This window comes from Bradyrhizobium quebecense (assembly GCF_013373795.3).
Taxonomy (GTDB): domain Bacteria; phylum Pseudomonadota; class Alphaproteobacteria; order Rhizobiales; family Xanthobacteraceae; genus Bradyrhizobium; species Bradyrhizobium quebecense.
The window spans coordinates 618,583-674,358 of sequence record NZ_CP088022.1 but is presented as its reverse complement, the minus strand read 5'-3'; the positions used below and the strand labels follow the sequence as shown (position 1 = coordinate 674,358).

Genomic DNA, 55,776 nt, shown 5'->3' with positions numbered 1-55,776 from the left:
TGCGGGAAGACGGTATTCTTACGGGGCAATCGCGAGGGAGTGCGATGCCCGATACCGTCGTCAAGCCGAAAACCAGGACCAAGACCAAGGTCGAGCGGCCACGCCTGCACAAGGTGATCCTGGTCAACGACGATTACACGCCGCGCGAATTCGTCGTCACCGTGCTGAAGGGCGAATTCCGCATGACCGACGACCAGGCCTACAAGGTGATGCTGACCGCGCACCAGCGCGGCGTCTGCGTGGTCGCGGTGTTCACCAGGGATGTCGCCGAGACCAAGGCGACGCGCGCTACCGACGCCGGCCGCGCCAAGGGCTATCCGCTGCTGTTCACCACTGAGCCGGAAGAATAGCAGGCGTCACCGCCGCACCGGCTCGGCCCGCTGGCTGACCACGATGTCGGCGACGACCGCTCCCATCACCAGCGCGCCGCCGATGAGGGCGCGGAGCGACGGCACTTCGGCAAACGCCAGCCACACCCAGAACGGCATCAGCGGCGTTTCGAGGGTGGCGATCAGCGAGGCCTGCGCGGACGGCAGCAATCGGGAGCCGACCGTGAACAGGGTGAGGCCGAGACCGACCTGGCACGCGCCGAACATCGCGAGCACGCCGAGATCGGCGCCGGTGACCGCGCCGATGCCCTGCCCCAACGGCAAGCTCACGGCGCTGCCGAGAAAGTTCGAGAGCGCCGCGGCGGCGATCATCGGCGTGGCCTTGCGCCGCCGGATCACCACCGTCATCAGCGAAATCGCCAGCACCATCACGCAGGCAAGGCCGATGCCCCTGTAATCCGCGATGCCGCCGGCGCCGCTGACGGTGATCGCCACACCCGCGAGCGCGACAAGGCTCGCCAGCAATGTGCCGGGCCGCGCCCGCTCACCGAGCCAAAGCCGGGCGATCGCGGCCGCCGCAAACGGCTGCATCGCGATGAGAATGGCGACATTGGCGACGCTGGTCAGTTGCAGCGCCGGAATGAACGTCACCATGCCGAAGGTCGAGAGCCCGGCCACCAGCCATCCGCTCGCCGGCAACACGACGAGATCGCGCGCACCGCGCCAGCCCTGCGTGGCGACCACGAACAGCGCGATCGCGCCGCCACCGAATAGCCCGCGCCAGAACAGGATGGTCCAGGAATCGAAGTGCAGCAGCCGCGTGAAGAACGGCGCAGTGCTCCAGGCCGCCGCAGCCGCGACGACCAGCGCGATCCCGGTGCGATGTTGCGCGTCCTTGTCAGTCACCGCACGCAGCCGCTAGCCGGCAGCCGCAATCGGCGCCTCGTCGAACAGGCCGTAGACGCGCTCGGCCTTGGCAAATCCCGCGATCGGAAACTCGCCGAGATCGCTCCAGCCGCCGTCGTGAATGCCGGCGAAGCGCTCGGAGGCCACCACGGTGCGGCCGAGGCGGCCGGCGATCTTCTCGAGCCGCGCGGCGAGATTGACCGCCGGACCGATGCAGGTGAAGTCGAGCCGGTTGCCGCCGCCGATATTGCCGTAGAGCACGCGCCCGAGATGCAGCGCGACGCCGAAGCGGAAGCGCTCGACCGCGTCGCCATTGGGGAATTGCAGCGCCTCGACCCCGGCGCGGGACGCGCGTGCCGCCTCCAGCACCCGCGAGCAGACCTGCACTTCGTCGCCGAGATATTCGTCGACCGGGAACACCGCGAGCAGGTCGTCGCCCATGAATTTGAGCACCTCGCCGCCATGGTCGCGGATCGCGGTAACCTGGCAATCGAAGTAGAGGTTGAGGATCTCCACGACGGTCTCGGCCGGCAAGCGGTCGGACAGCGCGGTGAAGCCGCGCAGGTCGGACAGCCAGATCGCTGCATCCATCGTATCGGCGTGGCCGCGCCTGATCTGGCCGCCCATGATGCGCTCGCCGGCACGGTTGCCGACGTAAGTGTCGAGCAGCAGCGTTGCGGTGCGGCGCAGCGTGATGATTTCGATGTAGCGCGCCAGCGGGACAGTGATCGAGCGGATCGCGTCGAGCTGTTCCTCGGTGAAGCCGCCCGGCTGCCTGGTGGTCCAGCTCGAGGCATTGGCGAAGCCGTCGGTATAGACCAGCGGCACCGCGATGTAGTCGGTGACGCCCTCGGCCTGCAAATCTACGACAATCGGAAAGCGCTTGCTGGCGGGGTCGTCGAGCCGCGCACGCACTTCAACGCCCTGCTTGAAGACGATCGACAGCGGGCTGACGGCAAATTCCGGGGTGTCCAGAATATTGTGATCGACGGTGCCGGTTTCGACCTCGGCGCCGGGCTTCCAGAAGAAATGGCGGCCATAGATCTCGGGGTGCAGCGTGCGTACGAAGACGCCGACGCGCCATAGCGGCAGCCCGGCCCGTACCAGGCGTTCGCAGCATTCCGCCATCATCTGCGGCGGGGTCGGCGCCGATCGCGCGCCGCCGATCATCCATTCGATGATGTCCCGAAGCTCCGACGCGTTCATGGCATTCCCCAGGCGAGCACCCGATCCGGTGATCTCCACTATACAGGGGATCAGCGCCCGGTCTGCCCGCGGTCGCGCAGAAAATGATCGGCCAGCACGCAGGCCATCATGGCCTCCCCCACCGGCACCGCGCGGATGCCGACGCAGGGGTCGTGACGGCCCTTGGTCAGGATGTCGGTATCAGCACCCTTGCGGTCCACGGTCCGACGCGTGGTCAGGATCGAGGACGTCGGCTTGACCGCAAAGCGCACCACCACCGGCTGGCCGGTCGAGATGCCGCCGAGCACGCCGCCGGCATGGTTGGACAGGAAACGCGTTCCGTTGTTGCCGGTCCGCATCTCGTCGGCATTCTCCTCGCCGGTGAGCTCGGCGGCGCCGAAGCCGGCGCCGATCTCGATGCCCTTGACGGCGTTGATGCTCATCATCGCCGCAGCGAGATCGCTGTCGAGCTTGGCGTAGATCGGCGCGCCGAGCCCGGCTGGCACGCCCTCGGCGACGACCTCGATGACGGCGCCGATCGAGGAGCCGCTCTTCCTGATGCCGTCGAGATAGCTTTCGAAGAACGCCGCCTTGTCCTTGTCGGGGCAGAAGAACGGGTTGTTGGCGATCTCGTCCCAGTCCCACTTCTCGCGGTCGATCTTGTGCGGCCCCATCTGCACCAGCGCGCCGCGCACCTTCACCTCGGGCAGGACTTTTCGCGCGATCGCGCCGGCCGCGACGCGGGTTGCGGTCTCGCGCGCAGAGGAACGCCCGCCGCCGCGGTAGTCGCGCAGGCCGTATTTCGCCTCATAGGTGAAGTCGGCATGGCCGGGGCGGAACTTGTCCTTGATCTCGGAATAATCCTTCGAGCGCTGGTCGGTGTTCTCGATCAACAGCGCGATCGGCGTCCCGGTCGTGACCTGCACGCCGCTTTCCGGATGCGCCATCACGCCGGACAGGATTTTCACCGCATCCGGCTCCTGGCGCTGGGTGGTGAAGCGCGACTGGCCCGGCCGGCGGCGGTCGAGGTCGTGCTGGATCTCCTCCACCGTCAGGGGGATCATCGGCGGACAGCCGTCCACCACGCAGCCGATCGCGACCCCATGGCTCTCGCCGAAGGTCGTGACGCGGAACATATGGCCGAAAGTATTGAAGGACATGGCGTGTCGTAACGCGCAGGGTCGGCAGCGTCAAACGGGTTTCATGAACCCAGGGACGTGGCTGGCCGGGCGCCCTTAACTATACTTCTGCAGGCCCGCCGCGCTGAACACGTAGACCGCGCCCTGCTCGATGGTGAGGTCGGCCGCAGAGGCCGGGGTCTCGAAGCCGAGCGCCACCATCAGCGCCCGCGCCGTGCCGCCATGTGCGATGGCGACCGTATCCGACGCCACCGAGCCGTACCACTCGGTCATCCGCGCCTGTACGTCGACATAGCTCTCGCCGCCCTCCGGCGCCACCATCCACTTCTCGGCCAGGCGGCGGGCATAGACGACGGGGTCGGCGGCCTGCGCCTGCGCCAGCGTCGAGCCCTCCCACGACCCGTAGGCGATCTCGCGCAGCCGCGCGTCGAGGGCGTAGTCACCCGGCGGCAGGCCAAGCTCGGTACGCACCAGCTCCATGGTCGCGCGCGCCCGGAGCAGCGGACTCGCGACGAACGGCAGCGTCGTCTTGTCACGGCCATCGCGCGCCAGGAGATCGGCGAGGATGCGGCCGGCATGTGCCGCCTGGGCGCGGCCGCGCTCGTTGAGAGCAATATCCTGCACGCCCTGAAGCCGGCCTTCGGCGTTCCATGAGGTCTCGCCGTGGCGGATGTAGTAGATCGTTGGCACAGGCATTCGCTTCGAATTTTTCTGGCCCGGAGGTACACCAGCACTTTGGCTGGCGACAAGCCCAAATCGGCCGCACCCGAGGCTGCTATGCGCGCAGGTCGGCGCAAACCGGAATAGCCACGCCGTTAGGGTGTTATGTTGAGCAAGGCGGCTATCGCCGCAACCATCGAAGACTGGGATGCATGACCGCGTTTCGTCAAAGTGTCGAAGCCATGATTCCAGCGCTCCGCCGCTATGCGCGGGCGCTGGTGCGTGACACGGATATCGCCGATGATTTGGTGCAGGACACGCTGGTGCGCGCGCTGCGCTCGGAGCGGCTGTTTCTCGGCGGCGACGTCAGGAGCTGGCTGTACACGATCCTGACCAATCTGAACAAGAACCGGAGGCGCTCGCTGGCGCGGCGGCCGGCCTTCATGCCGCTGCTCGACAACAATGCCGACGCCAGCGGCACCGAGGCGGAGGGACGCGACATCGAGCGCGCGCTGTCGACACTGGTCGAGGAGCAGCGTTCGGTGCTGCTGCTCGTGATGCTGGAGGGCATGAGCTACCGGGAGGTCGCCGACATCCAGGGCGTGCCGATCGGCACGGTGATGTCCCGCCTCGCCCGCGCGCGCGCCCACGTGCGGGCCTCGATCGAGGGCCAGCGCCCAACGCTGAGGCGGGTGAAGTGATAATGTGCGCGATGACAGGCGTTACGCATGCACGTTTTTCGAACAAGATTTGGCAGAGACCATTGATATGACCGACCCGAATATCCCCGTCACCGAAGACGAGCTGCACGCTTACGTCGACAACGAGCTGCCGGCCGAACGCCGCGGCGATGTCGAGGCGTGGCTCGCCGCGCATCCTGACGACGCGGCGCGGGTGCAGTCATGGCGCGCGATGGCCGAGACGCTGCATGCGCGCTACGACGCCGTGCTGGACGAGGCGGTGCCGAAGCGGCTCGAACTCGAGCGGCTGGTGCGCCAGCCGCGCCGCTGGGTCTATGGCGCGGTGGCGGCGACGCTGATGGCCTTCATCGCCGGCGGCGGCGTCGGCTGGATCGCGCGCGGCGCCGCGGCGACGCCGTCGGCCTTCCAGAGCTTCACGCTCGATGCGCTCGATGCGCATCGGCTCTACGTGGTCGAGGTCCGTCATCCCGTCGAGGTGCCCGGCAGCGAGCGCGACCATCTGCAGCAATGGCTGACCAAGCGCTGCGGCTGGGACGTCCGCGCCCCCGACCTCACCGGGCTGAAGCTGGTCGGCGGCCGCCTGCTGCCGGGGCCGAGCGGGCCGGCGTCATTCCTGATGTATGAGAGCACGTCCGGCGAGCGCTTCACGGTCTACACCGCCAAGGCGAAAACCGAGGCGACCCAGATGCGCTATGCCGTCCAGGGCAGCGACGGCGCGCTGTTCTGGGCCGATCGCGGCGTCGCCTATGTCGTCAGCGGCGGCACCGATCGCACGCGCCTGACCCAGGTCGCGCAGGCCGTCTACGATCAGATGGAGAAGAACGGTGGCTGATCTCCCGTAGATTTACGGGGAGATCAGCCGCCGACATTGTGCCGTTTCGAGCAAGTGAATCCAGCCTCACTCGGCGTCCCAATTCCGACATTGAAAATTTCGATTCGCGTCATGGACGCGTCTCATTGTCGTACCGGATGCTCACGCGAAGATGATCCGCGCCCGATCCGCCGATCGGCGCACGCGGCCTCGATTGGGGTTTTGTGTACCGCGCTGGTCCCCCTCTCGAGGCCGCACTCTTTTTCCGCAGTCCGATCTGGTAGGCCGCAGATTTTGGACGTCTGACGGCCGGTCATCCATTGACGCCCTCGCAACGGCTGCGTCTACCCCGATAGAGTCCGGGGTAGTGCAGTTTCGCGTCTCTTGCGTCTTTTGGGACGCGCTCTCGGCGGTCAGCCGAGATCGCTGCGCGGATTGTAGGGATTTCGCTCCCGCCACGTCTGCATCAATGCCTCAAGCTCGGCATCGTTCCCGTCGGGAAGGATGATGCGGGTCGTGACATAGAGGTCGCCGACGGCGCCCGCCTTCGACAGCCCCTTGCCCTTGAGGCGGAAGGTACGGCCGCTCGAGGTGTTCTTCGGGATCGACAGTTCGACCGCGCTGCCGAGCGTCGGCACCCGGACCTTGCCGCCCAGCACCGCCTCGTAGAGGGTCACAGGCAGATCGATCCGGAGATCGTTGCCGTCGACCTTGAAGAACGGATGCGGCGCGATCGAGATCGTGATCAGGAGGTCACCGGGCGGGTGGCCTTGCGCGGTGTCGCCCTGCCCCTTCAGGCGGATCTGCTGGCCGGCGGTGACGCCGGGCGGAATCTTGACGTTGAGCTCACGGCCGGTCGGCAGGCGGACGCGCTTGTCGCCGCCCCTGACCGATTCCTCCAGCGACACAGTCATGGCGACCGAAAGATCGAGGTCGACGCCCACCCCGCCGCCTTCGAATTCAAACGGGCTGGCCCGCCCCCCGCGCGCGCCACCGCCGCCACGCGCGGCGTTGCCGAACATGCTGTTGAGGATGTCCTCGAAGCTGCCGCCGCCCACGCCGCCGGGGCCGGGGCCGCCGCGGAAGCTATACTCGAAGCCGCCGGGACCGCCACGGCCGCTGGCGCCGCCGCCGCCAGGGAATCCCTGAAAGCGCGGCTTGCCCTCAGCATCGATCTCGCCGCGGTCGAACTGCTTGCGCTTGTCCTCGTCGCCGACGATCTCGTTGGCCGTGTTGATCTCCGCAAAGCGGGCGGCCGCCTTCGGATCATTCTTGTTGTTATCAGGGTGATGCTTCTTGGCGAGCTTGCGATAGGCGCTCTTGATCGTCGCAGCGCTGGCGCTCCGCTGCACCCCCAAGACCTCATAGGGGTCGCGCATCCGTCACGTCTCCTTCACGGGAAAATCAGTCTTGGCCGGGAACCCATCCGGGCCCCATTTTACCTTCATGTGGGGGCTCAGTGGCATTTTTGCAACTAGCTTGGCGCCGGCATCGGCCGGAACTTTCAGGACTTGCTCCAAGGCTTCAGGCTATGGATTTGCCACCGGCCTTGTCCAGACTTGCAGGCGGCGCCCTGCAGCCAGGTCTCGGTGGCTCCATTGACATAGCTGGCGAGAAAATCCCGGCACGTCTTGCCGTCCTCGCCCGAATAGGCCTGGGCCAGCGGCGTCACCGAGCCGCGTGCACCGGTCTGGGGATTTTCCCAGGGCTGGCTGGAATCCTTGTCGCCCTTGGTCAGCACGTCGGAGGCGGCGTTGCGGGCAAAGGCGAGATCGCTGTCGGTGGGCATCACCGCGCTGACCTGGGTCGGGTTGATCGAGCCCGTCACATCCTTGTCGTCCATCCCGGCGAAAGCATCGGTGCGCGACAGGCTGCAGCCGCTGGCGCCGACGCCGATCAGGATCAAGGTCACCACCGCGCCCGCGGGGTGGATCGCCGATAGGCCAACGCGCCCCCATGCCCTATATAGGGCTAGAAACGCGCTCTCGGACGCGGGCGAATGCAAATCGGGACTCCTGACATGACCGACACGACCTCCATCAAACACCCGACACCGTTAACATCGGGTGATTTCACCGCGGCGGAGGAGCCGTTCGTCCTGTTCGGCGAATGGTTTGCGGAAGCGGTCAAGTCCGAGCCGAACGATCCGAACGCGATGGCGCTCGCAACCGTCGATGCCGACGGGCTACCCGACGTGCGGATGGTGCTGATGAAGGGCTTCGATGCCGACGGCTTCGTGTTCTACAGCCACATTGCCAGCGCCAAGGGCCGCGAATTGGCCGCAAACCCCAAGGCCGCTTTACTGTTTCACTGGAAATCGCTGCGCCGCCAGGTGCGCATCCGTGGGCCGGTGACGCCGGTAACCGATGCCGAGGCCGACGCCTATTTCGCCACGCGGCCGAAGCAGGCGCAGATCGGCGCCTGGGCCAGCAAGCAATCGCAACCGCTGGAGAGCCGCTTCGCGTTCGAGCAGGCGATCGCCAAGGCCGGCGCGAAATACGTCATCGGCGAGGTGCCGCGTCCGCCGGGCTGGAGCGGCTGGCGGATCACGCCGCAGCGCTTCGAGTTCTGGCACGACCGCCCATATCGCCTGCACGACCGCATCGAATTCCGCCGCGACGGCGCCGGCAGCGCATGGTCGAAGGTGCGGCTCTATCCGTGACGACGACAGCTTAAAAGACGCCAACCTGAAAGACACCATGTCCCCTCCTTCCAACGCGCCGCGCCGTACCCTGCTCCTGACCGGTGCCAGCCGCGGCATCGGTCACGCCACCGCGATCCGGTTTGCTTCCGCCGGCTGGCGCGTCATCACCTGCTCGCGGCATGCATTTCCGGAAGTCTGCCCCTGGGGCGCTGGACCGGAAGATCACATCGAGGTCGATTTCGGCGACCATGACGACACGGTTCGCGCAATCAGCGAGATCCGCAAACGGTTGGTGAACGACGAGTTGCACGCGCTGGTCAACAATGCCGCGATCTCGCCGAAGGGGACGGGCGGTGCGCGGCTCGGGACCATGGACACCGATATCGAGACCTGGCTGCACGTGTTCCGCGTCAACTTCTTCGCGCCCATCATGCTGGCCCGCGGGCTGATCGACGAGCTCAGGCACGCCAAGGGCGCGGTGGTGAACGTCACCTCGATCGCCGGCTCGCGCGTGCATCCGTTCGCAGGCGTTGCCTATGCGACCTCGAAAGCCGCGCTGGCGTCACTGACGCGGGAAATGGCATCCGACTTCGGCCGCGTCGGCGTGCGCGTCAATTCGATCGCACCGGGCGAGATCGATACTTCGATCCTGTCGCCAGGCACCGAGAAGATCGTCGACCAACAAATCCCCATGCATCGCCTCGGCACTCCGGACGAGGTCGCCAAGATCATCTACGTGCTGTGCACGGAAACAAGCTCCTACGTGAACGGCGCCGAGATCCACATCAACGGTGGCCAGCACGTCTGAGCTTGGATGTTACTTCGGTGAAGGAAGCGAGAGGTTCGAGGCGATCCCGGCCGCCGCCGCGGCCGTCACGTTGGGATTGCTTCGATTGCAGGCGTAACGATGCAGACGAGGCTTCTGCCTCCAAAAGGCCTCAGCCTCTAGTCCGCATAAAACCGACGAGATTTCTTCTCAAGCGGCTGCAGCGCGATGTCATTCAACGCGCTTGAGCAATCGTCTTCGTCCTCACCATCAAGCAACGCAGCGCCACAGTAGCGGCAAAGTCTCGGCGAGATCGCCTGCACCTTGCCTGCTGCGCGGTCGTGTTGATAGCGCGCAAAGTCGATGACGTTACGCCGTGGCGTTATGATCTTCTCAACCATTGCTGTCCTCCGGCTTCGAGGCGGGCGTTATCGCAGACAAGTTTCGCCCAAACGTTCAGCGCAACACTCAAATTTTAGCAGAGGAAATAAGGCAGAAAGCGCGTCCCAAAACGCGACGTGTGGAACCAGTGCTACAGCCACTTTTTCCACTTGAAGATCCAGTACGGCACGATCGCCGCGATCAGCATCAGCATCAGCATCAGCACCAGCGCGAACGGATAGCCGTGCGTCCATTCGAGTTCCGGCATGATCTTGAAATTCATGCCGTAGACCGAGGCAATCAGCGTCGGCGGCATCAGCACCACCGCCATCACCGAGAACAGCTTGATGATGTTGTTCTGTTCCAGATTGACCACGCCGAGCATGGCGTCGAGCACGAAGGTGATCTTGTTGGAGAGATAGGAAGCGTGATCGGTCAGTGAGGCCACGTCACGCTGCATGGTCTTGAGCTGCTCGCGCATGTCCTTGGACCATTTCACGCCCTCCACGATCGCCGAAAGGAAGGTGACGAGGCGGCCGATCGAGACCAGGCTTTCGCGGACCTTCGAGGTCAGGTCGCCCTTGCGGCCGATCGCGATCAGGATCTGCGAATATTGCTTGGCGTGGCCGTGGCGCTGGCTCTCCGGCTCGAAGATGTCGTGGGAGACCTGGTCGATGTCGGCCCCGCAGCGCTCCAGAATGTCGGCGCAGCGGTCGATCACCGCATCCAGCAGTTCCATCAGCACCTGCTCGCCGGTGATGCCGGGGGAACAGGCCCGGGCCAGCTTGTTCTCGACCAGCGCGAACGGCTTCGGCAGGTCGTAGCGCACCGTGACCAGCCGATGGCCGGTCAGGATGAAGGTGACCGCCGTGGTGCGCGGCATATCGGTGTCGGACTGGCACATCAGCGTTGCGGTCATGTAGCGGGCGCTGTTCTCGATATAGAGCCGGCTGGAGATCTCGATCTCCTGCATGTCTTCCCGGGTCGGAACCGCGATCCCCGCGAGCCTCTCGACGGCACGATCCTCCTCGACGGTCGGGTTCACCAGGTCGACCCAGACCGCCGCCTCCGGCAGCACGCCGAGGTCGGTGGCGGCGGCCTTCTTGAGGGAAAAATCGGAGGGAACGAACACCGACAGCATCACGGACTCCACGAAAACAGGGCTGGCAAGACCCGTCGACTTAGCGCGATTCTGGCTGGCGCTTCATGACCCGGCGATTAACCGGACATCCACCTTTGTGGCCGCCAGGCGGCGGTGAATGTGACGTTGAAGCAGCTTCGATTGAGCAACCGTTGCCTGTTTGCACAAAAACCGGCCGCACACCAGAAGACTTGCGGCAAAAAAGCCACAGGCGGCGTCCCGCGATGCGGGAAAGGCATCTAAACTCTGGGAATAATGGCACGTTTCGGCAATAATGCCCTTCATGGAATCGTGGCGTTTGGGGCGTAATGTTGGCGCTTTCGGGCGCGGATTTTCGATTGGAATGTAATCATGTCGTCGTTCAAAGTTACCTTCGGGATCCTGGCCGCGGGCCTGATGTTGTCGGGCTGCATGCAGGCCACGACCTATGAGGCAACCAACACGGCCGCCTTCAAGCCGCGTGACAAGGAACTGCTGGCAAAGACCACCTACGTCAAGACGCCGGTGGCTGAACCGTTCCGCCGCGCCATCGTCGAGTACCACCGCAAGGAAGCCCCCGGCTCGATCGTGGTCGATTCCGACAACCATTACCTCTATTACGTGCTGAACGACGGCAAGGCGATCCGCTACGGCATCACCGTCGGCGAAGAAGCAATGGCTTGGTCGGGCATTGCCAAGGTCGGCAGCATGACCGAATGGCCGGCCTGGCACCCCACCCCCGGCGAAATCTCGCGCCTCGGCGTTCCGACCTTCGTGGCACCCGGCCCGGACAATCCGATGGGCTCGCGCGCGATGTATCTCTACTCGGGCGGCAAGGACACGCTGTTCCGCATCCACGGCACCAACCAGCCGGAATACATCGGCTCGTCGATCTCCTCGGGCTGCATCCGCATGACCAACGAGGACGTCATCGACCTCTACAACCGCGTCAAGCTCGGCACCATCGTCGTGGTGCTGGAGCCGAAGCACGGCGACTCGCCCTACAAGCCGCAGATGGCGCTGCAGGGCGCCGGCGGCACGACCTACTGATCCCAATCACGTCGCAGTCGCGATCAAAGGCGCCGGCTTTGCCGGCGCTTTTTTGTTGGCTGCGGCTTGGTCTCGGCAGCACCGTCGGGCGCGGCCGCATCATCTGATTTCGCCGCATCCGGCTCATCAACCTTGCCGCGGTCGGCCTTGGATCCGTCGGTCCTGGATGAGTCCGGCTTGGACGCGTCCGATTTGGCGGCGACCTCGCGCGGCGGCGCCTCTTCGGGGCGCTCGGCCGGCAACAGCGGCGCGACACGCGGCAGCGGATCGTAAACGTTCCACTGGCAGATCCGGTAATTGTTGCGACGCTCCGTCAGGTCGAGATGGACGTGATCCTCGTGGTACCAGTCCGAGCCCGGACCGAGCACGGTGGAGAAGCGGCCGCAGACCGAATGCAGCACGGTCTCGCGCAGATCGCGCGGCACGCTGCGGTCGGTCAGCGAGATCGACTTGCCGTTGGCGAGACCGAAGGCGCGCACGTCGAGCGCATTGGCGCGGCCATGTTCGGAGAGCTGCGCGCCGGTGACGCGATTGCGGCCGCGGCACTCGAACGAGTCGAAATTGTCGAGATTGCTGATCCCGCCCCCGAGGCCCTGCGCCAGCGGCGCGATATCGGTGCGGACCCAGTCGGCAACCGCGCTTGCCATCTTGCAGCGGAGGATCGCCGCGGGCTTGACCGCGACCTTGCGCTTATCCGGCAGCACGATGGCCTCGAGCCGCACCAGATCCTCGCCGCCGCAGCCGCCGGCGCCGTGGATATCCGGAATGCTCGGGGCGATCGCGATCTCCTCGGTGAGGGCCTGCCGGCAGGCCGACAGCTGCGGCCGGGGCGGCTCGGCGGGCCTGGCTGCTTCGGTTGGCCTGGCCGTCTCGCCGGGCCCGGCAGCCTCAGCAGGCGCGGCTGGTGGCGGTGCCGCAGCCGCCGGCGGCTCGGGCTCCGCGGCCGCAGGCGCGTCAGCTGCTGCCGGCGCCTCCGCGGGGCGTGGCTTCGGCAGCGGCACCGCTGAGCGGTGGACCGCCTTGTGCGCCCTGTGCGGCCGGGTGCCGAACAGCTCGTCCCAAGGAAAGCCAGGCGCGCCGCGGGCGGCCTGCGCGGATCCCGCTTGCATGCCAAGGCACAGCAGCGCGGCGGCAGCGGTAACCATTGCCGCGCCCCCGCGACGAAACGCGCCATCAGGCCATTTTCGGCTTGCTTTCTCCGCGCTACAGTTCATGTCAGTTCCATGATTTTACTGCCGGCCGTCCAAGATGCCGGCGGATCATGCGTGAGGATCGAGGAGGGATTTGCGTATGCTTGGCTTGATGCAAGACTGGCCCCTGCTGTGCCACAAGATTATTGAGCACGCCGCCAAATATCACGGCACGCAGGAAGTCGTGACCCGGTCGGTCGAAGGCCCCATTCATCGCACCACCTACGCCGAAATCCATGCCCGCGCACTGAAGGTCTCGCAGAGCCTGGAACGCGACGGCATCAAGCTCGGCGACCGCGTCGCCACCATCGCCTGGAACACCTGGCGCCACCTCGAAGTCTGGTACGGCATCATGGGGATCGGCGCGATCTGCCATACGGTCAATCCACGACTGTTTCCGGAACAGATCGCCTGGATCGTCAACCACGCCCAGGACCGCATCGTCATCACCGACCTCACCTTCGTTCCGGTCCTGGAGAAGATCGCCAGCCAGCTGCCGAGCGTCGAGCGCTACGTGGTGCTGACCGACAAGGCGCACATGCCGCAGACCACGCTGAAGAACGCGGTCGCCTACGAGGACTGGATCGCGGCATCCGACGGCAAGTTCGAGTGGAAGACCTTCGACGAGAACACCGCCGCGGCGATGTGCTACACCTCCGGCACGACGGGCGATCCCAAGGGTGTCCTCTATTCGCACCGGTCCAACGTGTTGCACGCGCTGATGGCCAACTCGAAGGACGCGCTCGGCACCTCCGCGTCGGACACAATGCTTCCGGTGGTGCCCTTGTTCCATGCCAACAGCTGGGGCATCGCGTTCTCCGCACCATCGATGGGCACCAAGCTGGTGATGCCGGGCCCGAAGCTCGACGGCGCCTCGGTGTACGAGCTGCTGTCGACCGAGAAGGTCACCCATACCGCGGGTGTCCCGACGGTGTGGCTGATGCTGCTGCAATACATGGCCGCCAACAACGTCAAGCTGCCGGATCTGCAGATGGTGATCTGCGGCGGCTCGGCGATGCCGCGCTCGATGATCAAGGCGTTCCTCGACATGGGCAGCCAGGTGCGCCACGCTTGGGGCATGACCGAGATGAGCCCGCTGGGCACGCTGGCAACGCTGAAGCCGCCATTCAACGCGCGCACCGGCGAGGAGCGGCTCGACATCCTGCAGACCCAGGGCTACCCGCCGTTCGGCGTCGAGATGAAGATCACCGACGATGCCGGCAAGGAGCTGCCGTGGGACGGCAAGACCTTTGGCCGTCTCAAGGTCTCCGGCCCCGCGATCGCGAAAGCCTACTTCCGGGTCGATAGCAACATCCTCGACGATGCGGGCTTTTTCGACACCGGCGACGTTTCGACGATGGACGAGCACGGCTACATGCGGATCACCGACCGCTCCAAGGACGTGATCAAGTCCGGCGGCGAATGGATCTCCTCGATCGATCTCGAGAACCTCGCGGTCGGCCACCCGGCGGTGGCGGAGGCGGCCGTGATCGGCGTCCATCACCCCAAATGGGATGAACGGCCGCTGCTGATCGTGCAGCTCAAGCAGGGCGAGAGCGCCACGCGCGAGGACATCCTGAAATTCATGGACGGCAAGATCGCCAAATGGTGGATGCCCGACGACGTCGCCTTCGTCGACGGCATTCCCCACACCGCGACCGGCAAGATCCTGAAGACCGCGCTGCGCGACCAGTTCAAGGATTACACCTTCCCGACAGCCGCGGCGTAGGCGAGCTGCCATCCTCCCCTGGAGGGGGAGGATCGGTTCGCATGAAGCGCAGCGAAATGCGAACCGAGGTGGGGTGACAGTCCCTCCACTGAGACAGGCGCCCGTGCTGAGGGATCACCCCACCCCGCCGCTCATTTCATTCGCGTCGACCCTCCCCTCCAGGGGAGGGTCATCAACCCAAATCCCTTGAATTCGCCGCAGGTCCGTGGTCTCACACGATCATTGGCGGCGGCTGAGGTCGCCCAAGGACATCTCAACCGGCAGATTTTTCGACGATGGCGCGCAGGTTTTCCGCTCCCTACCAGCAGGAGCCCGTGTCCGGTCTCGCCACCTGGTCACGCAACCTCGCCATCTTCTCCGTCGTCGCGGTGCTGGTCTCGATCATCATCGTCCGGTTCGGGTTCCTGGAGGTCAAACCGGCACTGGCGACCTTCTTCGGTGCGCTTGGCCTGGCCGGCCTGTCGATCCTGCTCGGGCTGGCCGCCTTCGCCGCGATCTGGCAGAACGGCACCCGCGGTATGGGCCGGATCCTGCTCGCGTTCCTGATCGACGCCGCGATCCTCGGCTACCCGGCCTATCTGACCTATCAGTACCGCAAGCTGCCGCGGATCTACGACGTCACCACCGACGCGATCGACCCGCCGAAATTCGAGGCGCTGGCGCGGCTGCGCACCGGCGAAGGCACCAACCCGGCCGCCTATGCCGGCCTCTATTCGGCCGAGAAGCAGCGCGCGGCCTATCCCGATATCGAAACCGTCGAGCTGGAAACCCCGGTCGACCGTGCCTATGAGATGACCTTGCGGCTGGTGAACCGCCGCAAATGGCTCGTCATCGACGCACGCGCGCCGCAGCCGCCGCGCCGGATCGGCCGCATCGAGGCGGTGGCGCGCACGCCGATCATGGGTTTCCGCGAGGACGTCTCGATCCGGGTCACGCCCGACGACGAGGACTCGCGCGTCGATATCCGCTCCGCCTCGCGCTATTTCGACACCGATCTCGGCAGCAACGCCGCACGGGTCAAGAAGCTGATCGAGGACCTCAACTCCGCCGCAGACAACGAAAACGCCAAGCCGGCGAAGAAGGCGGCCCCGGTCGCGCCGAAGGCGCCGCCGGCGAAGACCGTGAAGAAATAGTCTCCCCCGTCATTCCGGGGCGCGCGTAGCGCGAGCCCGGAATCCATCGGGCCGCAGACTCCGTGGTGAAATGGATTCCGGGTTCTCGCGGAGCCTGTCATCGGGCCGCGCTTCGTGCGGACCCGTTGGCGAGCCCCGGAATGACGAACTAAGCCATCCGGTACGTGCCGCCGATCACGGGATCGCCATCCGTCGACACGATGCCGCGCGCGACCAGATCCTCCAGATGCGCCAGCACCGAATAGCCGGCGGCATTGGCGAGGCGCGGGTCGAGCCCGATATAGATCGCCCGCACCATGGTCGGGATGTCGGCCTCGCCCTTGCCGAGGCGATGCAGGATCGACGCTTCGCGCGCCCGTCGATGCCGCGCCAGGAAACGGACGTAGCGCGGGCCTTCCGGAATCTCCGGGCCGTGGCCGGAGAAATAGAGCTGCTCGGGGCGCTGCCCCAGCTGCTCAAGCGAAGCCATGTAGTCGATCATCGAACCGTCCGGCGGCGCCACGATCGAGGTCGACCAGCCCATCACATGGTCGCCGACGAAATTGATGCTGCGCTCGGCCCAGGCAAACGCCAGGTGATTGGCGGTGTGGCCAGGGGTCGCGACCGCCTCCAGCGCGAAGCCACTGCCCTCGATCACGTCACCGTGCTTCACCTCGATGTCGGGCTGGAAATCGCGGTCGGCGCCGGATTCCGGATTGTGCTTCTCGCTCTCGAAGCGCGGGCGCGAGGCGCGGTGCGGCCCCTCGGCATAGACAGGCGCGCCGGTCGCAGCCTTGATCCGCGGCGTGTTCGGCGAATGGTCGCGATGGGTATGGGTGACCAGGATATGCGTCACGGTCTCGCCCTTGACCGCATCGAGCAGCGCTTTCGCATGCGCCTCGTCGTCGGGACCGGGATCGATGATCGCGACCTTGCCCTGGCCTACGATATAGCTGACCGTGCCGGTGAAGGTGAACGGGCTCGGATTGTTGCAGAGGACACGGCGTACGCCGGGCCGGACCTGCTCGACCACGCCGGGCTTCAGCGGAAAATCGCGGTTGAACGGGATGTCGTCGTTGTCGGCCATGGCTTTTGTCCGTGATGTCCGGATTCTCTTTGACCTCGTCATGCCCGGGCTCGTCCCGGGCATCCACGTCTTCCTTTGCGAGCCCCAAGACGTGGATGGCCGCGACAAGCGCGGCCATGACGACGTTTGGGTGGGCGCCGCTTTACGAGAACGCCTGGATGCCGGTGATCGCGCGGCCGAGGATCAGCGCGTGGACGTCGTGCGTGCCCTCATAGGTGTTGACAGTCTCGAGGTTCGCGGCGTGACGCATCACGTGATACTCGATCTGGATGCCGTTGCCGCCGTGCATGTCGCGCGCCATGCGGGCGATGTCGAGCGACTTGCCGCAATTGTTGCGCTTGACGATCGAGATCATCTCCGGCGCCATCTTGCCCTCGTCCATCAGACGGCCGACCCGCAGGCTCGCTTGCAGGCCGAGCGCGATCTCGGTCTCCATGTCGGCGAGCTTCTTCTGCACCAGCTGGGTGGCGGCGAGCGGCCGGCCAAACTGCTTGCGGTCGAGCGTGTATTGCCGCGCGCGGTGCATGCAGTCCTCGGCGGCGCCGAGCGCGCCCCAGGAGATGCCGTAGCGGGCGCGGTTGAGGCAGCCGAACGGGCCCTTGAGGCCGGAGACGTTGGGCAGCAGTGCGCTTTCCGGCACCACGACGTTGTCGAGCACGATCTCGCCGGTGATCGAAGCGCGCAGCGAGAGCTTGCCGCCGATCTTCGGCGCCGACAGGCCCTTCATGCCCTTCTCCAGGATGAAGCCGCGGATCTGGTTGTGATGCGCGGCCGACTTGGCCCACACCACGAACACGTCGGCGATCGGCGCATTCGAAATCCACATCTTGGCGCCGTTGAGCTTGTAGCCGTCGGCCACCTTCTCGGCACGGGTCTTCATGCCGCCGGGGTCGGAACCGGCATCCGGCTCGGTCAGGCCGAAGCAGCCGACCCATTCGCCGGTCGCGAGCTTGGGGAGATATTTCTTGCGCTGGTTCTCGTCGCCATAGGCGTAGATCGGATACATCACCAGCGACGACTGCACCGAGTTCATAGAGCGATAGCCGCTATCGACGCGCTCGATCTCGCGCGCCACCAGGCCATAGGCCACGTAGCTCGCATTGGCGCAGCCATATTCCTCGGGCAGCGTCACGCCGATCAGGCCGAGCTCGCCCATCTCGTTGAAGATCTCGCGGTCGGTCTTCTCTTCCAGATAGGCCTTGGTGACCCGCGGCAGCAGCTTGTCCTGCGCATAGGCCCGCGCCGTGTCGCGGATCAGGCGCTCGTCTTCGGTGAGCTGGTCGTCGAGCAGGAACGGATCATCCCACTGGAAGCTGGCGGCAGCCGGCTTGTCCTTGGCCTGGGGGCGCACGCTCATGAAACATCCTTTCGCATCGTCTCTCGGAAATTGGCGGATAAATTAAAGCGCTATGCTGCGAAGCGCAATTGAATTGGGATCATTGTCATCCCGGGGCACGCGATAGCGTGAACCTCAGGAGCGCCATTGCGCCCCGGGGAATCTCGAGATTCCGGGTCTGGTCCTTCGGACCATGCCGGAATGACGATGGTCAGCACTCCAGCCTCTCGTTCGACACGATCTCGATGCCGAAACCGGACAAACCCTTGTAGTCGTGCACCGAAGAGGTCAGGTGGCGGATCGAGGTGATGCCGAGATCGCGCAGGATCTGTGCGCCGACGCCGACCTCGCGCCATTGCTTGTTGCGATCGGCCTCCGCCGACTTCTGCTCGCTCACCGGCTGGACCGGAACTCCGGCGGCACCATCCCGCAGATAGACCAGCACGCCGCGGCCGGTAGCCTTGAAGTGCCGCAACACGGCTTCCATCCGCGCCGGCCCGGTGAAGAGGTCCGTCACGATATTGGGCTTGTGCAGCCGGGTCAGCACATCCTTGCCGTCGCCGATGCCGTTATAGACGAAGGCGGCATGCATGATCTCGTCGAAGGGCGAACGATAGGCATAGCCCTGCAGGGGGCCGATCGGGCTTTCGATGGTGAAGGTCGCGACCCGCTCGATCAGCTTCTCGCGTGCCTGGCGATAGGCGATCATGTCCGCGATCGTGACATGCTTGAGCTTGTGGGCGGCGGCGAATTTCGCGACCTGCTCGCCCTTCATCACGGTTCCATCGTCGTTCATCAGCTCGCTGATGACGCCGACCGGCGGCAGGCCGGAGAGCCGGCACAGATCGACCGCGGCTTCGGTGTGGCCGGAGCGCAGCAGCACGCCGCCGTCGCGCGCAATCAGCGGGAAGATGTGGCCGGGGCGCGCGAAATCGTTGGCGCCGGCATTGGGATTGGCGAGCGCGCGGCAGCAGGAGGCGCGTTCGTCGGCCGAGATGCCGGTGCCGCCATCGGGCTTGTAGTCGATCGAGACGGTGAAGGCCGTGGTGTGGTTGGACTCGTTATGCGCCACCATCGGGTCGAGCCGCAGCCGGCGGGCGTCCTCGGTGGTGATCGGCGCGCACACGATGCCGGAGGTGTGACGGATGATGAAGGCCATCTTTTCCGCCGTGCAGAACGACGCCGCGACGATCAAATCGCCCTCGCCTTCCCGATCATCATCGTCGGTGACGACGACGAGTTCACCCTTCGCAAAGGCTTGCAGCACTTCCTGGATCGTATCGGCCATTGTCCTGACATCTCGTTATATGCAGGCAGTGGATTAGCCGGGTTCCGATGTCAGCGCCAGTATCATTATGCAACCCGCCATGCGTCCGGCAGGCATACCAGGACGCTCCACCTCTCCCAAAGGGAGTCGGATTGCATCGCCAGATGCAATCCGGGTGAGGGGCTGCCGCCCTCGTGAGAGCTGAGCCCCCTCACCCGCGCTTTCAGCGCGACCTCTCCACGATGGGGAGAGGTAAGGGAAAGCTCGCTACGGCAGCACCTCGCGCCGGTCGCTGAGCTGGGCGTCCAGCTCGGCGCGCTTGTCGTCGAGCAGGCCGGCGTCGGCGGCCTCGATCACCGAATAGAGCTCGCCGGCGTCGCTGAGCCGGGTCACCGTCACGTAGTCGGCGCCGGCGTCGTAGAGATCGTCGACGCCGGTCAGGAGATCGGCGGTGGCAACAACCTTCGCGGTCGGATTCAGGGCGCGGACGTGGCGTACCAGCTTCTCGTTGTCGGCACCGACCAAGAGGAAATCCGGCACGCTCAGGATGATGATCTCGGCCTTGCCGATGCCGGCATGAACCAGCGTATCGACATTGCTGATGTCGCCATAGATCACATGCATGCCGCGGTCGGTCAGCGTGCGGAACACCAGCGGGTTGAAGTCGATGACGCTGATCTGCTCGAGCAGCGACTGGTTCTGCCGCTCGATCTGGCTGATCAGCGCGCTCGCGGCACGGAAAAAGCCGAGGATGACGATGCGTCGGATTTCGCCATGTCCCTCCTCTTGGCCGCCCTCGGGTCCGGACTCGCCGCCGCGCTCGCGTCGATGGTCGAGATCACGCAGCCCGATCCGCTTCAACGGACCGATCAGGCCGCGCACGATCTGATCGCTGCGGGCCATCGCGAAGGTCGAGAGCACCGCCAGCACCACGAAGGCGAACGAGACCGCATTCGCGGTTTCGGTCCCGATATGGTTGGCGGCAACGCCGGTCTGGATCACCACCAGCGAGAACTCGGAAATCTGCGCCAGATTGATCGCCGGCAGCAGGCTGGCGCGCAGGCCCTGCTTCATCAGATAGAGCGGCGTGAACGTCGTGACCAGGCGGCTCGCCACCGTGAAGGCCGCGATCACCAGCGCGAGCCAGATCACCTGTAAGCCCGGGATCGGGATCGTCATGCCGAGCGCGACGAAGAACAGCGTGATGAAGAAATCCCGCAGCGTCGTGACCTTGGCGGTGACGTCGAGCGCGTAGGGAAAGGTCGAGATCGAGACGCCGGCGACCAGAGAGCCCATCTCGCGCGACAGATGCAGCCGCTCGGCGATCTCGCCGATCAGGAAGCACCAGGCGAGCGCTCCGAGCAGCACCAGCTCGGGCCGGCGTGCGATCTGGTGGAACAGCCGCGGCAGGACGTAGCGGCTCAGCACCAGCGCGGTCGCGACCAGCACCGCGACGCGGGCGATCGACAGCAGCACGACACTGATCTGCAGATTGTCCAGGCTCGGCTGCACGGCCAGGAACAGGATCGCGAAGATGTCCTGCAGCACCAGCACGCCGAGCGTGATGCGGCCCGGCAGCGTGTCCAGCTCGCGCTTCTCGTAGAGCACCTTGACGATGATGACGGTCGAGGACAGCGCGCAGGCGACGCAGAGATAGACCGCATCGAACCTGCCGCCGCCGATCGCAAGCCCGATCCCGGCAAAGAACGCCACACCGATCAGGCAGCCGCCGATCAGCTCGCCGGCGCCGGCGAACAGGATGACCTTGCCGGCACGGATGATCTTCTTGAGGTCGATTTCCAGCCCGATCATGAACAGCATGAAGATCAGGCCGAGCTCGGAGATGACGCTGATCGATTCCTGGGACTTGACCCAGCCCATGCCGAATGGACCAATGAAAAAGCCGGCGATAAGGTAGGCCAGTATCAGCGGTTGCCGGGAGAAATGGGCGAGCAGCCCAATTCCCCAGGCAAACAGGATACAGAGCGTGATATCGCGAATGAGTTCATGCATGCGTCAAAGACTTCCTGTTGCCGCAACCTAGAGGGCCGGGCGTGAGGATCAACCGAGCAATGTGTCACATCCGCGCAGGCGGCATTTTTCTGGCAGTTTTGCTCTGCCTGCTCACCGTGCGCATGACCGAGGCGCTAGCACAATCCTCGGCAAGTATTGAACAAAATTTTGCGAACTCGCTGACGGCGGTGCCATCGGAAGGCCTCACGGCCTCCGGTGCATTCTACGTGCCGGTCTATTCCAGCGTGTCGATGAGCCAGGGCAAGCTCAGGGCCGATTTCTCGGTGACGCTCAGCGTGCACAATGCCTCCGAGACGAGGCCCCTGGTGCTGAAGCGGATCGCCTATTTCGACACATCAGGCAAGATGGTGGAGAGCTACCTCAAATCGCCGATCGCGCTAAAACCGTTTGCGACCGTCGAGGTCTCGATCGCGACGACCGATACCCGCGGCGGCACCGGCGCCAATTTCGTGGTCGATTGGGCGGCCGCCGGCGAGATCGCGGAACCTGCGGTCGAGGCCCTGATGGTCGGCAGCGTCGGCGCCGGGCACTATGCCTTCATCAGCCAGGGTCGCCCGATCCGGCCGACCGGCAAGAACTGACTTCATGGAAGGCCTTTGCCACGGGCCTTCTCAACGACAACAACACGGAGCGAAACGTCCATGTCCACCTCAGCCCAGTTCGACTTTGCACCGCTGCTTCCGGCCGGCCTGCCTGCGCCGGCCGCGCGCTGGACCGGGCTCGCGAAATACTGCTTCGTCGGCGGCAACAACGATCCCGACCAGGTCCCGGTCGACGGACTACTGGAAGCGGTCAATGCCGTGCTGAAGCGCGAGGGCAGGAATCTCGCGACCTACAACCTCGCGCACGGGCCGCAGGGCTATCTGCCGCTGCGCCAGTTCCTCACCGAGAAGCTGAAGCGCGACGCCGGGATTGCCTGCACGCCGGACGAGATCATGATCGTCTCCGGCTCGCTGCAGGCGCTTGACCTCGTCAATCACACGCTGCTCGCCAAGGGCGACACCGTGCTGATCGAGCAGGAAACCTATCAGGGCTCGCTGAACCGGCTGACCCGCCTCGGCGTCAACGCGGTCGGCATTCCCCTTGATGGCGACGGCATCCGGATCGATGCGCTGGCCGCAGCGCTCGCCGATCACAAGCGGCGCGGCATCACGCCGAAATACATCTACACCATCCCGACCGTGCAGAACCCGACCGGCTCGATCCTCCCCGAGAGCCCCCGCGCCGAGATGCTGACGCTGTCCAAAGAATACGGCGTGCCGATCTTCGAGGACGATTGCTATGCCGATCTGATCTGGAACGGCGAACGGCCGCCCGCGATCTATGCCATGAGCAAGCATGGCGGCGTGATCCATATCGGCTCGTTCTCGAAGTCGATCGCACCGGCGCTGCGGGTCGGCTTCATCGTCGCGCCCTGGGAAATCATGTCGCGGATGCTGCCGCTGAAGACCGACGCCGGCTCGGGCGCGCTGGAGCAGATGGTGCTCTCGGAATATTGCGCGCCGCATTTTGCGACCCACGTTCCGCGGCTGACCCGTGGCCTGCGCGCCAAGCTCGACACGCTGATGGAGGCGCTGAACGAGCAGTTCGGCACCGCGGCCGAATTCGAGGCGCCCAAGGGCGGCATCTTCCTCTGGGTCAAGCTGCCCGACAATGTCGACACGTTGAAGCTCTACCAGGCGGCGCTTGCCGCCGGGGTCTCGATCAATCCGGGACCGGAATGGTCGACCAACAAGGCCCATTCCAGCAGCCGGCTCCGCCTCTGCTTCGCCAGCCCCTCGCACGAGCAGATCCGCGAGGGCGTCGCGGTGCTGGCCGAGGTGTGCCGCAAGGAATTCGGCGTGCCGGCGCGCAGCAGCAATGTGGAGAAGCACGGCTAGCGATCCGCATTCGCCGTCTCACGCGGTCAGGTGAAATTCCACATGCACCTGGCCGCTGCCGCTCGACGGAAAATAATCGCAGAGCTGCTCGGCCGCGCCATGAAAATCGTACCAGCCGAGCGCGGCAAATAGCATGATGGTATCGGCCATGCCGCCCTCGCCGTTGCACCGCACAGCGTAATCGGGGAGCATGTCGAGGAACTCCCGGTAACGGCGCTGCTGCCACAGCTCGAGCACACGCAGATCGACCTGGCGGTTGAATTCGCTGGCGATCGATGTCCAGGCTTCGGGGCCAAGCTTCTTGTTCGGCAATAACCGATGCGACAGCGATCCGCTGGCGAGCAGCGCGACCCGCTCACCGGACCGCGCGATCGCACGGCGAGTCGCTTCGCCGAGCAGCCGGCTCTCCTCCATCGACGTGAACAGCGGCGACGCAACCGAGACGACCTTGGCCCAGCCATCTTGGTTCAGGTAGTGCATCGGGACGATGGTGCCGTATTCAAGACCGAGGCTTTCGACCCGGTGCGCCATCACATTGAGGCCATCGCTCTCCGCCTCGCTCGCAATCGCTTCCGCAAGCGCGGTATTCCCCGGCCAATCGTAGCGCAGATCCTTGATCATCTGCGGCGCCTCGTGGCTCGTGAATGAGCCGCCGTGCCGGGTATTGGCGTTGATGTGGTAGCCGAAATTGGACAGCCAATGCGTATCGAACACCACGAAGGTCGACACGCCGCGTTCCCTGGCGCGCCGGCCGAGCTCATGTAATGCGGCGACCGCGCCGGCCCGCGCATCGTGCAACGGGTGATCGGGGCGTTCCGACAGCATCAGGGACGGTACGTGGCTGACCTTGGCAGCAAGAACGAGTTCACCCATCGGCGTGATCTTCCCTTTCCCGGTCAGGCCGGCTTGGGGGCGTCGCTGCGGAACGCGTTCAAAATGCGCAGCAGCAGCAAGATTGAGACGTTGCCCTTGCCCGCTTCGATGAGAGCAATGTAGCGCTGCGACACGCCGGATCGGCGGGCCAGTTCGCGACGCGTCATGCCGATATTAGCCCGCGCCCCGCGCATGGCCTCGCCCAGTTGCCGCAGGAAGTCGCTTTCGGAAAACGACGTACCACCAGGCGCGGAAGAGCGTGCCAATCGGTCTATGGAGGAACGATTCCCAGTCACGACGTGCCCCTTATAATTGCCCATCATCGACGAGCAAGATTTCCTGTCCTTGACGCGGATCAATGACAGGAAACCGGCGGGGCCTGCCGCTTATCGCACCGAAAACGGCGCCTGATAGGGCCGGCCGAACGGCACGCCGTTGACCACGGTCTGCACCGGCTTCAGCTGCAGATTGCCGTCGCGCTTGTTGTTGCGGGTGTCGACGAAGGTGACCGGGCCTTCGATGAGGTCCAGGATCGCGACATCGCCGGGGGCCCCGCGCTGCAGCGTGCCGATCTTCGGGGTGCGGTTGATGATCCGCGCCGGCACCGAGGTCGCCATCGCCACCACCTGATCCAGCGAGGAGCCCATCGCCAGGAACTTGCTCATCACATTCGGCAGGAACGGGATGCCGGGCGAATTGCCCGAGAAGACGTGGATGTCGGACGAGATCGTATCGGGCGTGCAACCGGCGGGGATGGCGATCTCGGCGACCGTGAAATCGAAGCTGCCGCCGCCATGGCCGACGTCGAACAGCACGCCGCGTTGCTTGGCCGCGAGCGCCGCCGGCAGCAGCTTGCCGTCCTGCACGATGTTGGTGAAGGCGCCGGACATGTTCGGCGCGCCGGAATAGGCGTGGGTGAGGATATCGCCCGGCCGCAGCAGATCGAGGATGTCGGACATCAACTCCCTGGTCTCGACACCGCCGATATGCACCATCATCCGCGCCGGCCAGCCGCACATCTCGCAGGCCTGGATGCCGCGCTTCAGCGGCTCGATGCCATGCTTGAAGATGACGTTCTCCGACATCCGCACCTTGACCCCGATCAGGAAGTCCGGGTTCTCGGCGAGCGCCATCGCGCAGGCTTCGACCTGGGCGTTGTCGATGTTGTAGAGCTCGGCCACCGGGAAGGCCGACAGGCCGTTGTTGGCGATATGAACGAAGGCGTAGATCCGCGTCCGCGACTGCGCGACGATGAAGCGCCGCAGCGCCGCGAGATTGTTGACGCCGGCATCGCCGGCCGAGACGACCGTCGTGGTGCCCTGGAACTGCACCAGCTCGTCGGCGGGAATGCCGATTGCCGAGCCGTAGGGATAGACGTGGCAGTGCAGGTCAACGAGGCCCGGCATCACGAGCTTGCCCGATGCGTCGATGATCTTGGCGGCGCGCGCGGCCGGGATCTCGTCCTCGATCGCCTCGATCAGGCCCCAGCGGATACCGATGTCGCGCTTGCCGCGCAGCGACTGGCTGGGATCGATCACGTCGCCGCTCTTGATCACGAGGTCGAATTTGTCGTCCGGCCCCATCGCCGCAGCGGCCGGCCCTGCAATCACAGCAGCGGCGGCCGATCCCGTACCCTTCAAAAAATCCCGGCGTGAAAATCCACTCACGGCAACGTCCCCCCGAACATTGATTGTTATGGCACGATGATGCGTCGGACGCAGTGGTTAGGCAAGGCCACCTGAACAACCGTTCAGAAAACTCCGCCGATTCCGAAGGAACGTTTCGATGCCTGTACGGTTTCCTCCCCGCATCATTTGAGGAGGATGAAATGAAAAAAATTGGTTTTGTTCTTGCGGCGATTGGTACGCTTGCAGTGGCCGTTCCGTCGATCGCGAGCGCCGAGACCGTCGTGATCAAGCGCGGCCATCACCATCACTGGGATCGCGGCTGGGGTGCGCGCGCCGAGATGCGCCATGACCGTGGTTGGCATCGTGGCTGGCATCACGACCATGACCGCACGGTCGTAATTCGGCGCGACCGCTACTAACCGCCGACACATCCAAGAGACCGACACAACGGAAAATGGCTCCTCGCGGAGCCATTTTCTTTTTCAGCAATCGTATCGGGAGGTCGACGGCTTAATCCCACGCCGGCGCAAAACCTGGATTGACGCAGCGCATGTCCTTGCGCAGCGCAGCGATCGCCTTGCGGTCGTCGTCGTCGAGCTTGACCTTCAGCGCGTCGAGATTGGCCTTTTGGCTTTCCGCGCGCGAGGCTTTCGGGATGGCCGCAACGCCATCCTGGTCGAGCAGCCATTTCAGCGCCACCTGGGCTGCGGTCGCATCATGCTTGCTGCCGATTTTCGCCAGCGTCTCGTCGGTCGCGAAACGACCCTGGGCCAGGGGGCAATAGGCCACCAGCGGGATCGATTTCGCGGCGAGATATTTTTGCACCGGCGTCTGGTCCAGCATCGCATGATATTCGATCTGGTTGCAGGCGATCGGCGCCTTGATGTCCTCGACCACGGTCCTGAGCAGCGCGGTGGTGAAATTGGCGACGCCGATCGCGCGGGTGCGGCCCTCCTGCTTCAGCTTCATCAGCGTCTCGAAGACCGCGGGCAGCTTCATGTTCCGCGACGGCCAGTGCACCAGATAAAGGTCGACGTGATCGAGGGGCAGCTTCTTCAGGCTCGCGTCGAACGCTTTCCGGATCGCGTCCGGCGCCAGGTTCTCGTGCCAGACCTTGGTGGTCACATGCAGGTCCTTGCGCGCGACCTTCGCGTCTGCGATTGCGGCCCCGATCGCTTCCTCATTGCCGTACATCTCGGCGGTGTCGATATGGCGGTAACCGAGCCCGAGCGCGCTCTCGACCGCCGCGCGGCAGGCGTCGCCCTGCATGCGGAAGGTGCCGAGCCCGAGCTGCGGCAGGCTGATGCCCTGTGTCTGCAGACTGTCCATGGATAGCTCCTGACGCGTGGGACGCCGATGTCATCGACGACGTCACGCCAGCAAATCGTCTAGTCGGAATGAAATTGGCAGAACTACCAACACGCAGTCTGCCCGCAAACCGGCCCTTCGGGCAAGGCACCCGCAAATCAAGATGTCGCGACGAATCCTCGCTTGACGCGTTTTCCTCACGCGAACCGGAACCCACCTCGCTCGAAAACGCTATGGGTTCTAGATGTGTTGCGCCATGATCTGGGCGGGCCGCGCATCCGGCCGCGGCTCGATGTCGACCGACCAGAGATCGTGGTTGTCGACGTCCTTCAGGGTCACTTTCATCACGCCGGTCTTGCCGTCGATGTCGACGCGGCCGAAGAATTGCAGGCCGAAGCACGGCGCGAGATTGTCGCCCTGCTCGGCCGAGCAGCCCTTCTGGTACATCGCTTTGGGGCCGAAGGTGTTGTCGAGCTCGCCTGGCGACCAGGTGCCGGCATGCAGCGGGCCGGAGACGAATTCCCAGAACGGCTCGAACTCCTGAAACACGGCGCGGTTCGGATCATAATGATGCGCAGCGGTGTAGTGCATGTCGGCGGTGAGCCACACCGTGTTGCGGATGCCGGCGCGCTTCATGAAGGACAAGAGATCGGCGATCTCGTGCTCGCGCCGCTCAAGCGGGCCGTCGCCGAGCGCGACGGCATCCAGGCTGACGAGGCCGATCGGCAGATCCGCGGCGACCACCTTCCAGACGGCATCCGACGCCACCAGCTCCCGCTTCAGCCAGGCGAGCTGATCCTGACCAAGGATGAACGCCTGGTCCGCGTCGCCCTGCTTGTTCCAGCTGGAATCGCGATAGGAGCGCATGTCGACGATGAAGACGTCGAGCAGCGGCCCATAGGCGATCTTGCGATAGACCCGGCCGTCGCGCTCCGGCATCAGCCGCATGGGCATGAATTCGTGGAAGGCGCGGCGCGCCCGCGCCACCAGGCGCGAGGTGCCGTCCGTATCGTAGCCGGTTGCGTCAGCGGTGCCGATCGGCGCCCAGTCGTCGGCCACCTCGTGGTCGTCCCACTGCGCCAACATCGGTACCTCGGCGTGGAAGGCACGGAAATTCTCGTCGAGCCAGTTGTATTTGTAGTTGCCGCGAAACTCCTCGAGGCTGTGCGCGACGACCGATTTCTCCTCGGTGACGAGGTTGCGCCAGATCTCGCCGTTCGGCAGGGTCTGCTCAGACGGCACCGTGCAATCCGCATAGATGTGATCGCCGGAGTGGATGAAGAAATCCGGGCGCTCGTTCAGCATGGTGCGATAGCTGCGCAGGCCGCCGCGCGCGGGGTCGATGCCCCAGCCCTGCCCCACGACGTCGCCGGACCAGACGAACGAGACCGAGTGGCGGTCGACCGGCGCGGTGCGGAAATGCCCAATGCGGCTTTCGCCGGCGACGCCGTCGCGATCCTCGAAGCGGATACGGTAAAATAGGTCCTGGCCCGGCGGCAGGCCGTCGAGCAGCAGCTTGGCGGTGAAGTCGCGCTCAGGCAGTGCATCGGCGGACGCGGTACGCAGGATAGTGGCGAAGCTTTCCACCGCGGCGCATTCGATCTGCATGCGCGCGGCGCGATCGGCGCGAGCCCAGATGACCGCGGAATCGCTGGCGACGTCGCCGGACTGGATGCCCGCGATCGCAGGCCGATCCGCGGCGCGGCTCAGATATGGCTTTGCCAGCGAGCCCAATCCCGCCAGCGCGGCCGTAGACGCCGCGCGCACCAGAAGCTGACGCCTTGTGAGGCCTCGCCCCCTCGCGGAGATCGCTGTCGGCATCGAATAACCTTCGTCGAATCGCAACGAAGGTTTTGCCTGCGCTGTTTGACTCCGCCCTTACGGTTTCTTGACTCTGCGTCGACGGTTTTGCGACGGCGGGATGACTAGGGGGGACGAGATCGAGATCTGAACGGTGTCGTCAGGCGCCAAGCGCGCAAACGCCGAACCCGTCATCTTGAGGTGCGAGCGGAGCGAGCCTCGAAGGATGACGGGTTCGGTATTAGTACGAACGCGCGCGCGAGTTGGCGTGAGACCGCCGAACCGCCCTCACCGCTGCCAGTTGCAGATGCCGCCGGTGCGGCACGGCCAGGTCTGGATCCTGGTGTCGCGGGCTTCCGCATCGAGCGGGTTCGAATGCCGCCGCGCGAGCTTGGCGCGGGCGGGGACGTGCGCCACTGCGCGCTTGGGTTCATGCGGTGCCGACACCCTGGTCGTCCGCACGGCCTTCTGCGGCTCGACTTTCGGCTGTTCGACCTTCGGTTCGACACTGGCGTGCTGATCCGGGCCATGGTCGGTCTTCGCCTCGACCGGAACCGGCTCGAACTGCGCCGGCGGGCCAAGCGGCTTCGGCGAGAGCACGGCCCGCGAGAGATCGAGGCTGAAGAACTCGCTTGGTCGATAGTCATCAGCAAACGCCACGCCACCCAACGCCAGGTACGCGGTGCAAACAGTTGCAACAAAAGCATTTTTCAGGACCATCAAAAGGCCTCCTGAAATCACTCGAACAGAACAGCTATCATGTAGGGACCCGGCCGCGCGAATCCAGCCGCGTCTCGCGGGCAGGGTTACCAGTCAACCAGGGCGGCCGTGGAAAGTTCCGCTGCCGCCGCCTCGAGCGCCGTTCCAACGGTAGCGGAACGGGGCTCTAGGTTCTTGTTTTGACGCGTTTTCTTCACACGAACCGGTAGCCACTTCGCTCGAAGGCGCTTTGGCCTATTCGGCCGCCTGCGCCAGCGGCTGGCCGATCGCACGCTCCAGCCGCGCGCATTCGGTGCGGTAGCGGGCGACGTTGCCTTCCTTGATGTGGCCGTAGCCGCGCACGAGGTCCGCGGTCTTCGCCAGCGCCACCAGGCGCGGCAGGTCGAGCGGCGTGTTGCCGTCGAGATGACGCAGGATCATCGCCGAATAATCGACCGGCAGCGCGCGCTCCATCTTGCGCTCGGCGGTGTAGCCGAAGATGTCGAATGCGGTGCCGCGCAGGCCCTTCAGCCCCGCCAGCAGGCCGAACGCCTTGAAGATCCACGGGCCGAATTCGCGCTTCTGCAATCGCCCGGTGACGGGATCGCGCTGCGCCAGCAGCGGCGGCGCCAGCAAGACCTTCAAGCCGGAATTGCCCTCGAACTGCTCCCTCAAGGCCTTGCTGAACTCGCCGTCGGAATAGAGCCGCGCGACTTCGTATTCGTCCTTGTAGGCCATCAATTTGAACAGGCCCTTTGCAAAGGCCTCGGTCAGGTCCTGCGAGCCCGGCGCTGCCGCAGCTTCGGCGGAGCGGACGCGCGCGACGTCGTCGAGATAGCGCTTCGCGTAGGCCGCGTCCTGATAGTCGGTGAGGAATTTGGCGCGGAACGCGATCGCCTCGTCGAGCGTCTTCTTCGCTGGTGCGGCGCCTGCGTTCTTGAAGCGGGCGGCGCTGACCACGCGCTGCAGATCGTGCGCGGCGAGCCGGCCCCACGAGAACGCGGTCTTGTTCATCTCGATCGCGGCGCCGTTGAGCTCGATCGCCTTCAGAATGGCCTCGAGCGACAGCGGGATCGCACCACGCTGGAACGCAAAGCCGAGCATGAAGGCGTTGGTGGCGATGCTGTCGCCCATCAGCGCGGTGGCTAGGCCCGTGGCATCCAGGATGTCGAGATCATCCGGTCTCACCGCGCCGTTCAGCGCATCGCGCATCGAGCTGGCCTCGAAATCGATATCGGGATCGATCACGAAGCTCGCGGTCGGCAGCAGGTCGGCGTTGACGACGGCGCGGGTGACGCCGCGCTCGGCGCGGCTCAGCGCCGGCACGCTGGTGGCGACGACGAGGTCGCAGCCGAGGATCAGATTGGCATTGCCGGGCGCGATGCGGACCGTGGTCAGCATGTCGGACGCCGGCGCCAGCCGGACATGGCTCATGACCGCGCCGTTCTTCTGCGACAGGCCGGTGAAGTCGAGCGTCGAGCAGGCGAGGCCCTCGACATGGGCGGCCATGCCGAGCAGCGCGCCGATGGTGATGACGCCGGTGCCGCCGATGCCGGTGATCAGGATGTTGTAGGGGCCAGTCAGCGCGGCCGCTGACGGCGTCGGCAGGTCCGCGAACAGCGCCTTGGGATCGGCGGCGGTGCGGTCGGCCTTGCGCAGCTTGGGATCCTGCACCATCACGAAGCTCGGGCAGAAGCCCTCGATGCAGGAAAAATCCTTGTTGCAGTTCGACTGGTCGATGCGGCGCTTGCGGCCGAGCTCGGTCTCCAGCGGCTGCACCGAGACGCAGTTCGATGCGACCGAACAGTCGCCGCAGCCTTCGCAGACGCGCTCATTGATGAAGACGCGCTTGGCCGGATCGGGAAACAGCCCGCGCTTGCGGCGGCGGCGCTTCTCGGCGGCGCAGGTCTGGTCGTAGATCAGGACGGTGAGGCCCTCGATCTCGCGCAAGGTACGCTGCACAGCATCGAGCTCGCGGCGATGATGGATGGTGGCGCCGGACGGGAAGTAATTGGCGGGATATTTGTCCGGATCGTCGGAGACGATCGCGAGCCGCTTGGTGCCCTCGGCCGCAACCTGGTGCGCGATCTGCGCCACCGTGAAGCCGCCTTCGGCCGGCTGGCCGCCGGTCATCGCCACCGCATCGTTGTAGAGGATCTTGTAGGTGATGTTGACGCCGGCCGCAGCCGCCGCGCGCAGCGCCAGCAACCCGGAATGCGTATAGGTACCGTCGCCGAGATTCTGGAACACGTGCTGTTCGCTGGTGAACGGCGCCTGCCCGATCCAGCTCACGCCCTCCGCGCCCATGTGCGAGATGGTCTGGGTGTTGCGGTTCGGCACCGACAGCGCCATGCCGTGGCAGCCGATGCCGGCCATGGCGCGGCTGCCCTCGGGAATCTTGGTCGACGAGTTGTGCGGGCAGCCCGAGCAGAAATACGGCGTGCGTTGCAGCTTCGCGGTGCCCGTGCCCTCGACCGGGCGATCGAACGCCTCGAGTTTTGCCAGGCGCTGCTCCAGCAGCGGGCTGCGATGGCCGAGCTTGCGCAGCCGCGCCACGACGGCGGCTGCAACCATGGTCGGCGTCAGCTCGCCTTCGCTCGGCAGCAGCGGCGCGCCGCTCTCGTCGCGCTTGCCTACCACCGACGGACGCTTCGAGGCGTCCATGTTGTAGAGGATGCGGACCAGCTGGTCCTCGATGAAGCCGCGCTTCTCCTCGACCACAAGCACGTCCTGCAGGCCTTCGGCGAAGTCGCGCGCGCCGCGCGCTTCGAGCGGCCAGGTCAGGGCCACCTTGTAGATGCGCAGGCCCAGCGCCTGGGCCTCGGCATCGGTGATGCCGAGATCGGCGAGCGCCTGCCGCAGATCGAGATAGGCCTTGCCGGTCGCCATGATGCCGAGCCGCGCCGGCTTGGAATCCAGCACGATGCGGTCGAACCGGTTGGCGCGGGCGAAGGCCGCGACCGCCTCCATCTTGGGTCCGTGCAGCCTGCGCTCGGCCTCCAGCGGCGGATCGGGCCAGCGGATCGACAGCCCGCCCGGCGGCATCTCGAAATCGTCGGGCATGATGATCTTGATGCGATCGGGATCGCTGACGATCGAGGCCGAGCTTTCGACCGTCTCCGAGATCGCCTTGAAGCCGACCCAGCAGCCGGAATAGCGCGACAGCGCGAAGCCGAGGATGCCGAGGTCGAGATAGTCCTGCAACGTCGCCGGATTGACCACCGGCATCAGCGCCGAGGCGAACACCTGCTCGCTCTGATGTGCGAGCGTGGAGGACTGGCAGCCATGGTCGTCGCCGGCCAGCGCGATCACGCCGCCATTCGGCGAGGTGCCGGCCGAATTGGCGTGCTTGAGCGCGTCGAGCGAGCGGTCGACGCCGGGGCCCTTGCCGTACCAGATACCGAACACGCCATCGACCTTGGCGCCGGGGAACATGCCGACCTGCTGGCTGCCCCACACCGCGGTCGCAGCCAGATCCTCGTTGAGGCCGGGAACGAAGGCGATGTCATGCTCTCTAAGGAACGATTTTGCCCGCCACAACGCGTGGTCGTACATGCCGAGCGGCGACCCGCGGTAACCGGAGATGAAACCCGCAGTGTTCAGCCCATGCGCGCGGTCGCGTTCGCGCTGCAACATCGGCAATCGGACCAGAGCCTGGGTACCGGAGAGGAAGATTCGTTTCGTATCCAACCGGTACTTGTCGTCCAGTCCAACTTCCATCAACGCCATCAGTTTCAGGCTCCCCGCCGATCAGGTCACGCCGGTCCGAACCGGTCTCATTCGCTTGTCCATGATCATGCATCAGCATGCACTGATTTTGTTATGCATGAACAGCCCCGTTCCATGGCCGCAGCACATATCTCGTGTTGCGCATGCGAGGCCTTGTTGCTCTGCGAGGCCTTCTTGCTCTGCGAGGCTTGCCGAACCCCGGCATCTTTGAAACGGTGGCGCGCAAAGGGAGACCAAGGATGATTAAAGTCGAATCCGCATTCACGACGGAAATCGTGGAGAACGGCAATCTGCTGATGGGTCCCTGGCGCAGCCCGAAGCAGATGCTTCAGGCCCAGACCTACGACTCCCACGCCTCGATTCACGACGATGCAACCGCGCAGAAGCTCGGCTTCCGCGGCGGCACGATCGAGGGACCGACCCATTTCAGCCAGTTCGCGCCGCTGTGCGAGCGGATCTGGGGCCGCGCCTGGTTCATGACCGGGTGCCTGTCCGCGCATTACCGCAATCCGGTGTTCGAGGGCGAAGAGGTGCAGGCCCAGATCGAGAAGCCGAAGCCGGGCCAGACCGTTTGCGCGGTCGGGATGATCAAGCCCGATGGCACCGAGATCCTGCGCGGCACCGCCTCGATCGACGGTGACGGCACGGAGACGGCGCTCGCCCGCAGGCTTGGCGAATTGAAGCCGCTGACCGATCCCGTGATCCTCGCCGACATCAAGGTCGGCATGAAGACGCCCCGGCAGGCGATCAAGATGGATTTCGACCAGAACATGGGCGATCTCTATCCGTTCTCGCTGGCCGACAAGCTCAAGGTGATCACCGAACCGTCAGACTATTATTCGCTGGAACACAATCCCTGGGGCCGCGCCATCATCCCGATGGAGATGCTGAGCGTGCTGTTCCAGTACCGCGCACGCGAGGACCGGCTGCCGGTCCGTGGCCCGGCCGTCGGGCTGTTCGCCGACCAGGAGATCCGCCTGCTGCGCGGGCCGCTATTCCCGGGCGAGACCTATTGGGTCGAGCGCGAGGTCGTTGCGCTCTCGGGCAGCAAGCGCACCGAGAGCATGTGGGTGCGCTCGACCGTGTTCGATGCCGACAACGCCGTGGTCGCGACCATGCTGCTCAACGGCGCCAGCATGAAGGATTCCTACGCCAACTACGAGCGCGAGCACAAAGTACTCTACGGCTGAAGCGACAGCTGCATCCCCGCAAGCCGCCGAACCAAGGACAACAATAATGGCACGCCTGCCCTATCTCGAAGCTGACCAGGTCGCTCCCGAATATCGCGACATGCTCAAGCGCAACACCAATCTGCACAAGCTCTTGGTGAACTCGCCGGACATGGCGCGCGCCTTCAACGGCATCGGCGGCTACATCCGCTTCAAGAGCAAGCTCGACCCGCGGCTGCGCGAGCTCGCGATCCTGCAGGTCGGCTGGCTCGAGAAGTCGGAATACGAGTTCACCCACCATGTGAAGATCGGCAAGGAGTTCGGCGTCACCGACGAGGATATCCAGGGCCTGATCGCCGAGACCTGTGGCAAGCCGTCAAAGCTCGAGCCGCTGGCGAAGGCGATCCTCAAGGGCGCCCGCGAGATGGTGCGCGAGCTCGCGATGTCGGAGGTGACCTTCGCCGAGATCAAGCAGCATCTCTCCGACGAGCACATGACCGATCTGGTGCTGACGATCGCGTTCTACTGCGCCGTGGTGCGCGTGCTCGCCACCATGCAGATCGACAACGAGCCAAGCTACAAAGAGGTACTGCAGCAGTACCCGATCCCGGGAGTGAAGTGACATGCGCCTGCAAGATCGCGTCGCCATCGTCGTCGGCGCCGGCCAGAGCCCCGGCGAGGGCATCGGCAACGGCCGCGCCACCGCGCTGACCTTCGCGCGCGAAGGCGCCAAGGTACTGTGCGTCGATCACAATCTGGCGTCGGCGCAGGAAACCGTCGACCTGATCGCGGCCAAGGGCGGCACCGCTGTCGCCTTCAAGGCCGACGTCACCAAGAATGCCGACATCAAGGCGATGGTGGCGGATGCGCATGGCCGCTGGGGCAGCGTCGACATCCTGCACAACAATGTCGGCGTCAGCCTCTCCGGCGGCGATGCCGAGCTGCTCGACATTACCGAGGAGGCGTTCGACCGTTGCGTGGCGATCAATCTGAAGAGCTGCATCCTCGCCGCCAAGCATGTGATCCCGATCATGCGCAAGCAGCAGCGCGGCTCGATCATCAACATCTCGTCGATGGCCGCGATCACGACCTATCCTTATGTCGCCTACAAGGCGACCAAGTCGGCGATGATCGCTTTCACCGAACAGCTCGCCTACCAGAATGCGCAATATGGCATTCGCGCCAACGTGATCCTGCCCGGATTGATGAACACGCCGATGGCGGTGGACACGCGCGCCCGCGAATTCAAGAAGAGCCGCGCGGAAGTCGAGGCCGAGCGAGATAGCAAGGTACCGCTGCGTCACAAGATGGGCACCGGCTGGGACGTCGCCAATGCCGCGCTGTTCCTCGCCTCGGATGAGGCCAATTTCGTCACCGGTGTGACGTTGCCGGTCGATGGCGGCGCCAGCGTGCGGCGCGGTTAACCCTGGGGATTAACCTGTGTGACGATGTGCGGTTAATCACTGTGACGGCATCACGCGGCAATGCGCCACAATGATTCGAAAAACTTGAAACATTCCAATGACACGGCGATGTGACGACGCCTCCACATAAATCGAAATCCTGACTCGTTGTGGTCGCACGAAATTCATCTGCGCTCTGTATCTCGCACGCCAAGAACTTCTGGAGTGCCTGGACCAATGAGCGAAGAATTCGAACTCAGACCCGATCAGTGGGATGCGTTGAAAGCGTTGCGGGCTCCCGCAGCAAACCCTTCAAGGCTGAACCGGTTCGCCGTCGAGAGCCTGATCACGCTCGGTTATGTTGCGGTGCGAGGAGATTCGTTCGAACTGACGCCTGCGGGCCGCAAGGTGCTGGTCCGCGGTTCGTCACAATTGCTGCTCGATATCGCGGCCTGACCCCCTTCAAACTGACACCAACGAGAGCTTCAGTTTTGATTCGATCAAAACCGAAGCTCTCGTTTCCTGTTTTGGCGCGTTTTCTTCACGCGAACCGGTATCCACTTCGTTCGAAATCGCCCTGCACACGCGGCATCATGCCGCGTGTGCCTTCCCGGGGATGGTCGCCTCGCCGTGCTGCGTCAGCGGCTTCATGCCGGTGATGGTGCGCAGCAGCACATAGAATACCGGCGTCAGGAACAGGCCGAACACGGTGACGCCGATCATGCCGGAGAACACCGCGACGCCCATCGCGCGCCGCATCTCCGAGCCCGCACCGGTCGACAGCACCAGCGGCAGCACGCCCATGATGAACGCCATCGACGTCATCAGGATCGGCCGCAGCCGCAACCGGCTGGCCTCGATCGCGGCGCGGATCGGGGAGCGCCCGGCGAATTCGAGCTCGCGCGCGAATTCGACGATCAGGATGGCGTTCTTGGCCGACAATCCGACCAGCACGATCAGGCCGATCTGGGTGAAGACGTTGTTGTCGCCCTTCGACAGCCAGACGCCGAACATCGCGGCCAACAGGCCCATCGGCACGATCATGATGATCGAGAGCGGCAGCGCCAAGCTCTCATAGAGCGCGGCGAGCACCAGGAACACCAGGAGGATCGCGAGCGGAAACACCCAGATTCCGGAATTGCCGGCGATGAACTCCTGATAGGTCAGGTCGGTCCATTCGAAGGCAAAGCCCGGCGGCAGCGTTTCGGCCGCGATCCGTGTCGCCGCCTCCTGCGCCTGGCCGGACGAAAAGCCCGGCGCCGCAGCGGCGTTGATGTCCGACGACAGGAAGCCGTTGTAGCGGATTGCGCGTTCCGGACCCGCACTCTGCCGGACCTTCAGCAAGGCCGACAGCGGCACCATGTCGCCCGAGGACGAGCGCACCTTCAACTGCCTGATGTCGTCAGCACGCGCACGGAACGGCGCGTCCGCCTGCACATAGACCGAATAGGTGCGGCCGAATTTGTTGAAGTCGTTGACATAGTAGGAGCCGAGATAGATCTGCAGCGTGTTGAAGACTTCCGTGACCGGCACGCCGAGCTGCAACGCCTTGGTGCGGTCGATGTCGGCGAACAGCTGCGGCACGTTGACCTGGAAGCTCGAGAACACGCCGGCGATCTCCGGCGCCTTCTGCATCGCCGCCATGAACGCCTTGGTCGCGTCGTTCAGCGCCTCGTAGCCGAGGCCGGCGCGATCCTCGATCTGCAGCTTGAAGCCGCCGATGGTGCCGAGGCCGTTGACCGGCGGCGGCGGGAACATCGCGATGAAGGCATCCTGGATGCCGGCATATTTCTTGTTAAGCGCGGCCGCGATCGCCGGACCGCTGAGCGACGGATCCTTGCGCTCGTCAAACGGCTTCAGGGTCGAGAACACGATGCCGGCGTTGGACGAGTTGGTGAAGCCGGAGATCGACAGGCCGGGAAACGCCACCGAGCTTTCGACACCCGGCTGGGTCAGCGCGATGTCGCTCATCTTGCGGATCACTTCCTCGGTCCGGTCGAGCGTCGCACCGTCAGGCAGCCGGGCAAAGCCGACCAGATACTGCTTGTCCTGGCCCGGCACGAAGCCGCTCGGCACCTGCTTGAACAGCACGCCGGTCATGCCGATCAGCAGCACATAGAGGCCGATCACCACGGCCTTGCCATAGATCACCTTGGTGACGGTGCGGCCGTAGTTCTCCGACGACTTCGTGAAGACCTTGTTGAAGCCGCGGAAGAACCAGCCCAGCGACTTTTCCATGCCCCGGGTCAACCAATCCTTCGGCTCGTCATGCCCCTTCAAGAGCAGCGCCGACAGCGCCGGCGACAGCGTCAGCGAATTGATCGCCGAGATCACGGTCGAGATCGCAATCGTCAGCGCGAACTGCTTGTAGAACTGTCCGGTGAGGCCGGAGATGAAGGCAAGCGGCACGAACACCGCGATCAAGACCAGCGCGATCGCGATGATCGGGCCGGACACTTCGCGCATCGCCTGGTTGGTGGCATCGCGCGGCGACAGGCCGGATTCGATGTTGCGCTCGACATTCTCGACCACGACGATGGCGTCGTCGACCACGATGCCGATCGCGAGCACCAGGCCGAACAGGCTGAGCGCGTTGATCGAGAAGCCGAACACATGCATCACCGCGAAGGTGCCGACGATCGACACCGGGACCGCGATCAAGGGAATGATCGAGGCGCGCCAGGTCTGCAGGAACAGGATCACGACCAGCACGACGAGCGCGATCGCCTCGAGCAGCGTGTGGATGACGGCCTCGATCGAGGAGCGCACGAATTGCGTCGGATCGTAGACGATCTGGTACGACACGCCTTCCGGCATGTTCTTCTTGATCTCGGCCATGGTGGCGCGGACGTGGTCGGAGATCTCCAGCGCGTTCGAACCCGGCGCCTGGAAGATCGGGATCGCGACCGCCTGCTTGTTGTTGAGCAGCGAGCGCAGGCCGTATTCGGAGGCGCCGAGCTCGATCCGGGCGACGTCGCGCAGCCGCACCACCTCGCCGTTCGAGCCGGTCTTCACCACGATGTCGCCGAATTGTTCCTCGGTCGACAGCCGTCCCTCCGCGTTGACGGAGAGCTGGAGGTCGAGGCCCTTGACGCTGGGCGAGGAGCCGACCACGCCGGCTGCGGCCTCGACGTTCTGCGCCTGGATCGCGCGCACGACGTCGCTTGCGGTCAGCGCATGTTCGGCGGCCTTCTGCGGATCGACCCAGACCCGCATCGAATAGTCGCCGGCGCCATAAAGCTGGACGTCGCCGACGCCGTCGATCCGCGCCAGCCGATCCTTGACGTTGAGCACTGCGTAGTTGCGCAGATACGTCATGTCGTAGCGGTTGTTCGGCGACAGCAGATGCAGGACCATGGTGAGGTCGGGCGAGCTCTTCTTGGTGATGATGCCGAGCTGGCGCACCACGGCCGGCAGGCGGGGCTCGGCCTGCTGCACGCGGTTCTGCACCAGCTGGGTCGCCTTGTCGGGGTCGGTGCCGAGACGGAACGTCACCGTCAGCGTCATCGCGCCGTCGGTGGTCGCCTGGCTCGACATATAGAGCATGCCCTCGACGCCGTTGATCTGCTCCTCGATCGGCGTCGCGACCGTCTCGGCGATCACCTTCGGATTTGCGCCGGGATAGGTCGCGCGCACCACGACCGACGGCGGCACCACGTCGGGATATTCCGAGATCGGCATCGCCAGCAGCGAGATCAGGCCGGCCAGGAAGATCAGGATCGACAGCACGCCGGCGAAGATCGGCCGGTCGATGAAGAATTTTGAGAGATTCATGGCTCCGCCCCGCGTGCAGCGCCTAGCGCTGCACGACGTGCTGGTTGGTTTCAGTGGATGCCTGTTGCATGCCGCGCGCGCCCATCTCGGCGACTTCCATCTTCAGAAGTGCGCCGGGACGCACGCGCTGCAGGCCGTTGACGACGATGCGGTCGCCGGACTTCAGGCCCGCGGTCACGATCCGCAGACCATCGACCGCGCCGCCGAGCGTGACGGAGCGGTACACGGCGCGGCTGTCGTCGCCGACCAGCATGACGAACTTCTTGTCCTGGTCGGTGCCGACGGCACGTTCGTCGATCAGCACCAGCGTCTGCTGCTTGGGCTGGCCCATGCGCACGCGGGCAAACTGCCCAGGGATCAGCCGGCCGTCTTCGTTATTGAACACGGCGCGGACGCGAATCGTGCCGCTCTGCCCGTTGACCTGGTTGTCGATCAGCTGGATGTGCCCCTTGGAGCTGAGGCCGCCCGATGTCACCATGTCGACCGGGATCTGATCGAGATTGCCGCGCTTGCCGGAGGCGTCCGCGATCGAGTTCAGCGCGCGCAGCACGACCTCCTCATCCGCATCGAAGCTCGCATAGATCGGATTGACCGAGACCAGCGAGGTCAGGACCGGCGAGGATGTCCCTGCCGCGACGAGATTGCCGACCGTGACCTCGATCCGGCCGACCCGGCCGTCGACCGGCGCGCGGACCTCGGTGTAGTCGAGATTGAGCTTTGCGGTCTGCAGCGCGGCTTCGGCGGCCTTGACGTTGGCGATCGCCTCGCGATTGGTGTTGTCGCGCTGGTCGAAATCGCGCTTCGTCACGATGTTGTTGCCGACCAGTTGCGCGCCGCGCTCGACCTCGTTTGCGGCAAACACCGCGCGGGCCTTCGCGGCCTCGAGCTGGGCCTGGGCCCGGTCGACCTCGGCCGCGTAGGGTGCGGGGTCGATCTTGAACAGGATGTCGCCGGACTTCACCAGCGCGCCCTCGGTGAAATTGGTCGCCAGGATCGCGCCCGCCACCCGCGGCCGAAGCTGGACGCGGTCGACGGCCTCGAGCCTGCCCGAGAAGTCATCGAACAGGGTGGTCGGCCGGAGCTGGATCACGGCCACAGTCACCGGCACCGCCGGTTCAGGGGCGGCGGCCGCGGTCGCCTGCGCAGCGTGGAAATAGTGGCCGGTCGCGATCGAACCGGCCACCGCGAGGCGCCGAGGATCACGACACCGCCGACGACGCGTCGGAAACGGCCGGAACGGGCATTTTGGATTGACGAAGGCATTCACGCGCTCCAGATATCTGTAGTGTTCGCTACAGATGTGGAGCTGGACGCCGGTTCGCAAGATACTTATGTATCGAGCACTATGAATTTATTATCTCATTCGTGGGGAAATGGGAAGTCGCGGAAAACATCACGTGCAACAAGAGGATAAGCTAGGGACAATCCGTCACAGAAACGGCACCCGGCTTACGGAGCAACAAAAATGGGAATGGGACGCCCCCGCGCCTTCGACGCGGACGCCGCTTTGGACCGGGCCATGGATGTGTTCTGGCGCCACGGTTACGAGGGCACCACGATCGCGCAGCTCACCGAGGCGATGAATATCAATCCGCCGAGCCTCTACGCCGCCTTTGGCAGCAAGGAGGGCCTGCTGAAGGCCGCGCTCGACCGCTACTCCGAAAAGCGCGACGCCTGGATGGAAAAGGTTTTGGGCGCTTCCACCGCCCGAGAGGTCGCCGAACGATTTCTGATGGAGCACGCGGACGCCCAGACCGATCCCGCCAACCCGCCCGGCTGTCTGCTGGTCCAGGGCGGCCTTGCCTGCGGCACCGGCTCGGAAAATGTTCCATTCGAACTGGCCGCGCGCCGCACCCACACCGAAGACCAGTTGCGCGAGCGCTTTGTCCGCGCCAAGGCCGAACGCGATTTGGACGAAAACGCCGATCCGGCCATGCTTGCCCGCTATCTCTCCGCGGTCACATCGGGCATGTGCGTGATGGCCTCCTCGGGCGCCGACCGCAACGCGCTGCGCGAGATCGCGGCAGTGTCGCTGAAGGCCTTCGATGAGCAGGCGAAGGCCTGAGCCGCCGCCTCTTTCGTCACCACATCGTCTGTCGCGCGCGCTCCGGCCATTCGCGATCGTATTTCTCGCCGCCGACCGTGTGCTCGCTCATCTCGGCGAGGATCTGGCCCGGCGTCGGCAGGGCCTTCGGATCGACCCGCTTGTCCGGATTCCAGAGGTCGGAACGCACGATCGCGCGGGCGCACTGGAAGTAGATCTCGTCCACATTCATCACGATCACCGTCCGCGGCGCCTTGCCTTCCATCTTGAAGGAGGCCAGGAGCTCCGGCTCGGCCGTGACATAGGCCCGGCCGTTGACGCGCAGCGTGCTGCCCGAGCCCGGGATCAGGAACAATAGCCCGACGCGGGGATCGCGAACGATGTTGCGCAGCGAATCGCAGCGATTGTTGCCGCGGCGATCCGGCATCATCAGCGTCTTGGCATCATGGATGCGCACGAAGCCCGGCAAGTCGCCGCGCGGCGAGCAATCGAGCCCCTCGGGCCCCGAGGTCGCAAGCGACACGAATGGCGACTTCTCGATGAGCACACGATAGAGCGGCGTCACGTGATCGGCGACCTTCACGGTCGACGCGTCGTTCGGGAAGCCGTAGATCGTCTCAAGCTGCTCGATCGTAGAGATCACCGACATTCGTGCTGTTCTCCTCGCTTGTTTCTTGACGCGTTTTCTTCACGCGAACCGGTATCCACTTCGCTCGAAAACGCTCTATTCGTCCCAGCGCTCGCCCTTGATGATGCGGACAAGCTGTCGCGCGTGATATTCGGCGTTGCCGGAGTTGACGATGGTGAAATCAGGCGTCGACGTGCTTTCGTCGACGGTGCGGGCCAGCCGCTGCGCGAGAAGGCCGTCGCTGCTGCGTGCCCGCATCGCGAGCCGCGCCGCCAGCACATCCGGCGGCGCCGTAACCGACACCACGACGGCATTGGTGTAGTGGCGGCGCGCTACCGCGATCACCGTGCGCGAGACGTTCGCGATCACGGTGCGCCCGGCGCGGATCTCATCGTCGATCGCCCGCGACAGCGCATAGCGATGGCCGTGCGCTTCCCAGTGCATGGCGTAGTCGCCGGCGGCGGCCGCGCGCTGGAAGGCCTCCGCGCTGACCTCTTCATTGTCTTCCGAGGCCGAGGCCTGGCGGGTGATCAGGCGGCGGGGAAACACGACGCCTCGATCGTCGGCGCAGGCCGCCTTCGCCAGCCCCAGCAGCGTATCCTTGCCGGCGCCGCTCGGGCCGACCACCAGGATCAACCGGCCCGGACCGATCGTGGTGGCGTGCTGCTGCGCGGCGACGGCAGGGATTTCGCTCATGCGACCCTGGCTCCTTCGCGCCAGACGCCGCGCACGACAGGCAGATCGCGCGCAACATGCACGCGGATCAGATCGGCCCGTCTGCCGACCGCGATCTCGCCGCGATCGGCGAGCCCGACCGCCTCGGCGGGCGTCTTGGTCACGGTGCGGACGGCGGACGCAAGATCGATCGCCGGCACATGCCGCGACAGCTGCAGCGCCGCCATCAGCAGGCTGGAGGGGATGTAGTCCGACGACAGGATATCGAGCATGCCCTCATTTGCGAGATCGACGGCGGCGATATTGCCGGAGTGTGACCCGCCGCGCACCACGTTCGGCGCGCCCATCAGGATGTCGATGCCGGCGGCGTGCAGCCCGCGCGCGGCTTCCATCGTGGTCGGGAATTCCGCGACCGCGACCTTGTCGTTGACGGCGTCGAACACGTTTTCATCCGTGGTGTCGTCGTGGCTCGCCAGCGGAATCCTGTACTGATGCGCCAGCGCGACGATCGCGCGGGTGTTGGCCACGGCATATTCCTTCTGATAGGCGAAGCGCCGTGCGAACAGCACGTCGAGCTGGGCATCGGTCATGCCGCCGCCCTTGCCGCGGTAGTAATCGCGCAGCTTCACCTCGTCGCGGAACTGGCGCTGGCCCGGCGTATGGTCCATCAGCGACATCAGCCGCACGTCGGGCCGCTCGATCAGCTCCTTGGCCTCGGCGACGACGTCAGGCATCGGCACCTCGCAGCGCAGATGCAGGAAGTGATCGGCACGCAGCAGGTCCTCCTCGCGCGCGGCCGAGATCGCCGCCGCCAGCACGCCGGCGCGGCCGTCGACATCCTCGGCGCCGTCCTCGCGCCAGACCCGCAGCGAATCGAGCACGGTAGTGATGCCCGAGGTCGCGAGCTGGCCATCATAGGAGATCACGGCCGCGACCGGATTCCAGAACACCTTCGGCCGCGGCACGTAGTGCATTTCGAGATGGTCGGTGTGCAGCTCGATCAGCCCGGGCATCAGGAGATCGCCGCCGGCGTCCTCCGCTGCCCCGGGTGCCCTGCCCTCGCCGAACTCGGCGATCTTGCCGTCAGCGATAGCGACCCAGCCCTGCTCGATCACGCGATCGGCGAGGACCAGCCGGGCGTTGCCGATGATCGTGTCTTGCTTGGCGGTCATTTCAAACGGTCCTTCAGGCAGCAGCTGCGAACGAGGTCACATCGACGATACGGTCGGCGATCAGATGGCGGATTTCGTCGTCATGGACAATCGCGACCATCGCGACGCCCCTGGTCTTCTTCTCCGCGATCAGCTCGACCACCACTGCGCGATTCGCCGCATCGAGCGAAGCGGTCGGCTCGTCCAGCAGCAGGATCGGCAGGTCCGAGATGAAGCCGCGCGCGATGTTGACGCGCTGCTGCTCGCCGCCGGAGAAGGTCGAGGGCGGCAAGGTCCACAGCCGCTCCGGAATGTTGAGGCGGCGCAACAGACGCCCGGCGCGTTCGCGGGCCTCCTCGCGCGCCACGCCGTTGACGATCAACGGCTCGGCGACGACGTCGATCGTCGCCACCCGCGGCACCGCGCGCAGGAACTGGCTGACATAGCCGATGGTCGAGCGGCGGATGCTCAGCACCTGCCGTGGTTCGGCGGTCGCGAGGTCGATCAGCTTGCCGCGGTGGCGGATGCCGATCCGGCCACTGTCGCAGCGATAATTGCCGAAGATCATCTTCAGGATCGAAGATTTGCCGGCGCCCGATGGGCCCGACAGCACCACGCACTCGCCCGGATCGGCGTGGAATGAAACGCCCCGCACCACCGGCAGCTCGACGCCGCCTTGCAGATGCATGGTGAAGGTCTTCTCGGCGTTGGCAAGTTCGATCATCGCGGTCATTGACAAGCTCATGGCGGAAGTATCGAGGAAACGAGTAGCTGCGTATAGGGCTCGCGGGGATCATCGAGCACCTGGTCGGTGAGACCGGTCTCGATGACACGGCCGCCTTTCATCACCATCACGCGATGCGACAGCAGGCGCGCGACCGCGAGATCGTGGGTCACGACGATGGCCGCAAGGCCGAGCTCGTTGACGAGATTGCGCATCAGGTCGAGCAGGCGCGCCTGCACCGAGACGTCGAGGCCGCCGGTCGGCTCGTCCATGAACACCAGCCGCGGCTCGGTGACGAGGTTGCGCGCGATCTGCAGCCGCTGCCGCATGCCGCCGGAATAGGTCTTCGGCGCATCGTCGATGCGGCCGACATCGATCTCGACCCGATCGAGCCAGGTCGACGCGGTGTCGCGGATCCGGCCGTAGTGATTCCAGCCGACCGCCATCAGCCGCTCGCCGACATTAGCGCCAGCCGAAACGCCCATGCGGAGGCCCTGCGCCGGGTCCTGATGCACAAAGCCCCAGTCGGTGCGGAACAGGAAGCGCCGCTCCGCTTCGCCGAGCTCGGCGAGATCGCGCAGCACGCCGTCGCGCATCCGGTAGGACACCCGCCCCGCGCTCGGCGCAAGCTGCGCGGAGAGCAGTTGCAGCAGGGTCGACTTGCCCGAACCGGACTCGCCGACGATCGCCAGCACCTCGCCGGGATAGAGCGCGAACGAGACATCGCGGCAGGCCGGGAGCCGGCCGTAATTCTTGGCAAGCCCCTCCGCCACCAGCAGCGGCTGATCGTTGTCGAGGCTCGAGAGCTCAGACATGCGCCTTCTCCTTGTGCGGCGCCGCGCTCTCGGTGCCGTGATGGCCGGCGGCCTGGCGCTGCTCGCAGAAGTCGGTGTCGGAGCAGACGAACATCCGCCCGCCCTTGTCGTCGGTGACGATCTCGTCGAGATAGGAATTATCGGCGCCGCACAGCGCGCAGGGCGCGTTGAAGCGGTAGCGCGTGAACGGATGATCCTCGAAATCCAGCGAGACCACGGTGGTGTAGGGCGGGATCGCGTAGATGCGCTTCTCGCGGCCGGCGCCGAACAGCTGCAAGGCCGCGCAATTGTCCATCTTCGGATTGTCGAATTTCGGCGTCGGCGACGGGTCCATCACGTAGCGTGCGTTGACCTTCACCGGATAGGCGTAGGCGGTCGCGATGTGGCCGAAGCGCGCGATGTCCTCGTAGAGCTTGACATGCATCAGCCCGTATTCGGCGAGCGCGTGCATGCGCCGCGTCTCGGTCTCGCGCGGCTCGAGAAAGCGCAGCGGCTCGGGGATCGGCACCTGATAGACCAGCACCTGTCCGGCGTGCAGCGACGCTTCGGGAATGCGGTGCCGAGTCTGGATCACGGTCGCGTCCGTGGTCGAGGTCGTGGTCGCGACACCCGCGGTCTTGCCGAAGAACTTGCGGATCGAGATCGCGTTGGTGGTATCGTCCGAACCCTGGTCGATCACCTTCAGCACGTCGCCGGGGCCGAGGATCGCCGCCGTCACCTGCACGCCGCCGGTGCCCCAGCCATAGGGCATCGGCATCTCGCGGCTCGCGAACGGCACCTGATAGCCGGGGATCGCGATCGCCTTCAGGATCGCGCGGCGGATCATCCGCTTGGTCTGCTCGTCGAGATAGGCGAAATTGTACGTCGGCGCGTTCATTCCGCGGCCTCCTGCAGTTCGACGGCTTCGTTGGCTTCCGCGAACTCCTGCCGCAGCTTGCGGAGCAGGCCGAGCTCGGACTGGAAGTCGACGTAATGCGGCAACTTCAGATGCTCGACGAAGCCGGTCGACTGGACATTGTCGGAGTGCGACATCACGAACTCCTCGTCCTGCGCCGGCGCCGCCGCCTCCTCGCCGAGCTCGCGTGCGCGCAGCGCGCGGTCGACCAGCGCCATCGACATGGTCTTGCGCTCGCTCTGTCCGAAGGCGAGGCCATAGCCGCGGGTAAAGCACGGCGCCTCGGTGGTCGAGCCCTTGAACTGGTTGACCATCTGGCACTCGGTCAGCTCGATCGAGCCGAGCGGCACCGCGAAGCCGACGTCTTCGGCTGAGAATTCGACCTCGACCTCGCCGAAGCGGATCTCGCCGGCGAAGGGATGATTGCGGCCGTAGCCGCGCTGCGTCGAATAGCCGAGTGCGAGCAGAAAGCCCTCGTCGCCGCGCGCCAGATTCTGCAGCCGCAGATCGCGATAGGCCGGGAAGCTCAGCGGCTCGCGCGTGAGGTCGCCGACCGGCGCGTCGGCGTCCGCCTGCGGCGACGATTCGATCAAGCCGTCGCGGCCGAGAATGTCGGTCACCCGCGGCGTTGCCGCCTGCGAGGCTTCCGCGGTCACCGGCTGCTCCGGCACAAAGCCTTCCGCGAGCTGCGGATCGAGCAGGCGATGGGTGTAATCGAAGGTCGGCCCCAGGATCTGGCCGCCCGGAACGTCCTTGAAGGTCGAGGAGATGCGCCGCCGCACCTGCATCTCGCCGGTATTGACCGGCTCGGTGGCGCCAAAACGCGGCAGCGTGGCGCGGAAGGCACGAACCAGGAAGATCGCCTCGATCATGTCGCCGCGCGCCTGCTTGATCGCGAGCGCCGCTAGCTCGCGATCGTAGAGCGAGCCTTCGGTCATCACGCGGTCGACACCGAGCGCGAGCTGCTCGGAGATCTGCGCCAGCGTCACCTCGGGCACATCGCGATCGCCGCGCCGCTCATGCGCGAGCAGCCGATGAGCGTTCTCGATGGCGCGCTCGCCTCCCTTGACGGCTACATACATCGCTCACACTCCGCTTGCGATCAGCCGCGTGGTGCGCGGGATCGCGACAATCTTGTCGTCATGGACCAGCACGACGTCGACGCCGCGCGGGAACAGCGCTTCATTGATCGACAGCCGCTGGAACAGGTCGCGCGGCTTGATCATCGCCTGCAACAGCGCGCTGCCGTCGATGCCGGGACCTTTCAGCTCGAAGGCCGGGCCCTGCGTCAGGCTGTCGACCTGCAGGATCAGCGTGGTCGAACGATCCGGATACTCGCTGCTGCCGAACGCGAAGCGGTCGAGCACGGGCAGGTTGGCCGGATCGCCGATCAGCGCGAAGCTTGCGATCGAGGAATCGGCGATCACCGGCGCGCTGGCGTGAAACTTCAGCCAGCGGGCGACGTCCGGTGTCGCCGACATCGCGGCGTCGAGCCAGATCGGCGTATCATGATCGAACAGCGTCAGCGCGATCGCGGCCGAGCCGCGCATCATGCCGGCGGGCGTTCCGACATCAGCGGCGACGCGCTGCACGCTGCCTGGGCGCGCCATCGCATCCATCACGGAGCGGAACGTGGATTGCGCCGACAGCACCTTGTCGGCAAACCCTGCGGGCATTTCGGCAATCGTCGTCATTGCATCACCCCTCACCGCGCACCATCGTGTAGAAATCAACCCGCGTCGCCGCGGTCTCCGCGGCCTTGCGGGCGCGTTCGGCATTCATGGCAACACGCAGCGGCGCGATCACCTTCGCTTCGACCTCGCCGGACAGCTCCGCCGATTGCACCATGGCGTCGCACAGCGCGATCATCTGCGCCTTGTGCGCATCGCGGCCGAGCGTGTAGCCGAAGCCCACCTCGCCGGTCGCAAGCCGCACCGCCGCGCGCGACACCGTCGCCTCGCCGAGGTTGAACGGCGCACCGTCACCGCCGATCCGCCCGCGCATCATCACGAGGCCGTTCTCCGGCTCGCGCAGGTTTTCATGCGTGGGCACTGCGATCGCCGCCAGCCTGCCTGCAATGTCGGCCGCGGCGGAGTGCGCCAGCACCGACATCGCGGCCTTGCGCTGGGCCTGTTTGCTGTCTGCTCCGGTCGAACTCATGGTCGAATTCATGTGCAACCTTTGGGCAACCTTGCTTGGATCAAGTTGTCTATGATAATAGACAACTTGATAGCCGAGTGCCATGACTGTTTCGTGACAAACCGAAGATTTCTGGTATCACCGCGCCATGAGCATGCAGGAAAGTTCCGGCGTCGCCTTGTGGCGGCAGGTCGCTGACGGCATCGAGCGCGGCATCGCCGACGGCCGCTTTGCCGCGGGCGAAAAGCTGCCCGGCGAGATGGAGATCGCCGAGACTTACCGGGTCAACCGCCACACCGTGCGGCGGGCGCTCGCCGCACTGGCGGAGCGCGGCCTGGTGCGCGCCGAGCGCGGCAGCGGCACCTATGTCGAAGCTCAGCGCCTTGCCTACCCGCTGCGCTCACGCACGCGATTCTCCGAGATCGTCGGCGCCGGCGGCCACGAGCCGCGCGGCCAGCTGATCGATGCAGGCAGTGATGTCGCCAATCGCGAGATCGCGCGCGAGCTGGGCTTGAAGATTGGCGCGCCGCTGATCCGGATCGAAGCGGTGCGTCTCGCCGACCGGACGCCGATCTGCGTTTCCACCACCTGGCTGTCGGCCGAGCGCTTTCCCGATGCAGGCAGCGTGTTCGCCGACGTTCGCTCGATGACGAAGCTGCTCGGGCATTACGGCGTGAAGGATTACCACCGCGCCTCGACCCGGATCACCGCGGCGATTGCCGATGCGACCGACGCCGCACGGCTCGATCTGCCGCTGGGCCGGCCGGTGCTGGTGGTCGACGCGACCGATGTCGATATGCTGGACCGCCCGCTGGTGACCAAGCGCTCGCGCTTCGCCGCCGAGCGCGTGGAGTTTCTCGTCGAGAATAGCTGATCTCTCTACTCCCTCGCCCCGCTCTTGCGGGGAGAGGGGTTGGGGTGAGGGGCTGCCTCCGCGAATCCGACAGATGTGAGTACGGGGACAAACCCCTCACCCGGATTGCACCGGACGATGCTTCGCATCGCCGAGCGCAATCCGACCTCTCCCCGCAAGCGCGGGGCGAGGTGACGTCCTACACCACCGCCCTTTGGCCGATGATGGCAAAGCGCAGCTTGCTCGAGATGAAATCGATCGCGGCGACCGCAATCAGGATCATCAGGATCAGGAACGACACCTTCTGCCATTCCAGCACGCGGATCTGCTCGGCGAGCTGCAGCCCGATGCCGCCGGCGCCGACGATGCCGATGATGGTGGCCGAACGCGTGTTCGATTCGATGAAATAGAGCACCTGCCCGGCGATCACAGGCAGCACCTGCTGCAGCAGGCCGAAGCGGATTTCATGCAACGCGTTGCCGCCGGAGGCGCGGATGCCCTCGACCTGCTTGCGGTCCGCCGCCTCGATCGCCTCGGAGAACAGCTTTCCGAACGCGCCGAAGTCGGAGACCATGATCGCCAGCACACCGGCAAACGGGCCGAGGCCGACGACGTTGATCCAGACCAGCGCCCAGATCAACGTATCGACGCCGCGGATCGAATCCAGGAAGCGGCGCACCGGAAAGCGGATCAGGTTCGAGGGGATGATGTTGCGCGCCGCCAAGAGGCTGACCGGCAGCGCAAAGAGGGCCGCAAGCGTGGTGCCGAGCAGCGCGATCGACAGGGTCTCGCCGAGCGCCTGCATGTAGAGCGGGAACGACGAGCCCGGATTCGGCGGGATCATCATCATGGTGATCCAGCCGAGCTGGCTCATCCCCGTGATCAGCTTCGACGGCGAGAAGTCGAGATCGACCAGGCCGTATGCGAAGATCGCGAGCGCCGCCACGATCACGGCCGGCAGCGCCAGCCGTGCCGACGCCGGACGTTCGAACACGCCGGCGTATTTCCCGCGCAATTCCGCGGTGTCCGGCTTCGGCAGCTGGCTCATCGGCGGGTTTCCTTGCCGAACAGCCGGCCGCGCAGCCAGCCGGTCGAGATGTCGATGATGAAGACGGTGACGATGATGGTGACGAGGATCGCGCTGACGTCGGAATAGTAGAACTTGCGGATCGCGACCACCAGCTCCTGCCCGATGCCGCCGGCGCCGACGAAGCCCATCACCGACGCCTCGCGGACATTGATCTCGAAGCGCAGCAGCGCATAGCTGGCGTAGCCCGCCGAGACCTGCGGCAGGATGCCAAAGCGCATGCAGGACAGCCAGCTCGCGCCGGTGGAGCGGATGCCCTCGACCGGCTTCATGTCGGCATTCTCGACGATCTCGGCGAACAGCTTGCCGAGCGCCCCGGTGGTGTGGATCGCAATCGCCAGCACGCCGGCCATCGGCCCGAGGCCGAACGCGATCACGAAGATCAGCGCGAACACGATGCCGGGTACGGTGCGGGCGAATTCGAGCAGGCGACGGACGGTAAAGCGCACCCACGGTCCCGGCGAGGTGTTCTGGGCCGCGAAGAAGTTCAGCGCAAAGGCGAACACGGCACCGGTCAAGGTGCCGACATAGCTGATCAGGAGGGTCTCACCGAGCAGCCGCAGCCATTTCTTCAAGCCCCAGAACCATTCCACCGGATCGGTCCAGACCCGGGCACCGGAATCCAGCGTCAGGATGCGGTCGAAATAGCTGACGAAGTTGCCGAAATAGGTGAAGAACGTGTGCAGATTCACATCGGCGCCGAGCGCCGCGATAAAAAGCGCCGCGCAGAACACCGCGGCCGCCACCGTTACCTTCAGCCGCTTGCGCGCGACCGCCTTGCGATAGGCATCGTTCAGCGTCGCCAATTGCTGCGCGGGAAGGATGGAAATGGCGGTCGCCATCGATGCGGGCCAGTCTGCTCGAGGGGTGAACGAAAAGGGCCGGGTTGTCGAAACCCGGCCCAATTCAGCAGCGACGTGCGATCAGGAGCCTTTCTTGCGCAGAGCGTCGACGAACTTGATCAGCTCGATGGTCTTGTCGTAGTCGGCGTTGGTGACTGGCTGCCACGGACGGTTCTTGCCGTCGGACAGCTTCTTGAAGGCTTCCGGATCCTTCGTCGGCATGTCGAGGAAGGCCTGCTTGATCTTCGCCTTCATGTCGTCGGGAAGGCTCTCGAGATAGGCGTAGGGCGAGTTGATGATCAGGTCGGACTTCACGATGATGCGGAAGTCCTCCTTCTTCAGCGGCGTGCCGTCGCTCGACTTCACCATGTTCTTGGCGAGCATGCGGGTCAGGTTGGAATCGTCGTCGGCATTCCACCAGTTGGCGGCGACGTCGACGGTGCCCTGCGCCAGCGCCAGCACGGCGTTCTCATGGCTGCCGGTGAAGACGACCTTGGAGAAGTAGGTCTCCGGATCGATCCCCATCTGGTTCAGCTTGAAACGCGGCATGTTGTTGCCGGAGGTCGAGTTGGGATCGACCAGGCCGATATTCTTGCCCTTGAGGTCTTCGACCTTCTGGTACGGGCTCTTGGCGAGCACGTAGAACACCGAATAATAGCCCTTCGAACCGTCGGCATTGACGTCGATCACGAACGCGTCGGTCTTGACGCCGGTGAGGCGGGCGCGGGCGAACGACGCCGGGCCGTAGTAACCGATGTGGATGTTGCCGGCGCGCTGGCCCTCGATGACGGCTGCGTAGTCGTTGGCGACGCGCAGGGTCACCTTGATGCCGAGTTCCTTCGACAGATATTCGGTGAGCGGGCCGTAGCGCTCGGTAACGCCGGACCCGTTTTCGGCGGGAATCACCGCGAAGGTAATCTCCGGATACTTGGTCTTCCAGTCCTCGGCCGAAGCCGATCCTGCAAATGCCAGCGCAGCGGCGCCGGCCAGAATGATGCGACGAGTGATCATGTTACCCCTCTTTGGTAGTTACGCCTGTTGGCCGGGCGAAATGCCCGGTTGCCCTGTTTTTCGAAAATGCGCCGCTCAGGCCGCGGCTGCGGTGCCGAGCGCCGGAGCAGTTGCGCCATCGGGCTCGGGCAGCGGTGCCGCGCCCATGACGTCATTGGCCTCGAGGTCATAGAGCTCGCGGGCAATATGGTCGGTCAGCGCCGCGGGGGCGCCGTCGAACACCACGCGACCCGCCGCCATGCCGATCAGGCGATCGCAATAGGTTCGCGCCAGGTCGAGGGAATGCAGGTTGCAGAGCACCGTGATGCCGAAATGCTTGTTGATGCGCAGCAGCGCATCCATCACGATCTTGGTGTTGCGCGGATCGAGCGAAGCGATCGGCTCGTCGGCAAGAATGATGTCGGGCTCCTGCACCAGCGCGCGGGCAATCGCGACCCGTTGCTGCTGGCCGCCGGAGAGCTGGTCGGCGCGCTGCGCCGCGAGCTGGGCGATGTCGAACTGCTCGAGAGCGGACAGCGCAAGCACCCTGTCCTGCTCCGGCCAGACCTGCGCCAGCGAACGCCAGGACGGGATCTGGGCAAGCCGTCCCATCAGCACGTTGGTCAGCACGTCGAGGCGGCCGACGAGATTGAATTGCTGGAAGATCATCGCCGAGCGCGCCCGCCACTGCCGCAGCGCCTTGCCGCGCAACGCCGTCACGTCAGTGCCTTCGAACAGGATACGGCCGGAGGTCGGATCGGCGAGACGGTTGATCATCCGCAGCAATGTCGACTTGCCGGCACCGGAGCGGCCGATCACGCCGACGAAGCTGCCCGGCGCGATCGAAAAGGATGCGTTATCGACTGCGGCCTTTGTGCCGAACCGGCACGTCAAACCTTCCACCACCAGCATGCAATGCTCCAACCGCGTCGCGTTGGGCCATCGCTATCCCCGGTGCTTGACAGTTATGTGACGTGACATTGCAGTGCGGCGATCGTCCACACCCCTCCTCTGCCGTTCGTTTGACGTCATCGCAACGTCATGATGTTGTCATCAAGCGTCCCGATGACGAGCCCGCATCTCCCCGGAAGCCAACGATTTGCAAAATTTGCGGAGGCCCTGATGGCCGGAAAAACACTCTCGGTTGTGCCGACGATCGACCCGACTGCGTCGGTGCGCGAGAGCAAGCTCGGCAAATATACCGAAGTCGGCGCGCGCACCATCCTGCTTGAAGTCAGCATGGATGAATATTCCTACGTCGTGAACGACAGCCAGATCACCTACACCTCGATCGGCAAGTTCTGCTCGATCGCGGCGATGACCCGCATCAATCCCGGCAACCACCCGATGCATCGCGCGACGCAGGCGCATTTCACTTACCGCGCCAGCGCCTATTTTCCCGGCGAGAGCGACGACACCGACTTCTTCAACTGGCGACGTGCGCATCGCGTGCATATCGGCCATGATGTCTGGATCGGTCACGGTGCGATCCTGCTGCCGGGCCGGAACGTCGGAACCGGCGCTGTCGTCGCTGCAGGCGCGATCGTGACCAAGGATGTGCCCGCCTACACCATCGTTGCCGGTAATCCGGCGCGTCCGGTCAAGCGGCGCTTCTCCGAGACAGCAGCGGATCGCCTCACAGCCCTCGCGTGGTGGGACTGGGATCACGAAACACTTCGTCGTGTCCTGCCCGACTTCCGCACGCTCGCGGTCGAGGAATTTCTCGACAAGTACGAGGCCGAGGCCGTATCCCAATCACGGAATAAATAACGGAGCACCGTATCGTGACGGACATTTTCATCGAGGGCGGACGCGCGCTGGTTGACGGTGCCTTGGTCGAGACCTCGCTGCGGACCTCAGGCCGCGACATCGGCGCGCTCGACGCCGAACAGGGCCGCGCCGCGCTCCACATCAATGCCGGCGGCCTGCTGGTGCTGCCCGGCATCATCGATCTGCACGGCGATGCGTTCGAGCGGCAGATGATGCCGCGCCCCGGCGTCGATTTCCCGACCGACGTGGCGCTGATCGACAGCGACCGGCAAGCGATCGCCAACGGCATCACCACCGTCTTCCATGGCACGACCTGGTCGTGGGAGCCCGGCCTGCGCAGCGCGGAGAACGCGCGCAAGCTGCTCGATGCGATCGAGGCGCTGCGGCCGCAGCTCGCCGCCGATACGCGCTTCCACCTGCGTCACGAGACCCACAATCTCGAAGCCGAAGCCGAGATCATTCAATGGCTCACCGAAGGCCGCATCGACCTGTTCGCCTTCAACGACCACAGCAACGTCAAGCCGAAGAAGCGCAACCAGCTGGCCGAACGCACCGGGCTCTCCGTCGAAGCCGTCAACGACATGCTCGATCGGATCGTGGCGCGCCGTCCCGTGGTGCCCGCCTCGATCGCACGACTGGCGGCCGCAGCACGCGCGGCGAACATTCGGATGCTCTCGCATGACGACAACACCCCGGCGATGCGCCAGGAGTTTCGCGCGCTCGGCGCCACGATCGCCGAATTCCCCGTCAATGAAGAGACCGCGCGCGATGCCGCGGCCGCGGGCGACTTCATCGTGTTCGGGGCGCCCAATGTGGTGCGCGGCGGCAGCCACACCGGCTGGACCAAGGCATCCGACATGATCGCACAGGGCCTCTGCTCGGTGCTGGCGTCGGACTACTATTATCCGGCGCAACTGCTCGCCGCGTTCCGCCTCGCCGCCGATGGCATCCTGCCGCTCACCAAGGCCTGGGACCTGATCTCGTCGGCGCCGGCACGCGCGGCCGGGCTTGCCGATCGCGGCGTGATTGCCGCGGGCCGCCGCGCCGACATCATCGTCGTCGACGACAAGGTGCCGCAGCGGCCGCGCATCGTCGCCGTAATATCAGCCGGACGGCTGGTGCATCTGGCTGATGCGAGCTGCCTCGTTCACTCGCTCGCCCCGCGCAAAACGGTTGCGGCAGCATAGTCAGGACCTATTCTGCTGCCATGGCCAACACTCCGCGCTACGCGATCTATTATGCGCCGTCGCCCGACAGCGCCCTGCACCGCTTCGGCTCGACGCTGCTCGGCTACGACGCCGTGTCGGGCGACGACCTGCCGTTTCCCGATGGCGTCGCGCCGGACTGGCGCGAGGTGACGGAGGACCCGCGCAAATACGGCTTCCACGCCACGCTGAAGGCACCCACTGCGCTCGCCGATGGCACGAACGAGTCCGAGCTTGTCGACGCTTGC

At 65.2% G+C, this 55,776-nt stretch carries 55 protein-coding genes and 1 pseudogene (1 of these 56 only partly in view); 20 read left to right on the top strand and 36 right to left on the bottom strand.

What is annotated here, in order from left to right:
- The first annotated feature begins 44 nt into the window (after positions 1–44).
- The gene (clpS, locus tag HU230_RS03365; RefSeq protein ID WP_021076758.1) at positions 45–350 is read left to right on the top strand and encodes an ATP-dependent Clp protease adapter ClpS; all 306 of its coding nucleotides are present in this window, start codon (positions 45–47) and stop codon (positions 348–350) included.
- A gap of 6 nt (positions 351–356) precedes the next feature.
- On the opposite strand, the gene HU230_RS03360 is transcribed toward clpS, so the two are convergent.
- The 4 genes from HU230_RS03360 to HU230_RS03345 all read right to left on the bottom strand — a co-directional run bounded on the left by HU230_RS03360 (position 357) and on the right by HU230_RS03345 (position 4,255).
- A complete protein-coding gene (locus tag HU230_RS03360) occupies positions 357–1,235 on the bottom strand; it encodes a DMT family transporter (protein ID WP_176532926.1) in 879 nt (292 codons plus the stop codon).
- A 12-nt stretch (positions 1,236–1,247) separates the two neighbouring features.
- Positions 1,248–2,441, bottom strand: coding sequence for an adenylate/guanylate cyclase domain-containing protein (locus HU230_RS03355; RefSeq protein WP_176532927.1), 1,194 nt, complete (start codon positions 2,439–2,441; stop codon positions 1,248–1,250).
- Positions 2,442–2,491: 50 nt separating this feature from the next.
- On the bottom strand, positions 2,492–3,580 hold the full coding sequence (gene aroC / locus HU230_RS03350; RefSeq protein WP_176532928.1) for a chorismate synthase: 1,089 nt from the start codon (positions 3,578–3,580) through the stop codon (positions 2,492–2,494).
- Positions 3,581–3,655: 75 nt separating this feature from the next.
- On the bottom strand, positions 3,656–4,255 hold the full coding sequence (locus tag HU230_RS03345) for a histidine phosphatase family protein (protein ID WP_176532929.1): 600 nt from the start codon (positions 4,253–4,255) through the stop codon (positions 3,656–3,658).
- Positions 4,256–4,431: 176 nt separating this feature from the next.
- On the opposite strand from HU230_RS03345, the gene HU230_RS03340 reads away from it, so the two are divergent.
- Both HU230_RS03340 and HU230_RS03335 read left to right on the top strand, forming a co-directional pair.
- Positions 4,432–4,920, top strand: a complete 489-nt coding sequence (locus tag HU230_RS03340; protein ID WP_173641402.1) for a sigma-70 family RNA polymerase sigma factor — start codon at positions 4,432–4,434, stop codon at positions 4,918–4,920.
- Between the two features lie 67 nt (positions 4,921–4,987).
- Complete coding sequence (locus HU230_RS03335) at positions 4,988–5,752, top strand: anti-sigma factor family protein (protein ID WP_176532930.1); 765 nt, start codon at positions 4,988–4,990, stop codon at positions 5,750–5,752.
- Between the two features lie 392 nt (positions 5,753–6,144).
- On the opposite strand, the gene HU230_RS03330 is transcribed toward HU230_RS03335, so the two are convergent.
- Positions 6,145–7,110 carry a DnaJ C-terminal domain-containing protein gene (locus HU230_RS03330; protein WP_176532931.1) on the bottom strand — a complete coding sequence of 322 codons (966 nt, stop codon included), beginning with the start codon at positions 7,108–7,110 and terminating at the stop codon, positions 6,145–6,147.
- 125 nt (positions 7,111–7,235) lie between these two features.
- Complete coding sequence (locus HU230_RS03325; RefSeq protein WP_176532932.1) at positions 7,236–7,643, bottom strand: RT0821/Lpp0805 family surface protein; 408 nt, start codon at positions 7,641–7,643, stop codon at positions 7,236–7,238.
- Positions 7,644–7,751: 108 nt separating this feature from the next.
- On the opposite strand from HU230_RS03325, the gene pdxH reads away from it, so the two are divergent.
- Together pdxH and HU230_RS03315 are read left to right on the top strand one after the other, a co-directional pair.
- On the top strand, positions 7,752–8,393 hold the full coding sequence (gene pdxH / locus HU230_RS03320) for a pyridoxamine 5'-phosphate oxidase (protein ID WP_176532933.1): 642 nt from the start codon (positions 7,752–7,754) through the stop codon (positions 8,391–8,393).
- A 37-nt stretch (positions 8,394–8,430) separates the two neighbouring features.
- Entirely contained in the window at positions 8,431–9,183 is a 753-nt protein-coding gene (locus HU230_RS03315; protein WP_176532934.1) for an SDR family NAD(P)-dependent oxidoreductase, read from the top strand.
- A gap of 137 nt (positions 9,184–9,320) precedes the next feature.
- Here the strand turns inward: HU230_RS03315 and HU230_RS03310 are convergent, their stop codons facing one another.
- From HU230_RS03310 to HU230_RS03300, 3 genes are all read right to left on the bottom strand, one after another.
- Positions 9,321–9,542, bottom strand: a complete 222-nt coding sequence (locus HU230_RS03310; protein WP_176532935.1) for a hypothetical protein — start codon at positions 9,540–9,542, stop codon at positions 9,321–9,323.
- Positions 9,543–9,673: 131 nt separating this feature from the next.
- Complete coding sequence (locus tag HU230_RS03305; protein ID WP_176532936.1) at positions 9,674–10,663, bottom strand: magnesium transporter CorA family protein; 990 nt, start codon at positions 10,661–10,663, stop codon at positions 9,674–9,676.
- Between the two features lie 63 nt (positions 10,664–10,726).
- A complete protein-coding gene (locus tag HU230_RS03300; protein ID WP_224942938.1) occupies positions 10,727–10,948 on the bottom strand; it encodes a hypothetical protein in 222 nt (73 codons plus the stop codon).
- 66 nt (positions 10,949–11,014) lie between these two features.
- Here HU230_RS03300 and HU230_RS03295 point away from each other — a divergent pair, with 66 nt between their 5' ends.
- Positions 11,015–11,692 (top strand): L,D-transpeptidase, encoded by a 678-nt coding sequence (locus HU230_RS03295; RefSeq protein WP_173641394.1) that lies wholly within the window; start codon positions 11,015–11,017, stop codon positions 11,690–11,692.
- A gap of 23 nt (positions 11,693–11,715) precedes the next feature.
- Here HU230_RS03295 and HU230_RS03290 read toward each other — a convergent pair whose 3' ends face one another.
- Complete coding sequence (locus HU230_RS03290) at positions 11,716–12,906, bottom strand: extensin family protein (RefSeq protein ID WP_420840835.1); 1,191 nt, start codon at positions 12,904–12,906, stop codon at positions 11,716–11,718.
- A 76-nt stretch (positions 12,907–12,982) separates the two neighbouring features.
- Here HU230_RS03290 and HU230_RS03285 point away from each other — a divergent pair, with 76 nt between their 5' ends.
- Together HU230_RS03285 and HU230_RS03280 are read left to right on the top strand one after the other, a co-directional pair.
- Positions 12,983–14,611, top strand: a complete 1,629-nt coding sequence (locus tag HU230_RS03285) for a fatty-acid--CoA ligase (RefSeq protein ID WP_176532937.1) — start codon at positions 12,983–12,985, stop codon at positions 14,609–14,611.
- 275 nt (positions 14,612–14,886) lie between these two features.
- Positions 14,887–15,744, top strand: a complete 858-nt coding sequence (locus HU230_RS03280; protein ID WP_176532939.1) for a DUF1499 domain-containing protein — start codon at positions 14,887–14,889, stop codon at positions 15,742–15,744.
- Between the two features lie 148 nt (positions 15,745–15,892).
- Here the strand turns inward: HU230_RS03280 and HU230_RS03275 are convergent, their stop codons facing one another.
- From HU230_RS03275 to HU230_RS03260, 4 genes are all read right to left on the bottom strand, one after another.
- Positions 15,893–16,810 carry an MBL fold metallo-hydrolase gene (locus HU230_RS03275; RefSeq protein ID WP_176532940.1) on the bottom strand — a complete coding sequence of 306 codons (918 nt, stop codon included), beginning with the start codon at positions 16,808–16,810 and terminating at the stop codon, positions 15,893–15,895.
- 142 nt (positions 16,811–16,952) lie between these two features.
- Entirely contained in the window at positions 16,953–18,167 is a 1,215-nt protein-coding gene (locus tag HU230_RS03270; protein ID WP_176532942.1) for an acyl-CoA dehydrogenase, read from the bottom strand.
- A gap of 190 nt (positions 18,168–18,357) precedes the next feature.
- On the bottom strand, positions 18,358–19,434 hold the full coding sequence (gene ribB / locus HU230_RS03265; protein ID WP_176532944.1) for a 3,4-dihydroxy-2-butanone-4-phosphate synthase: 1,077 nt from the start codon (positions 19,432–19,434) through the stop codon (positions 18,358–18,360).
- Between the two features lie 246 nt (positions 19,435–19,680).
- On the bottom strand, positions 19,681–21,426 hold the full coding sequence (locus tag HU230_RS03260; RefSeq protein ID WP_176532946.1) for a cation:proton antiporter: 1,746 nt from the start codon (positions 21,424–21,426) through the stop codon (positions 19,681–19,683).
- Between the two features lie 59 nt (positions 21,427–21,485).
- Between HU230_RS03260 and HU230_RS03255 the strand changes: the two genes are divergently transcribed.
- Both HU230_RS03255 and HU230_RS03250 read left to right on the top strand, forming a co-directional pair.
- Positions 21,486–22,028: a DUF3124 domain-containing protein gene (locus HU230_RS03255; RefSeq protein ID WP_420840833.1), complete on the top strand. Its 543-nt coding sequence runs from the start codon at positions 21,486–21,488 to the stop codon at positions 22,026–22,028.
- 60 nt (positions 22,029–22,088) lie between these two features.
- Entirely contained in the window at positions 22,089–23,327 is a 1,239-nt protein-coding gene (locus HU230_RS03250) for an aminotransferase-like domain-containing protein (protein WP_176532948.1), read from the top strand.
- An 18-nt stretch (positions 23,328–23,345) separates the two neighbouring features.
- Here the strand turns inward: HU230_RS03250 and hpaD are convergent, their stop codons facing one another.
- From hpaD to HU230_RS03235, 3 genes are all read right to left on the bottom strand, one after another.
- Positions 23,346–24,200 carry a 3,4-dihydroxyphenylacetate 2,3-dioxygenase gene (hpaD, locus tag HU230_RS03245; RefSeq protein ID WP_176532949.1) on the bottom strand — a complete coding sequence of 285 codons (855 nt, stop codon included), beginning with the start codon at positions 24,198–24,200 and terminating at the stop codon, positions 23,346–23,348.
- A gap of 23 nt (positions 24,201–24,223) precedes the next feature.
- On the bottom strand, positions 24,224–24,523 hold the full coding sequence (locus tag HU230_RS03240; RefSeq protein WP_234633850.1) for a helix-turn-helix domain-containing protein: 300 nt from the start codon (positions 24,521–24,523) through the stop codon (positions 24,224–24,226).
- A gap of 63 nt (positions 24,524–24,586) precedes the next feature.
- Positions 24,587–25,867, bottom strand: a complete 1,281-nt coding sequence (locus HU230_RS03235) for an amidohydrolase family protein (protein ID WP_176532951.1) — start codon at positions 25,865–25,867, stop codon at positions 24,587–24,589.
- A gap of 161 nt (positions 25,868–26,028) precedes the next feature.
- Here HU230_RS03235 and HU230_RS03230 point away from each other — a divergent pair, with 161 nt between their 5' ends.
- The gene (locus tag HU230_RS03230; RefSeq protein ID WP_050423087.1) at positions 26,029–26,247 is read left to right on the top strand and encodes a hypothetical protein; all 219 of its coding nucleotides are present in this window, start codon (positions 26,029–26,031) and stop codon (positions 26,245–26,247) included.
- Between the two features lie 91 nt (positions 26,248–26,338).
- Here the strand turns inward: HU230_RS03230 and HU230_RS03225 are convergent, their stop codons facing one another.
- The 4 genes from HU230_RS03225 to HU230_RS03210 all read right to left on the bottom strand — a co-directional run bounded on the left by HU230_RS03225 (position 26,339) and on the right by HU230_RS03210 (position 33,364).
- The gene (locus HU230_RS03225) at positions 26,339–27,157 is read right to left on the bottom strand and encodes an aldo/keto reductase (protein ID WP_176532952.1); all 819 of its coding nucleotides are present in this window, start codon (positions 27,155–27,157) and stop codon (positions 26,339–26,341) included.
- A 219-nt stretch (positions 27,158–27,376) separates the two neighbouring features.
- The gene (locus HU230_RS03220) at positions 27,377–28,957 is read right to left on the bottom strand and encodes an alkaline phosphatase D family protein (RefSeq protein ID WP_176532954.1); all 1,581 of its coding nucleotides are present in this window, start codon (positions 28,955–28,957) and stop codon (positions 27,377–27,379) included.
- 267 nt (positions 28,958–29,224) lie between these two features.
- The gene (locus HU230_RS03215) at positions 29,225–29,656 is read right to left on the bottom strand and encodes a hypothetical protein (RefSeq protein ID WP_176532956.1); all 432 of its coding nucleotides are present in this window, start codon (positions 29,654–29,656) and stop codon (positions 29,225–29,227) included.
- Positions 29,657–29,890: 234 nt separating this feature from the next.
- Positions 29,891–33,364: an indolepyruvate ferredoxin oxidoreductase family protein gene (locus HU230_RS03210; RefSeq protein WP_176532957.1), complete on the bottom strand. Its 3,474-nt coding sequence runs from the start codon at positions 33,362–33,364 to the stop codon at positions 29,891–29,893.
- Positions 33,365–33,603: 239 nt separating this feature from the next.
- Here HU230_RS03210 and HU230_RS03205 point away from each other — a divergent pair, with 239 nt between their 5' ends.
- The 4 genes from HU230_RS03205 to HU230_RS03190 all read left to right on the top strand — a co-directional run bounded on the left by HU230_RS03205 (position 33,604) and on the right by HU230_RS03190 (position 36,392).
- Positions 33,604–34,554, top strand: coding sequence for a hotdog family protein (locus HU230_RS03205; RefSeq protein WP_176532958.1), 951 nt, complete (start codon positions 33,604–33,606; stop codon positions 34,552–34,554).
- Between the two features lie 46 nt (positions 34,555–34,600).
- Positions 34,601–35,155 (top strand): carboxymuconolactone decarboxylase family protein, encoded by a 555-nt coding sequence (locus tag HU230_RS03200; protein ID WP_176532960.1) that lies wholly within the window; start codon positions 34,601–34,603, stop codon positions 35,153–35,155.
- A 1-nt stretch (position 35,156) separates the two neighbouring features.
- A complete protein-coding gene (locus tag HU230_RS03195; RefSeq protein WP_176532962.1) occupies positions 35,157–35,957 on the top strand; it encodes an SDR family NAD(P)-dependent oxidoreductase in 801 nt (266 codons plus the stop codon).
- 216 nt (positions 35,958–36,173) lie between these two features.
- Positions 36,174–36,392: a hypothetical protein gene (locus HU230_RS03190; RefSeq protein WP_076828992.1), complete on the top strand. Its 219-nt coding sequence runs from the start codon at positions 36,174–36,176 to the stop codon at positions 36,390–36,392.
- Positions 36,393–36,527: 135 nt separating this feature from the next.
- Here the strand turns inward: HU230_RS03190 and HU230_RS03185 are convergent, their stop codons facing one another.
- Complete coding sequence (locus tag HU230_RS03185) at positions 36,528–39,710, bottom strand: efflux RND transporter permease subunit (protein ID WP_176532963.1); 3,183 nt, start codon at positions 39,708–39,710, stop codon at positions 36,528–36,530.
- Positions 39,711–39,732: 22 nt separating this feature from the next.
- Positions 39,733–40,973 (bottom strand): annotated as a pseudogene (locus HU230_RS03180) (efflux RND transporter periplasmic adaptor subunit).
- A 202-nt stretch (positions 40,974–41,175) separates the two neighbouring features.
- Here HU230_RS03180 and HU230_RS03175 point away from each other — a divergent pair.
- Complete coding sequence (locus HU230_RS03175) at positions 41,176–41,775, top strand: TetR/AcrR family transcriptional regulator (RefSeq protein ID WP_176532966.1); 600 nt, start codon at positions 41,176–41,178, stop codon at positions 41,773–41,775.
- Between the two features lie 16 nt (positions 41,776–41,791).
- Here HU230_RS03175 and HU230_RS03170 read toward each other — a convergent pair whose 3' ends face one another.
- The 9 genes from HU230_RS03170 to phnG all read right to left on the bottom strand — a co-directional run bounded on the left by HU230_RS03170 (position 41,792) and on the right by phnG (position 48,802).
- Positions 41,792–42,403 carry a pyridoxamine 5'-phosphate oxidase family protein gene (locus tag HU230_RS03170; RefSeq protein WP_176532968.1) on the bottom strand — a complete coding sequence of 204 codons (612 nt, stop codon included), beginning with the start codon at positions 42,401–42,403 and terminating at the stop codon, positions 41,792–41,794.
- Positions 42,404–42,478: 75 nt separating this feature from the next.
- Positions 42,479–43,078 carry a phosphonate metabolism protein/1,5-bisphosphokinase (PRPP-forming) PhnN gene (gene phnN / locus HU230_RS03165; protein WP_176532970.1) on the bottom strand — a complete coding sequence of 200 codons (600 nt, stop codon included), beginning with the start codon at positions 43,076–43,078 and terminating at the stop codon, positions 42,479–42,481.
- A complete protein-coding gene (locus HU230_RS03160) occupies positions 43,075–44,229 on the bottom strand; it encodes an alpha-D-ribose 1-methylphosphonate 5-triphosphate diphosphatase (protein WP_176532971.1) in 1,155 nt (384 codons plus the stop codon). Before HU230_RS03160 ends, phnN begins: the two co-directional genes overlap by 4 nt.
- Positions 44,230–44,242: 13 nt before the next feature.
- Positions 44,243–44,941 carry a phosphonate C-P lyase system protein PhnL gene (phnL, locus tag HU230_RS03155; RefSeq protein WP_176532973.1) on the bottom strand — a complete coding sequence of 233 codons (699 nt, stop codon included), beginning with the start codon at positions 44,939–44,941 and terminating at the stop codon, positions 44,243–44,245.
- An 8-nt stretch (positions 44,942–44,949) separates the two neighbouring features.
- Positions 44,950–45,747: a phosphonate C-P lyase system protein PhnK gene (gene phnK / locus HU230_RS03150; RefSeq protein ID WP_176532975.1), complete on the bottom strand. Its 798-nt coding sequence runs from the start codon at positions 45,745–45,747 to the stop codon at positions 44,950–44,952.
- Positions 45,740–46,624 carry an alpha-D-ribose 1-methylphosphonate 5-phosphate C-P-lyase PhnJ gene (locus HU230_RS03145; RefSeq protein ID WP_176532977.1) on the bottom strand — a complete coding sequence of 295 codons (885 nt, stop codon included), beginning with the start codon at positions 46,622–46,624 and terminating at the stop codon, positions 45,740–45,742. Before HU230_RS03145 ends, phnK begins: the two co-directional genes overlap by 8 nt.
- Positions 46,621–47,724 carry a carbon-phosphorus lyase complex subunit gene (locus HU230_RS03140; protein ID WP_176532979.1) on the bottom strand — a complete coding sequence of 368 codons (1,104 nt, stop codon included), beginning with the start codon at positions 47,722–47,724 and terminating at the stop codon, positions 46,621–46,623. Before HU230_RS03140 ends, HU230_RS03145 begins: the two co-directional genes overlap by 4 nt.
- A 3-nt stretch (positions 47,725–47,727) precedes the next feature.
- Positions 47,728–48,336: a phosphonate C-P lyase system protein PhnH gene (gene phnH / locus HU230_RS03135; protein ID WP_176532981.1), complete on the bottom strand. Its 609-nt coding sequence runs from the start codon at positions 48,334–48,336 to the stop codon at positions 47,728–47,730.
- A 4-nt stretch (positions 48,337–48,340) separates the two neighbouring features.
- Positions 48,341–48,802 (bottom strand): phosphonate C-P lyase system protein PhnG, encoded by a 462-nt coding sequence (gene phnG / locus HU230_RS03130; protein WP_176532983.1) that lies wholly within the window; start codon positions 48,800–48,802, stop codon positions 48,341–48,343.
- Positions 48,803–48,929: 127 nt separating this feature from the next.
- Here phnG and phnF point away from each other — a divergent pair, with 127 nt between their 5' ends.
- Positions 48,930–49,655, top strand: a complete 726-nt coding sequence (gene phnF, locus HU230_RS03125; RefSeq protein WP_092124688.1) for a phosphonate metabolism transcriptional regulator PhnF — start codon at positions 48,930–48,932, stop codon at positions 49,653–49,655.
- A gap of 178 nt (positions 49,656–49,833) precedes the next feature.
- Here phnF and phnE (HU230_RS03120) read toward each other — a convergent pair whose 3' ends face one another.
- The 4 genes from phnE (HU230_RS03120) to phnC all read right to left on the bottom strand — a co-directional run bounded on the left by phnE (HU230_RS03120) (position 49,834) and on the right by phnC (position 53,465).
- Positions 49,834–50,682, bottom strand: a complete 849-nt coding sequence (phnE, locus tag HU230_RS03120; protein ID WP_176532984.1) for a phosphonate ABC transporter, permease protein PhnE — start codon at positions 50,680–50,682, stop codon at positions 49,834–49,836.
- Complete coding sequence (gene phnE / locus HU230_RS03115; RefSeq protein WP_176532986.1) at positions 50,679–51,563, bottom strand: phosphonate ABC transporter, permease protein PhnE; 885 nt, start codon at positions 51,561–51,563, stop codon at positions 50,679–50,681. Before phnE (HU230_RS03115) ends, phnE (HU230_RS03120) begins: the two co-directional genes overlap by 4 nt.
- An 81-nt stretch (positions 51,564–51,644) precedes the next feature.
- On the bottom strand, positions 51,645–52,574 hold the full coding sequence (gene phnD, locus HU230_RS03110) for a phosphonate ABC transporter substrate-binding protein (RefSeq protein ID WP_092124685.1): 930 nt from the start codon (positions 52,572–52,574) through the stop codon (positions 51,645–51,647).
- Between the two features lie 75 nt (positions 52,575–52,649).
- Positions 52,650–53,465, bottom strand: coding sequence for a phosphonate ABC transporter ATP-binding protein (gene phnC / locus HU230_RS03105; protein ID WP_176532988.1), 816 nt, complete (start codon positions 53,463–53,465; stop codon positions 52,650–52,652).
- A 210-nt stretch (positions 53,466–53,675) separates the two neighbouring features.
- On the opposite strand from phnC, the gene HU230_RS03100 reads away from it, so the two are divergent.
- The 3 genes in view from HU230_RS03100 to HU230_RS03090 are tightly spaced (at most 20 nt apart) and all read left to right on the top strand, a layout consistent with a single transcriptional unit that may run on beyond the window.
- Positions 53,676–54,323, top strand: a complete 648-nt coding sequence (locus HU230_RS03100; RefSeq protein ID WP_176532990.1) for an LbetaH domain-containing protein — start codon at positions 53,676–53,678, stop codon at positions 54,321–54,323.
- 14 nt (positions 54,324–54,337) lie between these two features.
- The gene (locus HU230_RS03095) at positions 54,338–55,510 is read left to right on the top strand and encodes an alpha-D-ribose 1-methylphosphonate 5-triphosphate diphosphatase (RefSeq protein WP_176532991.1); all 1,173 of its coding nucleotides are present in this window, start codon (positions 54,338–54,340) and stop codon (positions 55,508–55,510) included.
- A gap of 20 nt (positions 55,511–55,530) precedes the next feature.
- On the top strand, positions 55,531–55,776 hold the start of the coding sequence (locus HU230_RS03090; RefSeq protein WP_176532993.1) for a DUF1045 domain-containing protein. 498 nt of this gene lie beyond the right edge of the window; 246 of the gene's 744 nt are visible here — the first part of the coding sequence; it begins with the start codon at positions 55,531–55,533; its stop codon lies beyond the right edge, outside the window.

Coding starts and splice junctions, on each gene's coding strand:
- clpS (WP_021076758.1), top strand. CDS start 45: ATGCCCGATACCGTCGTCAAGCCGAAAACCAGGACCAAGACCAAGGTC.
- HU230_RS03355 (WP_176532927.1), bottom strand. CDS start 2,441: ATGAACGCGTCGGAGCTTCGGGACATCATCGAATGGATGATCGGCGGC.
- aroC (WP_176532928.1), bottom strand. CDS start 3,580: ATGTCCTTCAATACTTTCGGCCATATGTTCCGCGTCACGACCTTCGGC.
- HU230_RS03345 (WP_176532929.1), bottom strand. CDS start 4,255: ATGCCTGTGCCAACGATCTACTACATCCGCCACGGCGAGACCTCATGG.
- HU230_RS03340 (WP_173641402.1), top strand. CDS start 4,432: ATGACCGCGTTTCGTCAAAGTGTCGAAGCCATGATTCCAGCGCTCCGC.
- HU230_RS03335 (WP_176532930.1), top strand. CDS start 4,988: ATGACCGACCCGAATATCCCCGTCACCGAAGACGAGCTGCACGCTTAC.
- HU230_RS03330 (WP_176532931.1), bottom strand. CDS start 7,110: ATGCGCGACCCCTATGAGGTCTTGGGGGTGCAGCGGAGCGCCAGCGCT.
- pdxH (WP_176532933.1), top strand. CDS start 7,752: ATGACCGACACGACCTCCATCAAACACCCGACACCGTTAACATCGGGT.
- HU230_RS03315 (WP_176532934.1), top strand. CDS start 8,431: ATGTCCCCTCCTTCCAACGCGCCGCGCCGTACCCTGCTCCTGACCGGT.
- HU230_RS03310 (WP_176532935.1), bottom strand. CDS start 9,542: ATGGTTGAGAAGATCATAACGCCACGGCGTAACGTCATCGACTTTGCG.
- HU230_RS03305 (WP_176532936.1), bottom strand. CDS start 10,663: ATGCTGTCGGTGTTCGTTCCCTCCGATTTTTCCCTCAAGAAGGCCGCC.
- HU230_RS03300 (WP_224942938.1), bottom strand. CDS start 10,948: ATGAAGGGCATTATTGCCGAAACGTGCCATTATTCCCAGAGTTTAGAT.
- HU230_RS03295 (WP_173641394.1), top strand. CDS start 11,015: ATGTCGTCGTTCAAAGTTACCTTCGGGATCCTGGCCGCGGGCCTGATG.
- HU230_RS03290 (WP_420840835.1), bottom strand. CDS start 12,906: ATGAACTGTAGCGCGGAGAAAGCAAGCCGAAAATGGCCTGATGGCGCG.
- HU230_RS03285 (WP_176532937.1), top strand. CDS start 12,983: ATGCTTGGCTTGATGCAAGACTGGCCCCTGCTGTGCCACAAGATTATT.
- HU230_RS03280 (WP_176532939.1), top strand. CDS start 14,887: ATGGCGCGCAGGTTTTCCGCTCCCTACCAGCAGGAGCCCGTGTCCGGT.
- HU230_RS03275 (WP_176532940.1), bottom strand. CDS start 16,810: ATGGCCGACAACGACGACATCCCGTTCAACCGCGATTTTCCGCTGAAG.
- HU230_RS03270 (WP_176532942.1), bottom strand. CDS start 18,167: ATGAGCGTGCGCCCCCAGGCCAAGGACAAGCCGGCTGCCGCCAGCTTC.
- ribB (WP_176532944.1), bottom strand. CDS start 19,434: ATGGCCGATACGATCCAGGAAGTGCTGCAAGCCTTTGCGAAGGGTGAA.
- HU230_RS03260 (WP_176532946.1), bottom strand. CDS start 21,426: ATGCATGAACTCATTCGCGATATCACGCTCTGTATCCTGTTTGCCTGG.
- HU230_RS03255 (WP_420840833.1), top strand. CDS start 21,486: ATGTGTCACATCCGCGCAGGCGGCATTTTTCTGGCAGTTTTGCTCTGC.
- HU230_RS03250 (WP_176532948.1), top strand. CDS start 22,089: ATGTCCACCTCAGCCCAGTTCGACTTTGCACCGCTGCTTCCGGCCGGC.
- hpaD (WP_176532949.1), bottom strand. CDS start 24,200: ATGGGTGAACTCGTTCTTGCTGCCAAGGTCAGCCACGTACCGTCCCTG.
- HU230_RS03240 (WP_234633850.1), bottom strand. CDS start 24,523: ATGATGGGCAATTATAAGGGGCACGTCGTGACTGGGAATCGTTCCTCC.
- HU230_RS03230 (WP_050423087.1), top strand. CDS start 26,029: ATGAAAAAAATTGGTTTTGTTCTTGCGGCGATTGGTACGCTTGCAGTG.
- HU230_RS03225 (WP_176532952.1), bottom strand. CDS start 27,157: ATGGACAGTCTGCAGACACAGGGCATCAGCCTGCCGCAGCTCGGGCTC.
- HU230_RS03220 (WP_176532954.1), bottom strand. CDS start 28,957: ATGCCGACAGCGATCTCCGCGAGGGGGCGAGGCCTCACAAGGCGTCAG.
- HU230_RS03215 (WP_176532956.1), bottom strand. CDS start 29,656: ATGGTCCTGAAAAATGCTTTTGTTGCAACTGTTTGCACCGCGTACCTG.
- HU230_RS03210 (WP_176532957.1), bottom strand. CDS start 33,364: ATGGCGTTGATGGAAGTTGGACTGGACGACAAGTACCGGTTGGATACG.
- HU230_RS03205 (WP_176532958.1), top strand. CDS start 33,604: ATGATTAAAGTCGAATCCGCATTCACGACGGAAATCGTGGAGAACGGC.
- HU230_RS03200 (WP_176532960.1), top strand. CDS start 34,601: ATGGCACGCCTGCCCTATCTCGAAGCTGACCAGGTCGCTCCCGAATAT.
- HU230_RS03195 (WP_176532962.1), top strand. CDS start 35,157: ATGCGCCTGCAAGATCGCGTCGCCATCGTCGTCGGCGCCGGCCAGAGC.
- HU230_RS03190 (WP_076828992.1), top strand. CDS start 36,174: ATGAGCGAAGAATTCGAACTCAGACCCGATCAGTGGGATGCGTTGAAA.
- HU230_RS03185 (WP_176532963.1), bottom strand. CDS start 39,710: ATGAATCTCTCAAAATTCTTCATCGACCGGCCGATCTTCGCCGGCGTG.
- HU230_RS03175 (WP_176532966.1), top strand. CDS start 41,176: ATGGGAATGGGACGCCCCCGCGCCTTCGACGCGGACGCCGCTTTGGAC.
- HU230_RS03170 (WP_176532968.1), bottom strand. CDS start 42,403: ATGTCGGTGATCTCTACGATCGAGCAGCTTGAGACGATCTACGGCTTC.
- phnN (WP_176532970.1), bottom strand. CDS start 43,078: ATGAGCGAAATCCCTGCCGTCGCCGCGCAGCAGCACGCCACCACGATC.
- HU230_RS03160 (WP_176532971.1), bottom strand. CDS start 44,229: ATGACCGCCAAGCAAGACACGATCATCGGCAACGCCCGGCTGGTCCTC.
- phnL (WP_176532973.1), bottom strand. CDS start 44,941: ATGACCGCGATGATCGAACTTGCCAACGCCGAGAAGACCTTCACCATG.
- phnK (WP_176532975.1), bottom strand. CDS start 45,747: ATGTCTGAGCTCTCGAGCCTCGACAACGATCAGCCGCTGCTGGTGGCG.
- HU230_RS03145 (WP_176532977.1), bottom strand. CDS start 46,624: ATGAACGCGCCGACGTACAATTTCGCCTATCTCGACGAGCAGACCAAG.
- HU230_RS03140 (WP_176532979.1), bottom strand. CDS start 47,724: ATGTATGTAGCCGTCAAGGGAGGCGAGCGCGCCATCGAGAACGCTCAT.
- phnH (WP_176532981.1), bottom strand. CDS start 48,336: ATGACGACGATTGCCGAAATGCCCGCAGGGTTTGCCGACAAGGTGCTG.
- phnG (WP_176532983.1), bottom strand. CDS start 48,802: ATGAGTTCGACCGGAGCAGACAGCAAACAGGCCCAGCGCAAGGCCGCG.
- phnF (WP_092124688.1), top strand. CDS start 48,930: ATGAGCATGCAGGAAAGTTCCGGCGTCGCCTTGTGGCGGCAGGTCGCT.
- phnE (WP_176532984.1), bottom strand. CDS start 50,682: ATGAGCCAGCTGCCGAAGCCGGACACCGCGGAATTGCGCGGGAAATAC.
- phnE (WP_176532986.1), bottom strand. CDS start 51,563: ATGGCGACCGCCATTTCCATCCTTCCCGCGCAGCAATTGGCGACGCTG.
- phnD (WP_092124685.1), bottom strand. CDS start 52,574: ATGATCACTCGTCGCATCATTCTGGCCGGCGCCGCTGCGCTGGCATTT.
- phnC (WP_176532988.1), bottom strand. CDS start 53,465: ATGCTGGTGGTGGAAGGTTTGACGTGCCGGTTCGGCACAAAGGCCGCA.
- HU230_RS03100 (WP_176532990.1), top strand. CDS start 53,676: ATGGCCGGAAAAACACTCTCGGTTGTGCCGACGATCGACCCGACTGCG.